At 68.3% G+C, this 54,726-nt stretch carries 55 protein-coding genes (1 of these 55 only partly in view); 28 read left to right on the plus strand and 27 right to left on the minus strand.

Going from position 1 to position 54,726, the window contains the following annotated elements; genetic code table 11:
- Positions 1 to 202: 202 nt before the first annotated feature.
- The 3 genes from BM060_RS16755 to BM060_RS16765 form a co-directional block, all read right to left on the minus strand.
- The gene (locus BM060_RS16755; protein WP_009613158.1) at positions 203 to 613 is read right to left on the minus strand and encodes a type II toxin-antitoxin system VapC family toxin; all 411 of its coding nucleotides are present in this window, start codon (positions 611 to 613) and stop codon (positions 203 to 205) included.
- On the minus strand, positions 610 to 870 hold the full coding sequence (locus BM060_RS16760; protein ID WP_074981184.1) for an antitoxin: 261 nt from the start codon (positions 868 to 870) through the stop codon (positions 610 to 612). Before BM060_RS16760 ends, BM060_RS16755 begins: the two co-directional genes overlap by 4 nt.
- Before the next feature lie 82 nt (positions 871 to 952).
- Positions 953 to 2,077 (minus strand): methyltransferase, encoded by a 1,125-nt coding sequence (locus tag BM060_RS16765; protein WP_074981408.1) that lies wholly within the window; start codon positions 2,075 to 2,077, stop codon positions 953 to 955.
- A gap of 128 nt (positions 2,078 to 2,205) precedes the next feature.
- Here BM060_RS16765 and BM060_RS16770 point away from each other — a divergent pair, with 128 nt between their 5' ends.
- Positions 2,206 to 2,982: a ferredoxin--NADP reductase gene (locus tag BM060_RS16770; protein ID WP_061562836.1), complete on the plus strand. Its 777-nt coding sequence runs from the start codon at positions 2,206 to 2,208 to the stop codon at positions 2,980 to 2,982.
- 188 nt (positions 2,983 to 3,170) lie between these two features.
- Positions 3,171 to 4,724, plus strand: a complete 1,554-nt coding sequence (locus BM060_RS16775; RefSeq protein WP_074981187.1) for a TerC family protein — start codon at positions 3,171 to 3,173, stop codon at positions 4,722 to 4,724.
- Positions 4,725 to 4,741: 17 nt separating this feature from the next.
- On the opposite strand, the gene mscL is transcribed toward BM060_RS16775, so the two are convergent.
- The gene (gene mscL, locus BM060_RS16780; RefSeq protein WP_074981190.1) at positions 4,742 to 5,155 is read right to left on the minus strand and encodes a large-conductance mechanosensitive channel protein MscL; all 414 of its coding nucleotides are present in this window, start codon (positions 5,153 to 5,155) and stop codon (positions 4,742 to 4,744) included.
- Positions 5,156 to 5,347: 192 nt separating this feature from the next.
- On the opposite strand from mscL, the gene BM060_RS16785 reads away from it, so the two are divergent.
- From BM060_RS16785 to radA, 3 genes are all read left to right on the plus strand, one after another.
- Positions 5,348 to 5,590 (plus strand): HP1242/YdcH family protein, encoded by a 243-nt coding sequence (locus BM060_RS16785; RefSeq protein ID WP_074981193.1) that lies wholly within the window; start codon positions 5,348 to 5,350, stop codon positions 5,588 to 5,590.
- A gap of 77 nt (positions 5,591 to 5,667) precedes the next feature.
- Positions 5,668 to 5,910, plus strand: coding sequence for a hypothetical protein (locus BM060_RS16790; RefSeq protein ID WP_074981196.1), 243 nt, complete (start codon positions 5,668 to 5,670; stop codon positions 5,908 to 5,910).
- Between the two features lie 95 nt (positions 5,911 to 6,005).
- Positions 6,006 to 7,379 carry a DNA repair protein RadA gene (gene radA, locus BM060_RS16795; RefSeq protein ID WP_074981199.1) on the plus strand — a complete coding sequence of 458 codons (1,374 nt, stop codon included), beginning with the start codon at positions 6,006 to 6,008 and terminating at the stop codon, positions 7,377 to 7,379.
- Positions 7,380 to 7,990: 611 nt separating this feature from the next.
- Here radA and BM060_RS16800 read toward each other — a convergent pair.
- Positions 7,991 to 8,362 (minus strand): PilZ domain-containing protein, encoded by a 372-nt coding sequence (locus tag BM060_RS16800; protein WP_009613140.1) that lies wholly within the window; start codon positions 8,360 to 8,362, stop codon positions 7,991 to 7,993.
- Positions 8,363 to 8,508: 146 nt separating this feature from the next.
- On the opposite strand from BM060_RS16800, the gene BM060_RS16805 reads away from it, so the two are divergent.
- The 4 genes from BM060_RS16805 (at position 8,509) to yjiA (ending at position 12,557) form a co-directional block, all read left to right on the plus strand.
- Positions 8,509 to 9,015 carry a DUF3015 domain-containing protein gene (locus BM060_RS16805; protein ID WP_074981201.1) on the plus strand — a complete coding sequence of 169 codons (507 nt, stop codon included), beginning with the start codon at positions 8,509 to 8,511 and terminating at the stop codon, positions 9,013 to 9,015.
- 200 nt (positions 9,016 to 9,215) lie between these two features.
- The gene (locus tag BM060_RS16810; RefSeq protein WP_058070081.1) at positions 9,216 to 11,282 is read left to right on the plus strand and encodes a carbon starvation CstA family protein; all 2,067 of its coding nucleotides are present in this window, start codon (positions 9,216 to 9,218) and stop codon (positions 11,280 to 11,282) included.
- A gap of 15 nt (positions 11,283 to 11,297) precedes the next feature.
- Complete coding sequence (locus BM060_RS16815; protein WP_009613138.1) at positions 11,298 to 11,501, plus strand: YbdD/YjiX family protein; 204 nt, start codon at positions 11,298 to 11,300, stop codon at positions 11,499 to 11,501.
- Between the two features lie 75 nt (positions 11,502 to 11,576).
- Positions 11,577 to 12,557 carry a GTPase gene (gene yjiA / locus BM060_RS16820; protein WP_074981203.1) on the plus strand — a complete coding sequence of 327 codons (981 nt, stop codon included), beginning with the start codon at positions 11,577 to 11,579 and terminating at the stop codon, positions 12,555 to 12,557.
- Between the two features lie 200 nt (positions 12,558 to 12,757).
- Here yjiA and BM060_RS16825 read toward each other — a convergent pair whose 3' ends face one another.
- From BM060_RS16825 to BM060_RS16865, 9 genes are all read right to left on the minus strand, one after another.
- Positions 12,758 to 14,245, minus strand: a complete 1,488-nt coding sequence (locus BM060_RS16825; RefSeq protein WP_074981205.1) for an APC family permease — start codon at positions 14,243 to 14,245, stop codon at positions 12,758 to 12,760.
- Between the two features lie 350 nt (positions 14,246 to 14,595).
- A complete protein-coding gene (locus tag BM060_RS16830) occupies positions 14,596 to 15,339 on the minus strand; it encodes a cache domain-containing protein (RefSeq protein WP_074981208.1) in 744 nt (247 codons plus the stop codon).
- Between the two features lie 438 nt (positions 15,340 to 15,777).
- Complete coding sequence (locus tag BM060_RS16835) at positions 15,778 to 16,527, minus strand: FadR/GntR family transcriptional regulator (protein ID WP_074981209.1); 750 nt, start codon at positions 16,525 to 16,527, stop codon at positions 15,778 to 15,780.
- 153 nt (positions 16,528 to 16,680) lie between these two features.
- Positions 16,681 to 17,373: a substrate-binding periplasmic protein gene (locus tag BM060_RS16840; protein ID WP_074981211.1), complete on the minus strand. Its 693-nt coding sequence runs from the start codon at positions 17,371 to 17,373 to the stop codon at positions 16,681 to 16,683.
- Complete coding sequence (locus BM060_RS16845) at positions 17,370 to 18,743, minus strand: glutamine synthetase family protein (RefSeq protein ID WP_009613132.1); 1,374 nt, start codon at positions 18,741 to 18,743, stop codon at positions 17,370 to 17,372. The genes BM060_RS16840 and BM060_RS16845 overlap by 4 nt, the downstream gene beginning before the upstream one ends.
- Before the next feature lie 121 nt (positions 18,744 to 18,864).
- Complete coding sequence (locus tag BM060_RS16850) at positions 18,865 to 19,587, minus strand: type 1 glutamine amidotransferase (protein WP_058070075.1); 723 nt, start codon at positions 19,585 to 19,587, stop codon at positions 18,865 to 18,867.
- A gap of 10 nt (positions 19,588 to 19,597) precedes the next feature.
- Positions 19,598 to 20,038 carry a flavodoxin domain-containing protein gene (locus BM060_RS16855; RefSeq protein ID WP_074981214.1) on the minus strand — a complete coding sequence of 147 codons (441 nt, stop codon included), beginning with the start codon at positions 20,036 to 20,038 and terminating at the stop codon, positions 19,598 to 19,600.
- Positions 20,035 to 21,315, minus strand: coding sequence for an FAD-dependent oxidoreductase (locus BM060_RS16860; RefSeq protein WP_074981216.1), 1,281 nt, complete (start codon positions 21,313 to 21,315; stop codon positions 20,035 to 20,037). Before BM060_RS16860 ends, BM060_RS16855 begins: the two co-directional genes overlap by 4 nt.
- Complete coding sequence (locus BM060_RS16865; RefSeq protein WP_058070073.1) at positions 21,312 to 22,532, minus strand: cytochrome P450; 1,221 nt, start codon at positions 22,530 to 22,532, stop codon at positions 21,312 to 21,314. The genes BM060_RS16860 and BM060_RS16865 overlap by 4 nt, the downstream gene beginning before the upstream one ends.
- 284 nt (positions 22,533 to 22,816) lie before the next feature.
- Between BM060_RS16865 and BM060_RS16870 the strand changes: the two genes are divergently transcribed.
- On the plus strand, positions 22,817 to 23,497 hold the full coding sequence (locus BM060_RS16870; RefSeq protein ID WP_074981218.1) for a type 1 glutamine amidotransferase: 681 nt from the start codon (positions 22,817 to 22,819) through the stop codon (positions 23,495 to 23,497).
- A gap of 337 nt (positions 23,498 to 23,834) precedes the next feature.
- Here BM060_RS16870 and BM060_RS16875 read toward each other — a convergent pair whose 3' ends face one another.
- Complete coding sequence (locus BM060_RS16875) at positions 23,835 to 25,328, minus strand: aldehyde dehydrogenase (RefSeq protein ID WP_074981221.1); 1,494 nt, start codon at positions 25,326 to 25,328, stop codon at positions 23,835 to 23,837.
- 231 nt (positions 25,329 to 25,559) lie between these two features.
- On the opposite strand from BM060_RS16875, the gene BM060_RS16880 reads away from it, so the two are divergent.
- Together BM060_RS16880 and BM060_RS16885 are read left to right on the plus strand one after the other, a co-directional pair.
- Positions 25,560 to 26,237 (plus strand): YceH family protein, encoded by a 678-nt coding sequence (locus BM060_RS16880; RefSeq protein WP_074981223.1) that lies wholly within the window; start codon positions 25,560 to 25,562, stop codon positions 26,235 to 26,237.
- 97 nt (positions 26,238 to 26,334) lie between these two features.
- A complete protein-coding gene (locus BM060_RS16885; protein WP_074981224.1) occupies positions 26,335 to 26,634 on the plus strand; it encodes a hypothetical protein in 300 nt (99 codons plus the stop codon).
- Between the two features lie 19 nt (positions 26,635 to 26,653).
- Here the strand turns inward: BM060_RS16885 and BM060_RS16890 are convergent, their stop codons facing one another.
- The 4 genes from BM060_RS16890 to BM060_RS16900 all read right to left on the minus strand — a co-directional run bounded on the left by BM060_RS16890 (position 26,654) and on the right by BM060_RS16900 (position 30,538).
- Positions 26,654 to 28,273, minus strand: a complete 1,620-nt coding sequence (locus BM060_RS16890; RefSeq protein ID WP_074981226.1) for an NADP-dependent glyceraldehyde-3-phosphate dehydrogenase — start codon at positions 28,271 to 28,273, stop codon at positions 26,654 to 26,656.
- A gap of 130 nt (positions 28,274 to 28,403) precedes the next feature.
- A complete protein-coding gene (locus BM060_RS32990; protein ID WP_167858389.1) occupies positions 28,404 to 28,553 on the minus strand; it encodes a hypothetical protein in 150 nt (49 codons plus the stop codon).
- 36 nt (positions 28,554 to 28,589) lie between these two features.
- A complete protein-coding gene (locus BM060_RS16895) occupies positions 28,590 to 29,942 on the minus strand; it encodes a GntP family permease (RefSeq protein WP_009613115.1) in 1,353 nt (450 codons plus the stop codon).
- A gap of 74 nt (positions 29,943 to 30,016) precedes the next feature.
- The gene (locus tag BM060_RS16900) at positions 30,017 to 30,538 is read right to left on the minus strand and encodes a gluconokinase (protein ID WP_074981228.1); all 522 of its coding nucleotides are present in this window, start codon (positions 30,536 to 30,538) and stop codon (positions 30,017 to 30,019) included.
- 204 nt (positions 30,539 to 30,742) lie between these two features.
- On the opposite strand from BM060_RS16900, the gene gntR reads away from it, so the two are divergent.
- The 14 genes from gntR to BM060_RS16970 all read left to right on the plus strand — a co-directional run bounded on the left by gntR (position 30,743) and on the right by BM060_RS16970 (position 44,956).
- Positions 30,743 to 31,777, plus strand: a complete 1,035-nt coding sequence (gene gntR / locus BM060_RS16905; RefSeq protein WP_074981230.1) for an HTH-type transcriptional regulator GntR — start codon at positions 30,743 to 30,745, stop codon at positions 31,775 to 31,777.
- Between the two features lie 255 nt (positions 31,778 to 32,032).
- Entirely contained in the window at positions 32,033 to 34,690 is a 2,658-nt protein-coding gene (locus tag BM060_RS16910; RefSeq protein ID WP_074981232.1) for a bifunctional diguanylate cyclase/phosphodiesterase, read from the plus strand.
- Positions 34,691 to 34,966: 276 nt separating this feature from the next.
- On the plus strand, positions 34,967 to 36,298 hold the full coding sequence (locus BM060_RS16915) for an OprD family porin (RefSeq protein WP_074981234.1): 1,332 nt from the start codon (positions 34,967 to 34,969) through the stop codon (positions 36,296 to 36,298).
- A gap of 896 nt (positions 36,299 to 37,194) precedes the next feature.
- A complete protein-coding gene (locus BM060_RS16920) occupies positions 37,195 to 37,542 on the plus strand; it encodes a hypothetical protein (RefSeq protein ID WP_074981236.1) in 348 nt (115 codons plus the stop codon).
- A complete protein-coding gene (locus tag BM060_RS16925) occupies positions 37,529 to 38,242 on the plus strand; it encodes a ferritin-like domain-containing protein (protein WP_074981238.1) in 714 nt (237 codons plus the stop codon). Before BM060_RS16920 ends, BM060_RS16925 begins: the two co-directional genes overlap by 14 nt.
- Positions 38,243 to 38,244: 2 nt before the next feature.
- Positions 38,245 to 38,490 (plus strand): hypothetical protein, encoded by a 246-nt coding sequence (locus tag BM060_RS16930; RefSeq protein WP_074981240.1) that lies wholly within the window; start codon positions 38,245 to 38,247, stop codon positions 38,488 to 38,490.
- Positions 38,487 to 38,786 carry a hypothetical protein gene (locus tag BM060_RS16935; RefSeq protein WP_074981242.1) on the plus strand — a complete coding sequence of 100 codons (300 nt, stop codon included), beginning with the start codon at positions 38,487 to 38,489 and terminating at the stop codon, positions 38,784 to 38,786. The genes BM060_RS16930 and BM060_RS16935 overlap by 4 nt, the downstream gene beginning before the upstream one ends.
- A 2-nt stretch (positions 38,787 to 38,788) precedes the next feature.
- Positions 38,789 to 39,229, plus strand: coding sequence for a YtxH domain-containing protein (locus BM060_RS16940; protein ID WP_074981244.1), 441 nt, complete (start codon positions 38,789 to 38,791; stop codon positions 39,227 to 39,229).
- Entirely contained in the window at positions 39,229 to 41,349 is a 2,121-nt protein-coding gene (locus BM060_RS16945; protein ID WP_074981246.1) for a heavy metal translocating P-type ATPase, read from the plus strand. The genes BM060_RS16940 and BM060_RS16945 overlap by 1 nt, the downstream gene beginning before the upstream one ends.
- Complete coding sequence (locus BM060_RS16950) at positions 41,346 to 41,579, plus strand: FeoA family protein (protein WP_074981249.1); 234 nt, start codon at positions 41,346 to 41,348, stop codon at positions 41,577 to 41,579. Before BM060_RS16945 ends, BM060_RS16950 begins: the two co-directional genes overlap by 4 nt.
- A 21-nt stretch (positions 41,580 to 41,600) precedes the next feature.
- Positions 41,601 to 41,834 (plus strand): FeoA family protein, encoded by a 234-nt coding sequence (locus BM060_RS16955; RefSeq protein WP_249918724.1) that lies wholly within the window; start codon positions 41,601 to 41,603, stop codon positions 41,832 to 41,834.
- Positions 41,831 to 44,158 carry a Fe(2+) transporter permease subunit FeoB gene (gene feoB / locus BM060_RS16960; protein ID WP_074981253.1) on the plus strand — a complete coding sequence of 776 codons (2,328 nt, stop codon included), beginning with the start codon at positions 41,831 to 41,833 and terminating at the stop codon, positions 44,156 to 44,158. Before BM060_RS16955 ends, feoB begins: the two co-directional genes overlap by 4 nt.
- Positions 44,155 to 44,400, plus strand: a complete 246-nt coding sequence (locus tag BM060_RS16965; protein WP_074981255.1) for a FeoC-like transcriptional regulator — start codon at positions 44,155 to 44,157, stop codon at positions 44,398 to 44,400. Before feoB ends, BM060_RS16965 begins: the two co-directional genes overlap by 4 nt.
- 19 nt (positions 44,401 to 44,419) lie before the next feature.
- Positions 44,420 to 44,956 (plus strand): hypothetical protein, encoded by a 537-nt coding sequence (locus tag BM060_RS16970; RefSeq protein ID WP_074981257.1) that lies wholly within the window; start codon positions 44,420 to 44,422, stop codon positions 44,954 to 44,956.
- 4 nt (positions 44,957 to 44,960) lie between these two features.
- On the opposite strand, the gene BM060_RS16975 is transcribed toward BM060_RS16970, so the two are convergent.
- The 3 genes from BM060_RS16975 to BM060_RS16985 all read right to left on the minus strand — a co-directional run bounded on the left by BM060_RS16975 (position 44,961) and on the right by BM060_RS16985 (position 50,507).
- Complete coding sequence (locus BM060_RS16975) at positions 44,961 to 45,392, minus strand: HMA2 domain-containing protein (protein ID WP_074981259.1); 432 nt, start codon at positions 45,390 to 45,392, stop codon at positions 44,961 to 44,963.
- Between the two features lie 154 nt (positions 45,393 to 45,546).
- Positions 45,547 to 48,819: a carboxyl transferase domain-containing protein gene (locus BM060_RS16980; RefSeq protein ID WP_074981261.1), complete on the minus strand. Its 3,273-nt coding sequence runs from the start codon at positions 48,817 to 48,819 to the stop codon at positions 45,547 to 45,549.
- Positions 48,816 to 50,507 (minus strand): AMP-binding protein, encoded by a 1,692-nt coding sequence (locus BM060_RS16985; protein WP_074981264.1) that lies wholly within the window; start codon positions 50,505 to 50,507, stop codon positions 48,816 to 48,818. The genes BM060_RS16980 and BM060_RS16985 overlap by 4 nt, the downstream gene beginning before the upstream one ends.
- A 158-nt stretch (positions 50,508 to 50,665) precedes the next feature.
- On the opposite strand from BM060_RS16985, the gene BM060_RS16990 reads away from it, so the two are divergent.
- A complete protein-coding gene (locus tag BM060_RS16990; protein WP_074981266.1) occupies positions 50,666 to 51,586 on the plus strand; it encodes a LysR family transcriptional regulator in 921 nt (306 codons plus the stop codon).
- A 150-nt stretch (positions 51,587 to 51,736) separates the two neighbouring features.
- Here BM060_RS16990 and BM060_RS16995 read toward each other — a convergent pair whose 3' ends face one another.
- From BM060_RS16995 to BM060_RS17010, 4 genes are all read right to left on the minus strand, one after another.
- Entirely contained in the window at positions 51,737 to 51,997 is a 261-nt protein-coding gene (locus tag BM060_RS16995) for a hypothetical protein (protein ID WP_009613102.1), read from the minus strand.
- 131 nt (positions 51,998 to 52,128) lie between these two features.
- Positions 52,129 to 52,602, minus strand: coding sequence for a hypothetical protein (locus BM060_RS17000; RefSeq protein ID WP_074981268.1), 474 nt, complete (start codon positions 52,600 to 52,602; stop codon positions 52,129 to 52,131).
- A gap of 178 nt (positions 52,603 to 52,780) precedes the next feature.
- A complete protein-coding gene (locus BM060_RS17005; RefSeq protein ID WP_074981271.1) occupies positions 52,781 to 53,293 on the minus strand; it encodes a hypothetical protein in 513 nt (170 codons plus the stop codon).
- Positions 53,294 to 53,344: 51 nt separating this feature from the next.
- Entirely contained in the window at positions 53,345 to 53,593 is a 249-nt protein-coding gene (locus tag BM060_RS17010; RefSeq protein WP_074981274.1) for a DNA-binding protein, read from the minus strand.
- Between the two features lie 161 nt (positions 53,594 to 53,754).
- On the opposite strand from BM060_RS17010, the gene BM060_RS17015 reads away from it, so the two are divergent.
- Positions 53,755 to 53,961, plus strand: coding sequence for a hypothetical protein (locus tag BM060_RS17015; protein WP_074981277.1), 207 nt, complete (start codon positions 53,755 to 53,757; stop codon positions 53,959 to 53,961).
- Between the two features lie 234 nt (positions 53,962 to 54,195).
- Here the strand turns inward: BM060_RS17015 and BM060_RS17020 are convergent, their stop codons facing one another.
- Positions 54,196 to 54,726, minus strand: partial view of an AAA family ATPase gene (locus BM060_RS17020; RefSeq protein ID WP_074981279.1) — the final stretch only. Its footprint extends 711 nt past the window's final position; 531 of the gene's 1,242 nt are visible here — the last part of the coding sequence; the start codon falls outside the window, past its right edge; its stop codon occupies positions 54,196 to 54,198.

Here is a 54,726-nt window from a genome sequence, read left to right on the forward strand (position 1 = left end):
CAGCGTAGGAGCGGATCTCATCCGCGAAACGCGCCGATACGTCCGGCTATCGCGGACAAGGTCCGCTCCTACGAGGGAGGCATACCGTGCCTGCCGGCAACCTGTAGGAGCGGGCCCTGCCCGCGATTCGCGCGCAGGGCGCGCTCCTACAGGGGAGCGGCGCGGCTGGGGCAGCGTAGCAGCGGACTCCGTCCGCGATGTCCTACTCGGCAGCCCAATCTTCCAGGCACAGCCCGTCGATGCGTTCGAACTCGCGGGTGTTGTGCGTCACCAGGGTCGCCTCCAGCGCCAGGGCGTGGCAGGCGATCCATAGGTCGTTGGCGCCGATCGGCGTGCCGGCCAGCTTGAGGCGGGTGAACTGCGTCGCGTAGTGCTCGCACAGGCGCGGGGTGCCGTCGTAGACCACCGGCACCTGGCGCGTCAGGCGCTCCAGCTGGCGCAGAACCTCGCTGCGCCGGGTGCTGCGTTCGGCGCCCTTGAGCAGTTCTGCGTAGGTGAAGAAGGACATGCACAGGCCGGCGTCGGCGGGCAGGGCGTTGACCCGTCGGGCCACGGATTCCGGGCGGTTCTTCAGCAGGTAGATGAGGATGTTGGTGTCGAGCAGGTATTTCACAGCTCTTCCCGCTCCTGCATCGGCGGCTGTTCGCGCTGCCCTTCCTCCAGCGCTTCGATGAACTCGTTGTCGAAGTCGGACAGCGCCTGCAGCAACGCCTCGCCGCGGTCCTCGGGCAATGGGTGGATGACCAGGTCGCCATTGGCTTGGCGGCGGATCTCCACGCGGCTGGCGTTCAGGCGGAACTCCTGGGGAATGCGCACCGCCTGGCTGTTGCCGTTCATGAAGACGCGGCTGGGGAGTGTGGGCGAGGACATGGCAAGGACCTCCACAGATATGTGTGTACAGTTGTGTGTGTATCCTGCGCCGCCGCCCCGCAGAAGGCAATGACCGTCGGTCCTACTTGCTCGCCTTGAGCACCACGAACTTCGGGTTCGCCGCCACCTGTTCGACGCCGCGGAACAGGCGCTTGAGCTTGGCGTGGTAGCCCAGGTGGCGGTTGCCGACTATCCACAGCTGGCCGCCGCTGACCAGCGCGTGGCGGGCCTGCTGGAACATGCGCCAGGCGAGGAAGTCGCCGACCACCTGCTGCTGGTGGAAGGGCGGGTTGCACAGCACCACGTCCAGCGAGTCCGCCGGCTGTCCGGCCAGGCCGTCGGCGGCGTGGAATTCCGCCTCGCGTTCGCCCAGGGCGGCGCGCCAGTTCTCGCGGGCCGACTGCACGGCCATGAAGGATTCGTCCACCAGGCTGTAGTGGGCCTCCGGGTTGGCCAGGGCGCTGGCGATGGCGAGCACGCCGTTGCCGCAGCCCAGGTCCGCTACCCGCGCCCGGCCCAGGCCGCGCGGCAGGTGCGGGAGGAAGGCGCGGGTGCCGATGTCCAGGCCTTCGCGGCAGAACACGTTGGCATGGTTGAGCAGTTCCAGCTTCGGCTCGTCCAGCGTGTAGCGGCTGGGGTAGGGCGAGGCGACCGGGGCTTTATCCACAGGCGTGGCGAACAGCAGGCGGGCCTTCTTTTCGGCCAGCGAGGCCTGCACCGGGCCGATGTATTTTTCCAGCAGGTCGCCGGCGGCGCGCGGCAGGTGCTTGACCATGGCCCCGGCGATCACCCGCGCGCCCGGCGCCAGGCGGCCGTGCAGGCGGATCAGCTGTTCCTCCAGCAGGGCCAGGGTCTTGGGCACCCGCAGCAGCACCAGGTTGAAGGGCCCCGCCGGGGTTTCGCTGGCCGGGACGAATATCACGGCGTCCTCCGCCAGGCCGTTGCGCGCCAGGTTCTTGCCCAGGGCCTGGGCGGCGAGGAAGGAGTCGCCGCTGCTGGTCACCTGCGCGTGCCCGGCCAGGCCCGCGGCCAGGGCGCCGAAGGCATCGTTGAGCACCAGCACCCGGCAATCGCCGGCCAGGCCGTCGGCGGCCACCTGGCGCAGCAGGTATTCGTCGGCGGCGTCGAAGGCTTGCAGCGGGTCGTTGCGTTGCTCCGGCTGGCGGATCAGGTCGAGTTCGGCGAAGGGCGTGTGGAAGGTCGGCATGGGCATCGCTTTTTCGTTGCGCCAGGTCAGGCCGGCCGCGGTTTGAGGCAAAGGCCCTGATATCTGACGGTGTTTCTCGCTCTTGCGATGGGAGAAACTGTAGGCAGAGATTGGATCGGGAGCGGAGTATGACCGCCAGCGAAGAGAAGTTCACCCGTCAGACGCTGCTCGACGTGCAGACGCTGACCCCCAGCCTGTTCACCCTGCGCACCACCCGCGACGCGGGCTTTCGCTTCCGCGCCGGGCAGTTCGCCCGCCTGGGCGTGTACAAGCCCAGCGGTAGCATCGTCTGGCGCGCCTATTCGATGGTCTCGGCGCCCCACGACGAGCACCTGGAGTTCTTCTCCATCGTGGTGCCGGGCGGGGAGTTCACCAGCGAGCTGAGCCGCCTACGCGAGGGCGACCAGTTGCTGGTCGACCGCCAGGCCTTCGGCTTCCTCACCCTCGACCGCTTCCCCGACGGCCGCGACCTCTGGCTGCTGGCCACCGGCACCGGGCTTGCGCCCTTCCTGTCGATCCTCCAGGACTTCGAGGTGTGGGAGCGCTTCGAGACCATCAAGCTGGTCTACAGCGCCCGCGAGGAAAAGGAGCTGGCCTATCGCGAGCTGATCGCCGGCCTGGCCGGGCGCGACTACCTGGCCGAGCACGCGCACAAGCTGCAGTTCATCCCCGTGGTCACCCGCGAGCAGGTGCCCGGCTGCCTGGGCGCGCGCATCACCACGCTGATCGAGAACGGCGAGCTGGAACGCGCCGCCGGCCTGGAACTCACCCCCGAGCATTCGCGGGTGATGCTCTGCGGCAACCCGCAGATGATCGAGGACACCCGCACGGCGCTGAAGACCCGCGGCATGAGCCTGGCGCTGACGCGCAAGCCCGGGCAGATCGCCGTGGAGAACTACTGGTAGGCAAGATTTGGAAAAGATTGCCCGCTTAAGGGGCGGGCGTCTTTGCCCTTAGGATGGCCGTCCATCCATAGCCCCTGGAACCCCATGGACTGCCACACGAGCGAGCCGCCCCCGGCGGCCGACGACCCCTTCAGTAGTACCTTCCCCCACACCCTCGCCGCGCCCCTGCGCGCGCCCCGGAGCTGACCATGGAGTGGCTCCTGGACCCTACGGCCTGGCTCGGCCTGCTCACCCTGATCCTGCTGGAGCTGGTGCTGGGCATCGACAACCTGGTGTTCATCGCCATCCTCGCCGACAAGCTGCCGCCGCAGCTGCGCGACCGCGCCCGGCTGATCGGCCTGTCGCTGGCGCTGCTGATGCGCCTGGGCCTGCTGGCCAGCATCTCCTGGCTGGTGACCCTCACCGAACCGCTGTTCGAAGTCTTCGGCAAGGCCTTCTCCGGGCGTGACCTGATCATGCTGTTGGGCGGCCTGTTCCTGCTGTTCAAGGCCACCCTGGAATTGCACGAACGCCTGGAAGGGCGCGTGCACAAGGCTGGCGGCGCGCGGGTCTACGCCGCGTTCTGGCCGGTGGTGGCGCAGATCGTGGTGCTCGACGCGGTGTTCTCCCTGGACGCGGTGATCACCGCCGTAGGCATGGTCGAGCAACTGGAAGTGATGATGATCGCCGTGGTCTTCTCCATGGCCCTGATGATGGTCGCCAGCAAACCGCTGACCGCCTTCGTCAACGCCCACCCCACGGTGATCATGCTGTGCCTGGGCTTCCTCATGATGATCGGCTTCAGCCTCACCGCCGAGGGCCTGGGCTTCCACATCCCGAAGGGCTACCTGTACGCCGCCATCGGCTTCTCGATCCTCATCGAGCTGGCCAACCAGGCGGTGCGCTGGCGCCGCCGGCGCAGCCTGCAGGGCAGCCGCGGCCCGCGTGAGCGCACGCGCTACGCGGTGCTGCGCCTGCTGGGCGGCAAGGTGGAGGCCGACGAGGTGGGCGAGGAGATCGCCGACATGCTGGGCGAGGAACCGGCCGACGCGCCCTTCGACCGCCGCGAGCGGGTGCTAATCAGCGGCGTGCTGGAGCTGGCCGAGCGCTCCATCCGCACGGTGATGACCGAGCGCACCGAGGTGCACCGCATCGACCTGGACGCCGACGCCGGGCAGACGCGCCAGGTGCTGCTGGATTCGCCCTTCTCGCGCCTGCTGGTGATCCGCGCCGGCCAGGTCGACGAGCCGCTGGGCTACGTGCACAAGAAGGAACTGCTCAAGGCCATCCTCGCCGGCCGCCAGCCGGACATCGAGCCGCTGCTGCGGGCGCCGCTGAACCTGCCGGACAGCTGCAGCGTGCTCGGCGCCCTGGAACAGATGCGCCAGGCCTCGACCCACGTGGCCTTCGTGGTCAACGAGTTCGGCGGCTTCGAGGGCCTGCTGATGCTGACCGACATTCTCCAGGCGATTGCCGGTGAACTGCCGGACGCCAGCGAGATGACCGGCCCGGACATCGAGAAGGGCAGCGATGGCTGGCGCGTGCGCGGCGCCACCACCCTGGCGCTGCTGGCCGAGCGCATCGGCTTCCGCGGCCAGGCGCCGGAGGACTGCCGCACCCTGGGCGGCTTGGCGCTGCACCTGCTGGACCGCCTGCCGGCGGCCGGTGACGAACTGGAGCACCGCGGCTGGCGCCTGCGGGTGCTGGAAGTGAAGGAGCGGCGCGTCGAGCGCCTGCTGCTGCAACCGCCGCGCGCCGCCTGACGGCGCGCGGGGCTGGTTCAGCTGTGGTTCTGCTGGTTCTTCAGCAGGTCGCGGATCTCGGTCAGCAGCACTTCCTCGGGCGTCGGCGCCGGCGGCGCTTCGGGGGCGGCGGCCTCTTCGCGCTTGAGCCGGTTGATGGCCTTCACGCCCATGAAGATGGCGAAGGCGACGATCAGGAAGTCCAGGCAGGTCTGGATGAACTTGCCGTAGGCCAGCACCACCGCCGGGACGTCGCCCTCGGCGGCCTTGAGGGTGATGGCCAGGTCGGAGAAGTCGACCCCCCCGATCAGCAGGCCGATCGGCGGCATGATCACGTCGCCGACGAAGGACGAGACGATCTTGCCGAAGGCGGCCCCGATGATGATACCGACGGCCATGTCGACCACGTTGCCTTTGACGGCAAAGGCCTTGAACTCGCTAAGCAGACTCATGCACAGACTCCTTGTAGGGATAGAGAGGGACAGGGGGGAGTTTAGCGGCCGCGCCGGCGTTGAACACTCCCCCCGAGCCGCCATGGACAGCCGCCAGCGCAAAAGTTCCGGCATGACCGGCGGCGCTGGGCGAAATTCGGTGGTGGTCTAGGCTGAAGGGAATCATCCACCCACGCAGTAAGGAGGACCGCCATGCCGCTGGAGCACCATCCCCTGGCCCGTGAGTTTCCCGATCAGCGCGCCAAGATCGCCAAGCTCATCGGCGAGAACAGCCATTTCACCCGCCTGGCCGGCACCTACGAGGAGCTGGACCGGCGCATCTACGACATCGAGGACGGGCGCGAGCCGCTGGATGACCTGGCGCTGAACAACCTCAAGCTGCAGCGGGTCGCCCTGAAGGACGAGATCGCCGAACTGTTGCAGCGTTCAGCCTGAGCTTGATCGATATCAAGGGGGCTCGCCGAGGTCGGGCGTAGTCTTCGGACATCCTTTTCTACTGCTGGTGATTCGCCATGCGTAAAGAGCAGCGTCCCCTCGGCAAGACCCTCCGCAAGCAGGCCAAGACCCCCTTCGACCCGCGCCGGGCCCAGGAGCGCCTGGTGCGCCTGAAACTGCAGTACGAATTGCTCGACCAGCGCATCAGCCGGGTGGAGGAGGGCATCGAACGCCCCGACTGCACCCTGGCCTCGCTGATCATGCGCCGCGAAGGCCTGCGCTACGACATGGAGAGCCAGTACCGCCTGCTGGCGGGCTGATCCTCCGGCGGCATCCGTCGGCCATTGCCGCGCCGGGCTGAAGCGCCCGGCGCGAACCGCTATGATGCGGGCTTTGTCTTCGACGGAGTCCGCCCATGGCCAAGGCCAAGCGCATGTACGGCTGCACCGAGTGCGGCGCCACCTTCCCCAAATGGGCCGGCCAGTGCGCCGACTGCGGCGCCTGGAACACCCTGGTGGAGACCGTCGTCGACACCACGCCCACCGGCGGTTCCGGCAGTTCCGGGCGCGGCGGCTGGGCCGGGCAGCAGGCCAACATCAAGACCCTGGCGGAAGTCAGCGTCGAGGAGATGCCGCGCTTCAGCACCGCTTCCAACGAGCTCGACCGCGCCCTGGGCGGCGGCCTGGTGGACGGCTCCGTGGTGCTGATCGGTGGCGACCCGGGCATCGGCAAGTCGACCATCCTCCTGCAGACCCTGTGCAGCATCGCCAGCCGCATGCCGGCGCTCTACGTCACCGGCGAAGAGTCGCAGCAGCAGGTGGCCATGCGCGCGCGGCGCCTGGGCCTGCCGGAAGACAAGCTCAAGGTCATGACCGAGACCTGCATCGAGACCATCATCGCCACCGCTCGCCACGAGCAGCCCAAGGTGATGGTGATCGACTCCATCCAGACCATCTTCACCGAGCAGCTGCAATCGGCCCCCGGCGGCGTCGCCCAGGTGCGCGAGAGCGCCGCGCTGCTGGTGCGCTTCGCCAAGCAGAGCGGCACGGCGATCTTCCTGGTCGGCCACGTCACCAAGGAAGGCGCCCTGGCCGGCCCGCGGGTGCTGGAGCACATGGTCGACACCGTGCTGTATTTCGAGGGCGAGTCCGACGGCCGCCTGCGCCTGCTGCGGGCGGTGAAGAACCGCTTCGGCGCGGTCAACGAGCTGGGCGTCTTCGCCATGACCGACCGTGGTCTGAAGGAGGTCTCCAACCCTTCGGCGATCTTCCTCACCCGCGCCCAGGAATCGGTGCCCGGCAGCGTGGTCATGGCCACCTGGGAGGGCTCGCGGCCGATGCTGGTGGAGGTGCAGGCGCTGGTCGACACCAGCCACCTGGCCAACCCGCGGCGCGTCACCCTGGGCCTGGACCAGAACCGCCTGGCCATGCTGCTGGCGGTGCTGCACCGCCACGGCGGCATCCCCACCTACGACCAGGACGTGTTCCTCAACGTGGTGGGCGGGGTGAAGGTGCTGGAAACCGCGTCGGACCTGGCGCTGATGGCGGCGGTGATGTCCAGCCTGCGCAACCGGCCGCTGGATCACCAGCTGCTGGTGTTCGGCGAGGTCGGCCTGTCCGGCGAGGTGCGCCCGGTGCCCAGCGGCCAGGAGCGCCTGAAGGAAGCCGCCAAGCACGGCTTCAAGCGCGCCATCGTGCCCCAGGGCAACGCCCCCAAGGAGGCCCCGCCGGGGCTGCAGGTGATCCCGGTGACGCGCCTGGAGCAGGCGCTGGATGCGTTGTTCGAATAGCCAGCGCCGAGTTGCCCTTCGTAGGAGCGAGGGGGACGCCTAGTTCTTGCTCGCGAACAGATTCCGTAGCGGGGCTCATTCGCGAGCAAGCTCGCTCCTACGAAAAGCCGTGTTCGCCCATACGGTAGGAGCGGGCCCTGCCCGCGATTCGCGCGCAGGGCGCGCTCCTACAGGGGAATGGCGCAGGTGGGGCGACGTAGGCGGATCTCATCCGCGAATCGCGCCGATAGTTCCGGCTATCGCGGACAAGGTCCGCTCCTACGGGGGAGGAATGCCGTGCTACCCAGCGAACTGTAGGAGCGGGCCCTGCCCGCGATTTCGCGCGCAGGGCGCGCTCCTACAGGGGAATGGCGCAGGTGGGGCGGCGTAGGCGGATCTCATCCGCGAATCGCGCCGATAGTTCCGGCTATCGCGGACAAGGTCCGCTCCTACGGGGGAGGAATGCCGTGCTACCCGCTCCTACATGGGAATGGCGTGGGTGGGGCGGCGTAGGGCGGATAACGTTCGACGTTATCCGCCGGTTAACCGTGATTCCCGGCAGCCCCGAGGCTGACCTGGGCGCGGGCCATACCCTGGGTCAAACGGCGTACAACCGCGAACGGTTGTACGCCCTACGCCTGCTCCCCCAGCGCCGTCAGCTCGCGTTCCAGCAGGCTCGCGTCGCCCAGGTTGAGTTCCACCAGGCGGCGCAGGTGGCTGATGGAGTCCAGGTCGATGTGCCGGCAGATGAAGCCCAGCAGGCCTTCGCGTTCCCAGGCCAGGTCCGCCTCCATGTAGATGTTGGCGTCGAAGCCCAGGTAGATGCGCACCTCGAAGGGCTTGCCCGGGTCGCCGTTCCAGCCCGGCGGGCGGGTCACCAGCAGGCCCTGCAGCGACAGGTCTTGCAATTCGGCCTTCCAGCGCTGGCCGTCCTGGGCGACCTCGGTGCTGGCGTCGAAGGCGATGCGGCTGAAGCGCCGTCGTTCAGCGTGATCGTCACTCATGGGGGGGCTCTCCGGCCGATTTGCGTTCGCCTCACTATAGCCAAGCCCCTGTCGCCCGTCGCATCGCCGGCCGGCGGTTTGACAGCCGTCCGGGCGTCGCCAAAGCTGCTAGGGCGGTTCCCCATCAAACCAAGGCGGAGCGGAGCATGGACAACAAGATTCTGGGAAAGGGGCTTATCCTCGGGGTTCTGGCGTCGGCGAGCCTGCTGGCCCAGGCCGATGACGCCAGCAGCAAGGGCTGCGGCTGGGGCCAGTTGCTCTTCGAAGGCCAGCGCGGGCTGCTCCCGCACCTGCTGGCCACTACCACCAACGGCACCTCTGGCAACGCCACCTTCGGCCTCACCTCCGGCACCAACGGCTGCGACTCCAACGTGCGTATCCGCTACAGCGGCCGCTCGGTCCTGGCCATGAACGGCATGCTCGACAGCATCGCCGAGGACATGGCCAGGGGCCACGGCGAGGCGCTGGACGCCTACGCCACCCTGCTCGGCGTGCAGGCGCAGGACCGCGCGCACTTTGCCCAGGTCACCCGGCAGCACTTCGGCGAAATCTTCGCCAGCCAGGACGCCACCAGCGAACAGGTCTACGCCAACACCCTGGCGGTGATGCAGCGCGACGCCACCCTGGCGCGCTACGCCAAGCAACCCGCCTGAGCTTCCCAGCCCGCTCCGGCCCGCGCGCAAACCCTCGACGCAGAGCGGTTTGCGCGACGCGGGCCGCGACACCAGACCGCCCCTTTTCAGGCGGCAATATCGTTGCAACGGCTCTAGACTAAGGTCGTATAAATGACTCGCCGGAAAGGACTAGAATTTTTCCTGCGAATTCTCGCCCTTCAACAGTCGGAAGCATCGCCATGAACAATAACAACAGCCTGCTACGTCACATCGCCTGGGCGATCGTGGCGATAGTCGGAGCATGTGCCTTAGGAGTCGTGGCGCTTCGCCGCGGCGAAGCCATCAATGCCCTGTGGATCGTGGTAGCGGCGGTCGCCATCTACCTGGTCGCCTACCGCTACTACAGCCTGTTCATCGCCGAGAAGGTGATGCAACTGGACCCCAACCGAGCCACCCCCGCGGTGCTCAACAACGACGGCCTGGACTACGTCCCGACCAACAAGCACATCCTCTTCGGTCACCACTTCGCCGCCATCGCCGGCGCCGGCCCGCTGGTGGGCCCGGTGCTCGCCGCGCAGATGGGCTACCTGCCCGGCACCCTCTGGCTGATCGCCGGGGTGGTCCTGGCCGGCGCGGTGCAGGACTTCATGATCCTGTTCATCTCCAGCCGCCGCAACGGGCGCTCGCTGGGTGAACTGGTGCGCGAGGAAATGGGGCAGGTGGCGGGGACCATCGCCCTGTTCGGCGCGTTCCTGATCATGATCATCATCCTCGCGGTGCTCGCCCTGATCGTGGTGAAAGCCCTGGCGGAAAGCCCCTGGGGCATGTTCACGGTGATGGCCACCATCCCGATCGCGATCCTCATGGGCGTGTACATGCGCTACATCCGCCCGGGCCGCATCGGCGAGATCTCGGTGGTCGGCGTGGCCCTGCTGCTGGGCTCCATCTGGCTCGGCGGGCAGGTCGCGGCCAGCCCCGAATGGGCGCCGGTGTTCACCTTCCACGGCGTGCAGATCGTCTGGATGCTGATCGGCTACGGCGCCATCGCCTCGGTGCTGCCGGTGTGGCTGCTGCTGGCCCCGCGCGACTACCTGTCGACCTTCCTGAAGATCGGCACCATCGTCGCCCTGGCCATCGGCATCCTGATCGTCATGCCGGAGCTGAAGATGCCGGCCCTGACGCAGTTCACCGACGGCACCGGCCCGGTGTGGAAGGGCAGCCTGTTCCCCTTCCTGTTCATCACCATCGCCTGTGGCGCCGTGTCCGGCTTCCACGCGCTGATCTCCTCGGGCACCACGCCCAAGCTGCTCAACCGCGAGCCCGACGCCCGCTACATCGGCTACGGCGGCATGCTGATGGAGTCCTTCGTGGCGATCATGGCCATGGTCGCCGCTTCGGTGATCGAGCCGGGCATCTACTTCGCCATGAACAGCCCGCCGGCGGTGGTCGGCACTGACGTCGCCGCGGTGGCCGCGACCGTCAGCGGCTGGGGCTTTGCCATCACCCCGGAAATACTCACCCAGACCGCCAAGGACATCGGCGAGACCACCATCCTGGCCCGCGCCGGCGGCGCCCCGACCCTGGCCGTGGGCATCGCCCACATCCTCCACCAGGTGCTGCCGGGCGAGAACACCATGGCCTTCTGGTACCACTTCGCGATCCTCTTCGAGGCGCTGTTCATCCTCACCGCGGTGGACGCCGGCACCCGCGCCGGGCGCTTCATGCTGCAGGACCTGCTGGGCAACTTCGTCCCGTCGCTGAAGAAGACCGACTCCTGGGGCGCCAACATCGTCGGCACCGGCGGCTGCGTGGCGCTGTGGGGCTGGCTGCTGTACCAGGGCGTGGTCGACCCGCTGGGCGGCATCAACACCCTGTGGCCGCTGTTCGGCATCTCCAACCAGATGCTCGCCGGCATCGCCCTGATGCTCGCCACCGTGGTGCTGATCAAGATGAAGCGCCAGCAGTACGTGTGGGTCACCGCGCTGCCGGCGGCCTGGCTGCTGATCTGCACCAGCGCCGCGGGCCTGATCAAGATCTTCGACGGCAACCCGGCGGTGGGCTTCGTCGCCCTGGCGCAGAAGTACGGCGCCGCGCTGGACGCCGGCCAGGTCCTGGCCCCGGCCAAGGACCTCGCCCAGGTCAAGACGGTGATGCTCAACGCCTACATCAACGCCGGTCTCACCGTGCTGTTCCTGCTGGTGGTGTTCAGCGTGCTGGTGTACTCCATCAAGGTCGGCGCCAAGGCCTGGACCAAGAAGGAGCGCACCGACAAGGAAGCGCCGTTCCAGCCCATTCCCGAGGCCTGAGGCAGGAGGTGACACGTGTTCAATGACCTCAGCCGCATGGGCAAGTACCTCGGGCAGGCCGCCAGGATGCTGGTGGGCATGCCCGACTACGACACCTATGTCGAGCACATGCGCAACAAGCACCCGGACAAGCCGGTGATGAGCTACAAGGAGTTCTTCCGCGAACGCCAGGAGGCACGCTACGGCGGCGGCAAGGGGCGACCGATCCGTTGCTGCTGAAGCCGCGGATGGGTGTATAAACGGACGGGCCGCCAGCGAGCGGCCCGTTTTCATTTTCCTGCCCGGATGGTTCCCATGAGTGATTCCGTAGTGCCCGCGCAGATTCCGGTGACCGTGCTCACCGGCTTCCTCGGCGCCGGCAAGACCACCCTGTTGCGCCACATCCTGCAGGCCGAGCATGGCCTGAAGATCGCGGTGATCGAGAACGAATTCAGCGACGCCCCCATCGACGGCCAGTTGCTGGGCGATGCCCCGGCGCAGGTCATGACGCTGTCCAACGGCTGCGTCTGCTGCACCATCAACAACGACCTGGAGCGTTCGCTGTACCTGCTGCTGGAGCAGCGCGACAGCGGCGAGATCGCCTTCGACCGCCTGGTGATCGAATGCACGGGCCTCGCCGACCCGGCGCCGGTGGCGCAGACCTTCTTCGTCGACGAGACGCTGCGCGAGCGCTACCTGCTCGACGGCATCATCACCCTGGTGGACGCCGCCAACGCCGACCGCCACCTGCAGGAAGCCATCGCCCAGGCCCAGGTCGGCTTCGGCGACCGCATCCTGGTGAGCAAGCGCGACCTGGTCAGCGCCGAGCAGTACCTGGCCCTGGCCGAACGCCTGCAGCGCATCAACCGGCGCGCCGAGCTGCACCCGGTGGACCACGGCCGCATCGAACTGGAACGCCTGCTCGACGTGCGCGGCTTCAACCTCAACGCCGACCTCGGCCTGCGCCCGCTGCAGCCGCTGCGCCCGGTGGCGGCCAGCGACGACCGCATCCGCACCCTGGTGCTGCGCAGCGACAAGCCGCTGAACATCGAACGCCTGAGCGAGTTCATGGACGACCTGCTGCAATGGCACGGCAACTCGCTGCTGCGCTACAAGGGCGTGCTGAACATCCAGGGCGAGGAACGCCGCCTGGTGTTCCAGGGCGTGCTGCGGCTGTACGGCTTCGACTGGGACACTCCCTGGGGCGAGGAGGCGCGCGAGAGCGTGATCGTGTTCATCGGCGACAACCTGCCGGAGGAGCAGATCCGCCAGGGGTTCGAGGCGATCGTTGGTTGAGGTGTGGCAGTTGCTTTTGTAGGAGCGAGCTTGCTCGCGAACAGAGTTTCCCGGGCATGCCGGTGCCGGGCATGAGAGCGCCCTCTCCCCAACCCTCTCCCTTCAGGGAGAGGGTTGGGGAGAGGGTGCTCTTCAGCTCCTAACCCCGCTCAAAAAGAAACGCCCGGCATTCACCGGGCGCTCTTCTCAACAACCCACCCTCAATGCCGGGCCAGCTTCCAGGCGTCCCCTGCCGGCGCAGTGCCCTTGTCATAGGGCTTGAACACCGTCATGTACACCAGGCCCACGGCGATCACGATACTGCCCACCAGGATGATCCCGTAGTTGATGTACCAGGGCGCATCCGGGGTGCGCGGCCAGGACATGTTGATGATCGCCAGCAGGCCGTAGACCTGGGCGGCGATGTTCACCGGCCAGCCCCACTTGCCCAGGGTGAAGGCGCCGCTGGGCTTCCAGCCACGCAGGCGGGCGAACAGGGCGGCGCCGACGATCATCTGGAAGGCCAGGTAGATGCCGATGGCGGCGAAGCTGACCACGGTGCCGATGGCGTTCTGCAGGTAGAAGCCGATGCACACGATGATCGCCGGGATCACCCCGCACACCACCAGGGCGGCGGTGGGCACATGGGTGTTGGGCGACAGGCGCTGCAGCAGGCGGCTGCCCATGACCATCTCGTCGCGGGCGTAGGAGTACAGCAGGCGGCTGGCGGCGGCCTGCAGGCTGAGCACGCAGGACACGAACGACACCAGGATCACCAGCATCACCAGGCGCGCGCCGAGCGGGCCGAAGGCGCCGTCGAAGATGGTGGTCATCGGGTCCTTGTCGGCGCCGGAGATCACCGCGCCGATGTCCGGCACCGCGAGGATCAGCGCCAGGGCGGCGAACATCGAGGCGCCGCCGCCGATCCAGATGGTCATGCGCATGGCCTTGGGAATGCGCCGGCTGGGGTTCGGGGTTTCCTCGGCGACGTCGCCGCAGGCCTCGAAGCCGTAGTAGAGGAACATGCCGGCCAGGGAGGCGGTGAGGAACGCCGGCCAGTAGGCGCCGTCGATGCGGATGTCGAAGGTGTTGAACAGCACCGAGATCGGCTGGTGGCGTTCGAAGATCAGCAGGTAGCCGCCGATGACGATGGCGCCGATCAGCTCGCAGAGGAAGCCGAACATGGCCACCCGCGCCAGCAGCCTGGTGCCGCTGAGGTTGAGCAGGGTGGCGATCAGCGTCAGGCTCAGGCCGATCAGGGTGTTGGTCGCCGGGTCGGCCTCGAAGCCGAGCAGCGTGGCGACGTAGGGGCCGGCGCCCAGGGCCACCGCGGCGATGGTCACGCACAGCGACACCGAGTAGATCCAGCCGACCATCCACGCCCAGCGCTTGCCCACCAGGCGTCGGGCCCAGGGGTACACGCCGCCGGAGATCGGGAACTGCGAAACCACCTCGCAGAAGATCAGGCACACCAGCATCTGCCCCAGGCCCACCAGCAGGTACGACCAGAACATCGGCGGCCCGCCGGCGGCCAGGCACAGGCCGAAGATGCTGTACACGCCGACCACCGGCGAAAGGTAGGTGAAGCCCAGGGCGAAGTTCTGCCACAGGCTCATGCTGCGTTCGAAGTTGGAGGAATAGCCCAGCGCGCGGAGCTGTTCCGCGTCGCGGTCGACCGGGGCGATGCCGGGTTGGATCGGACTGTTCATCGTTATTGTTCCTGTATGGCTATGCACGTCGGCATTGAACAGATGGATCGGGACTGGGAGCCCGCTGCCCACGGCGTGTGGCGGCAGCGGTGAAAACCGGGGCGGCCTGGCTTGGGTAACAGCGGCGGCCGCCTGCGTGGAGCAAGCACAGCCTATGCCATATTACATATGATTTAAAATGTTTTATTGGGCGATCTGCGCTGGAAGGTGGGAAGGCTGGAGCTAGAGCGGTGGGCTCTTGCGCGCAACGGCCCGGACGACGGGGCCGCCAGGGCAGCGCAGTGCCCCGGCGGGGAGCGAAAATGGGGCGGAGTAACGCCGCATTGCTCCCTTCGGGAGCACTGGCGGGCTCAGGCTGCGCGGTGGCGCTTCTCCGGCAGCTGCACCAGGGTCCAGTGGGCGGACTGCTCGGCCAGGTTGGCGCGCTGGCAGCGGGCGTCGGTGGCCAGCCCCAGGCTGGCTATCTCGCCGGCGATGAAGTTGGCGGTGTTGGCCGCCACCACCCGGCCCTCGCCACTGAGGATCAGCGCCTCGTGCTCCAGGCGCATGAGCTTGGCGGTGACCACCCGCTCGAAGCGGTTCAGCGCGATGTCCGCGGCGGCCACGCCGAGGAAGCGCCCTTCCAGCAGCAGCGGGCGGGAGAAGGTGAGGATGTACATGTCCTGGCCGTAGAGGTCGACGTAGGGGCCGACCACGCTGCTGCGCCCGCTGTCGCGCGGGATGGCGAACCAGGGCATGGCGCAGTAGTCGTAGAAGTTCTCGCTGCGCCGGTTGAAGTTCAGGCTCAGCGGCACGGTGCGCCCGCCGGCGCCCAGCTGGCGCCACTCCAGGTACATTTCCTGGTCGCGCAGCACGCCCGGCTGCAGCACCACGCCGCAACCCTGCAGGCAGGCGCCGGGCTGCGTCAGGCAGCCTTCGATCAGCGGCCGCAGGCTGGCCAGGTCGGCGGAATCCACGGGCCTGCCGTCGGCCTCGCGCCAGATGCTGTCGATGGCGTTGGCCAGGGTGTCGATCTGGGCAAAGATGTTACTGATCGACACGTCGATGCGCTGGGCGCACTCGTCCAACGGGGTTTCACACACTGCGCTCGCCATGGCCTGGAGTCTCTTGTTCTAAGGGGAAGCGGACCTCCGGCGGATAAAAATCCTAAATCAGAGGTTTGCAGGGGAAAAACAGGGCAAGGGTTGTGCCAATCGGCCGTGTCTGCTTCTCGTAGGAGCGAGCTTGCTCGCGAACGGATTCCGCGCCTACAACGCCCCGGCTCCGAATCCACCTGTAGGAGCGCGCCCTGCGCGCGAATCGCGGGCAGGGCCCGCTCCTACAGGTGTACGCAGTCGACCCCCCGTAGGATGGGTTGAGCGAAGCGATACCCATCATCGTGCTGTTTATTGGGTTCCCGCGTTCGCGGGAATGACGCCGGAAAAAACGACTCTCACCCCGTCATTCCCGCGAACGCGGGAACCCAGAAAACAATGAGCGGACCTTGTCCGCGATTCGCGCGCAGGGCGCGCTCCTACGTGGGGCCGTTCGGCCTAGGGCGCTTCCTGGGCCAGGAGTTCCAGCTTCATGTCGATCAGGCGCTTGATGCCGCGGTTGACGTGGGCCTCGACCAGGGCGCCGGCCAGGTTCGGGTCGCCGGCGACTATCGCCTCGCGGATCGCCGTGTGCTCCTGCTGGATGGTTTCCACGCCGGGCGCGCCGGGCACCGGCAGCCAGAGCAGCTCGCCGATCTCCGCCTGCAGGCGGATTTCCGCGTGGGTGAGGCGCACCGACTGCGAGGCCACGGCGATCTCGATGTGGAAGCGCGCGTCGGCGCGGCGGCGTTCGTGGCGGGTGGTGGCCTTGCCCAGTGTCTCGATGTACTGCGCCAGGTGCTGGTGGTGCTCGCGGGAGGCGCGGCGGGCGGCCAGGCGCGCGGCGGTGCCGGAAATGGCGATGTGTTCGTCGCAGAGGTCGCGCAGGTCGATGGTGCTCAGCTCGTCGAGGCGGCTCAAGACGATCTCGGCGGGGATTTCCTCGATGGCGCGGATGAAGCTGCCGCCGTTGCGCCCGCGGCGGGTCTCGATGACGCCGCGCTGGCGCAGGTAGGCCAGGGCTTCACGGAGGGTCACGGTGGCCACGCCGAACTGCATGGCCAGCTCGGTCTCGCTGGGCAGTTGTTGGCCCTCGGCGAACAGGCCGAGGTCGATGGCGTCCATCAGCCGGCGCACGACCTCTTCGGTGCGGCCTTCCTGGCGCAGGCGGATGAAGGGGCCGGGAGCGGTGGGTGAGGATCCATTCATGCTGCGTTGCGGCCGCGGCGGGTGCTGGGCGCCGGAGCCAGAACTCCTGTAAGGGCCGGAGGGGGTGAGGGGCTGGCGCAGTATAACCTCATACTCAGAGTTCAATGTAGAAAGCGGCCGCCCCCAGGGGGCGGCCGATTGCCGCGAGTTGTGTCAGAACGGGTAGGCCAGGCTCGGCATCCACTGCTGCCAGATGCGTTGCAGTTCACCGTCGGCCTTCAGCGCCGCCAGGGCGCTGTCCACCTCGTCCAGCCACGGCCCCTGGCCGCGCTTCACTGCGATGCCCCAGCGGTTGTGGGTGGGCACGCTGAAGCCGATGGCCAGGTCGGGCTCCTCGGCCAGCGGCACCAGTGCCACGTCGTCGTCCACCAGGGCGTCGATGTGGCCTTCGCGCAGGGCCCGGACCATGTCGCCGAGCACGTCGTCGGTGTCGCCGCCGAAGGGCACGGTGACGCAGCCTTCGAAGGTTTCCGCCAGGGCCATGTTGAGGCTGTTGGCTATCGCCCCGACGCGCTTGCCGACCAAGTCCGCCGGGCTGCGCACCAGGCTGCCGCGCAGCACCATCACCGCCTCGTCGAACACCGCGTAGGGCGCGGTGAAGTCGGCGAGGGTCAGGCGGTAGTTGGAGATGCCCTGGCCGCACAGCAGGATGTCGGCGTCGCCGGCCTGCAGCGCCGGGTAGAAGTCCGCCCAGTTGCGGTAGACGAACTGCGCTTCGCGGCCCAGGTGCTTGGCCAGGGCGCGGGCGACGTCGGACTCGTAGCCGTGGCGGTAGCCCTCGGCATCCTTGTGGAACAGCGGCGGGGCCGGCAGGTCGGCGCAGAGAACGCGCAATACGCCGCTCATGGCAGGTAGTCCATGTACATCTTGGCTTCCCACTCGGTGACGACGGAGCAGTAGCGCGCCCACTCGTCGGCCTTGAGGTCGCGGTACAGCTCGGCCATCGCCGGCGGCAGCGCGCCGCGCACCACGGCGTCCTCGTCGAAGGCCTGCACGGCTTCGCCGAGGGTCATCGGCATGCGCACGTTCTCGCGGGCGGCGGGGATGCTGTCGCTGTTGTCCGGGGCGCCCGGGTCGGTGCGGTTTTCCAGGCCGTCGCGGATGCCGGCCAGCAGCAGGGTGTGCGACAGGTAGGGGTTCACGCTGGCGTCGGGCAACTTGTATTCCAGGCGGCCGTTGGCCGACAGGCGCACGGTGCAGGTCTTGTTGTCCATGCCCCAGTTCAGGCGGTTGGGGGCGAACAGGCCGGCGTCCCAGAAGCGCTTGTAGGAGTTCACGGTGGAGGCCATCACCAGCATCGAGCCGGGGGCGTGGGCCAGCAGGCCACCGAGGGCGTGACGGCCGGTGTCGGTCAGGTGCAGTTCGCGGCGGCCGGCTTCGGCCAGCACGTTCTGCTCGCCGCGCCAGAGGCTGAAGTTGTGGTGGCAGCCGCTGCCCATGCTGCCGGTGGTGGGCTTGGGCATGAAGCTGGCGCGCACGCCGAACTCGTTGGCCACCTGGCGGCAGATCAGGCGATAGGTGACCAGGCGGTCGGCGGTGAGGTGGCAGTCGTCGAACATCCAGTTCAGTTCGAGCTGGCCCGGGTCCTCGTAGTCGCCCTCGATCATGTCCAGGCCCATGGCGCCGGCATACTGCATCACGCGCTGGAAGATCGGCCGCATGGTCTCCAGGTTGCCCAGGTGGTAGGCCGGGCTGGCGCCGGGGCGCACCTTGACCTCCAGCTTGTCGCCGAACCAGGTCATCTCCGGTTCGCAGCCGGTCTTCAGGCTCAGCCCGGTGTCGGCGGTGAAGGCCTTGTGGCTGTCGATCAGCAGGCCGCGGGCGTCGGTGGCCAGCACCTGGCCGGCCACTTCCTGGCGGTGGTCGGGCTCGTACAGGCGGCAGAAGAAGCTGCCGATGGACTTGTCCCAGGGCAGCACGTTGAAGCTGCTGACGTCGGGGATGGCGGTGAACTCCGCGGCCTGGGCGCCGCCACCGAGCAGCACGCCGGCGCGGGTGCTCTGCAGGTCGGAGAGCGCGGTGCGGTGGAACTGCACGCCCTTCTCCAGGTTGCGCAGCAGGTGCTTGGCCGGCACCACCTTGGCCAGCACGCGGCCGCTGAGGGTGACCACCTGGTAGTACAGGTACTCCACGCCGGATTCGCGGATGCGCGCGGCGAGGTCCTGGGCGACGGCGGAGCTGGTGTTGTATTCCTTGTGTAGATCGAGCGCTGTCATTTCGGGGTTCTCCTCGGGCAGCGGCAGGCAAGGCACGCTGCGATGGCGGATGAATTTAAATTTACAAACTGTGTTTATATGTTTTTGGGCGAAGAACGGAACCTCTCTGCGAAGTGCCGGGCTAGGGGATGAACGGGGAACAGGCCGGGCGGGCGTGTTCGCGGAAGAAGGCGGCGGCCCAGCGGGCGATCTGCCGGTTGTCCGGGCTCAGCCGCTGCAGCGATTCCCAGGCCCGCGCGGTGACGTCCGCCGGCAGCAGGCCGTTGCCGTAGCGGTCGAGCAGGGCGGCCAGGTAGTCCACGCTGAACTCCGGGTGGAACTGCACCGAGCGCGCCGGGAAGGCGTACTCCAGCACGCCGTGCGGGCAATGCGCGGAACCGCCGGCCACCCGCGCCTGCGGCGGCAGGCTGCTGACCTGATCCTGGTGGAACACCAGGGTGGCCGCGTCCTCCAGGCCCTCGGCGTCGTACCGGTAGGCCTGGGCGCCGACGCCCCAGCCGACCTCGGCGCGGGTGGTGCGGCCGTCGAAGGCGTCGGCCATGATCTGGTGCCCGAAGCAGATACCGAACACCGGCCGGCGCAGGCTGCGCAGACGCCGCAGCAGGGCCACCAGGTGCAGCATCCAGGGGCTGTGCTCGTAGCAGCTGTGGCGCGAGCCGGTCAGCAGGTAGCCGTCGAAGGCGGTGGCCTCGGGCAGCGGCTCGCCGCGCACCGCCGAGACGTAGGTGAAGTCCGCCTCGGGCAGCGCCGGGGCCAGCCAGCTTTCGATCATCGCCGGGTAGCTGCCGAAAGCGTCCTGCAGTTCCTCGGGGATCAGGCCGTTCTCGATGATGCACAGGCGCATGGCGTTCTCCTCAGATCTGCCCGAGCAGGCCCTTGGCCCAGGCCAGCGCCGCGTCGCCGGGCAGCTCGCCGCTGGAGGCGTCGTGCTGGCCGTGTTCGCCGACCTGCTGCGCGCCCAGTTCCACCAGGGCATCGGCGATGATCCGGCTGCCGCGGTTGAAGGTCTCGTAGAAGCTGTCGCCCAGGCCGAAGGTGGCGAAGCGCAGGCCGGCCAGGTCCGGGCGCTGGCCTTGCAGCGCGGCGTGGAACGGCTGGGCGCTGTTGGGCAGCTCGCCGTCGCCGTAGGTGGAGCAGACGATGACGTGGAAGTCCTGCGGGTTCAGCCCGGCCGGGTCGAACGCGGCCATGTCGCGGACCTGGGTGGGGTAGTCGGCGCCCATAGCGTCGGCGAGGTCGTCGGCGACCATCTCGGCGTTGCCGGTCTCGGTGCCGAAGAGGATGAGGATGTTCATGCGGGGTTCTCCTGGGGGCTGCGGGCAATGGCGAGCATGCCGGCGCGGTCGGTGATCTTGCGGCGCACGCGGCCGGGGGCGGCGGCCCGGGTTTCGGCGTGGTCGATGCGCTGCCACTGGGCGTAGCCGACGCCACGTTCGCGCAGCCCGGCGGGCAGGGCGGCGAGGCCGGGGCGGCCGTTGCGCGGCGTGGCCTGCTGGTCGGCGACCATGGCTTCGGCGACCAGGCGGGCGTCCTGGCGGTTTTCCGGGATGGTCCCGCGCGGGCCGCGACGCAGCCAGCCGACGCAGTAGAGGCCGTCGTCCAGGCGGCCCCGTTCGAGGTCGGCGCTGGCGCCCAGCAGGGCGTCGCGTTGCAGCAGGCCGTCGGCCGCTTCTTCGAAGCCGATGGCGCTGACCAGGCTGTCCACCTCCAGGCGCAGTTCGCGGCCGTCGGCGTGGCGCAGTTCCAGGGCTTCGACGCTTGCGGCGCCGTGAATGGCCTGGGGTGTCCAGCCGAAGCGGAACACCAGTTCGCGGCCCGCTGCCGGCTGCTCCTGCGCGGCCAGCGCACGCAGCACGTCCAGGCGCGCCTGCTCGGCGGCGTTGGCATAGGGGGCGTCTGCCGGCGGCAGGTCCTCGATGCGGATGCGCACCCCGGCCAGCTTGCCCAGCTCGCGCAGCATCACCGGGTCGAAGCGGGCCTGGGCGGCGGGCGAGCGGCCGAGGATGTCGATGCGCTCCACGCCTTCGGCCAGCAGCGCCAGCAGCGGCGCCTCGGCGATGTCGGAGCCGGCGAAGTCCTCGGCCGACTTGGCCAGCAGGCGCAGCACGTCGATGGCCACGTTGCCGTTGCCGACGATGGCCACGCGGCGGCCGAACGCCGGGGCGAAGCCGTGCTCGTCCGGGTGGCCGTTGAACAGCCGGGTGACGTGGCCGGAGCCGTAGACGCCGGGCAGCTCGTCGCCGGGGATGCCCAGGCGGCGGTCGCCGTACAGGCCGGTGGCGAGCACCACCAGGTCGAAGGCCTCGCGCAATTGCTCCAGGGACAGGTCGCGGCCCACTTCCAGGTTGCCGAGGAATGCCACGCCTTCGCGCTCGAACAGCCGCTCGAACTGCCGGCACACCGCCTTGGTGCCCTGGTGGTCCGGCGCCACGCCGTAGCGCACCAGCCCGAAGGGCGCGGGCAGGCGTTCGAGCAGCACGATCTGCGCGTCCGCCCAGTGCTTGCGCAGGGCCTGGGCCAGGTAGCAGGCCGAGGGCCCGCTGCCGACGATGGCTACGCTGGGCGCGTTCATTTCACCGGCACCGCGTCGAAGCGGATCGGCAGGCGGGTGGCGCCGGTGTTGCCGCTGTCCGGCAGCCATTCGGCCTCGCCGTTGGGCGCCGGATGCTTCAGGTGCTGGGCGAGCAGGGCCAGGGCCGCGGTCATGTCGCCGCGGGCGATGAAGTGGCCGATGCAGTGGTGCGCGCCGGCGCCGAAGCCGAAGTGCGGCAGGCGCTTGGCGGTGATGTCGAAGCTGGCGTCCTCGAAGGCGTGCGGGTCGCTGCCGGCGGCCTGGCTGAACAGGTGCACGGTGGTGCCCTTGGCGATGTGCAGGCCCTGGTATTCGAAGTCCTCCAGCGCCTCGCGGGTCACCCAGGTGACGGTCGGGCGCACGCGCATCACTTCTTCCACGGCGGCGCGGGCCAGTTCCGCGTCGTTGCCCAGCAGCTCCCATTGCGCGGGGTGCTGGAGGAAGGTGTCCATGGCCAGGCTGAGCTGGTTGCGGGTGGTGTCGATGCCGCCGAAGATCGCCAGGACGATCATGTCGTACAGCTCCTGGTCGCTGAGGGCGTTCTTGTCCTCTTCGTTGGCGCGCACCAGGCTGCTGAGGAAGTCCTCGCCCAGGCCGTTGCGCTTGAGCGCTTCCACCGCCTGGCGGGCGTAGCCGAACAGCTTGTCGGTGGCAGCGTTGATGCGCGCCTCGTCGCGCTTGAAGGTGACGCCCAGGGCCAGGCCCATCTCCACCGCCAGGTCGGCCAGGCCCTTCCATTCGCTGATCGGCAGGCCGAGCAACAGGCAGATCACCTGGGTGGCGTAGGGTTCGGCGAACTCGCTGACGAACTCGCACTCGCCGCGGCCTTCGAACTGCGCGATCAGGTCGCCGGCCAGGCGCTGGAAGTCCGGCATCATCTGCTTCACCAGCTTGGGCGCGAAGGCCGGGTTGGCCAGGCGGCGCAGGCGCGAATGGTCGGCGCCTTCCTTGCTCAGCAGCATGCGCATCCACCAGTCGGCGAAGCTGCCGCTGGCGTTGTTGTGCGCGGGCCAGGCGTAGCTGCCCTGGCGCAGGCGCTGGTCGCGCAGCAGCTTGTTCACCTCGTCGTAGCGCAGCACGGCGATGCCATAGGGCGTGCGGGCGAACCAGCTTTGCGCGCGGGCATCCATCACCGCCTGGGAGCGGATGGAGAAGCTCGGGTCGCTGACATCCAGGTAGGGCGCGTCATCGAGGCGGGTAGGGGCGCTGGTGGTCATTCGGACACCTCCGTTCTGGCGCTTGCCGCCGCTGGGCGGTGCGCTGTTGTTGTGATGGGCGATGCCGGGCGGCGCCGCCATCCGCCGTCGGTGGGCGGCGGGGGATGGATTTGAATTTAAAATATGGTTTCATAGTTTTCAACAGGCTTTTTTCGCCTTTCCGGTGCCATTTGGGTGGGGCTTGGCTGCTCGTGAAAGCAAGAGTCCAGGTTTCATGCGGGTTTCAGCGCAGCGGATGAGGCAAATAAAAAATCTGTTTTAAAATCTTTTAAGGAGAAAGCGCCATGAAACCATCCCGTGCCATCGCCGTGCTGCACGACGCCGCCGACGTCGCCGGCTGCCTGCCGGAGCTGTTCGCCGAGCAGGGCATCGACCTGGAGTTGCGCTGCGTAGAGGAAGGCCTGCCGCCGCCGGAGAGCCTGGAACTGCTGCTGGTGCTGGGCAGCCCCGAGTCGGCCTACGACCACCGCGTGCCCTGGCTGGGCGGCGAACTGGCCTGGTTGAAGGCCGTGCAGGCGCGCGGCGTGCCGACCTGGGGCATCTGCTTCGGCAGCCAACTGCTGGCCCGCGCCCTGGGCGGCGAGGTGTACCGCAACCGCCAGGCCGAGATCGGCTGGACGCCCATCGACACCCCGCAGGCGGACTGGGCCTTCCGTGGTCCGTGGCTGAATTTCCATTTCGACGCCTTCACCCCGCCGCCGGGTGCCACCCTGTTGGGCGCCACCGAGCTGGCGGCTCAGGCCTATAGCCATGGGCGCAGCCTGGGTGTGCAGTTCCACCCGGAGATCGATACGGAGATGTTCGATACCTGGATCGCCTACTGGCGGCGCAGTGAGGAGGGTCGGCGCTTCATGGCCGAGGCGGGGGATTTGCCGGAGCGGATTCGTGCGGAGATTGCCGAGCGGGAGGGGGTGAACAAGGGGAATTGCCGGGCGTTGCTGGGGGATTTTCTGGGGCGGTTGTGATTGGGGGCTTGGTGCTTTTGTAGGAGCGGAGCTTCTCCGCGATAGCCGTCATCTCCGGCGCGATTCGCGGATGAGATCCGCTCCTACGGATTGCCCCAGCACCGTGCCCACTGTAGGAGCGCGCCCTGCGCGCGAATCGCGGGCAGGGCCCGCTCCTACGGTGCCAGGAAGCACAGCTTTTCGTAGGATGGCGTTGAGCGAAGCGATACCCATCACCGCGGCCGCATGGGTTTCGCAAGCTCAACCCATCCTATGAGGAGCCTCGCCGGCCTGGACCGTAGGAGCGAGCTTGCTCGCTCCTACGAAAGGCGCCTCGACGCAGCCGGCAAGCGCCGCCTCAGAGCTTGATCCAAGTCGCCTTCAACTCGGTGTACTTGTCGAACGCATGCAGCGACTTGTCCCGACCATTGCCCGACTGCTTGAAGCCGCCGAAGGGCGCGGTCATGTCGCCGCCGTCGTACTGGTTCACCCACACGCTGCCGGCGCGCAGGGCGCGGGCGGTCTGGTGGGCCTTGGTGATGTCGCGGGTCCAGACCGCCGCGCCCAGGCCGTACTGGGTGTCATTGGCGATGCGGATGGCTTCCTCGGCGCCTTCGAACTCGATCACCGACAGCACCGGGCCGAAGATTTCCTCGCGGGCGATCTTCATGGCGTTGCTCACGCCGTCGAACAGCGTCGGCTCTACGTAGGTGCCGCCGGTTTCCTCCAGTACCTGGCGGCCGCCGGTCATCAGCTGGGCGCCCTCGGCCTTGCCGGCCTCGATGTAGCCCAGCACCTGCTCCAGCTGGCGGCCGTCCACCAGGGCGCCGACGTTGGTGTCCGGGTCCAGCGGGTGGCCGGCTTTCCAGCCTTTCAGGGCTTCCACCACCATGGGCACGAACTGCGCCTTGATGGATTTTTCCACCAGCAGGCGCGAGCCGGCGGTGCAGACTTCACCCTGGTTGAAAGCGATGGCCGCGGCCGCAGACTCGGCGGCGGCCTGCAGGTCCGGAGCGTCGCCGAAGACGATGTTCGGGCTCTTGCCGCCGGCCTCCAGCCACACGCGCTTCATGTTCGATTCGCCGGCGTAGACCAGCAACTGCTTGGCGATTTTGGTCGAGCCAGTGAACACCACAGTGTCCACGTCCATGTGCAGCGCCAGGGCCTTGCCCACGGTGTGGCCGTAGCCCGGCAGCATGTTGAGCACGCCCTTGGGCAGGCCGGCGTCCAGCGCCAGCTGGGCGATGCGGATGGCGGTCAGCGGCGAGCGCTCGGACGGCTTGAGGATCACCGAGTTGCCGGTGGCCAGGGCCGGGCCGAGCTTCCAGCTGGCCATCATCAGCGGGAAGTTCCACGGCACGATGGCGGCGACCACGCCCACCGCTTCGCGGGTGACCAGGCCGAGCTGGTCGCGCGGGGTGGCGGCCACTTCGTCGTAGACCTTGTCGATGGCCTCGCCGCTCCAGCGGAGGCTGTCCACCGCGCCGGGCAGGTCGACGTTCAGCGAATCGCCGATGGGCTTGCCCATGTCCAGGGTTTCCAGCAGCGCCAGCTCCTCGGCGTGCTCCTCCAGCAGCTCGGCGAAGCGCACCAGCACGGCCTTGCGCGCGGCCGGCGCCTGCTGCGACCAGGTGCCTGCCTCGAAGGCGGCGCGGGCGCTTTGCACGGCGTGCTCGGCATCGGCGGCGTCGCAGCTGGCGACCTTGGCCAGCAGGCGCCCGTCCACCGGGCTGAGGCAGTCGAAGGTGGCGCCGTCGGCGGCGTCGCGGTACTGGCCGTCGATGAAGGCGCGGCCTTCGATGCGCAGTTGGCTGGCGCGGGCTTCCCAGTCGGCTCGGGTCGCTTGGGTCATGGTGGGGTCGCTCCTGATCGTTGTTGTGGTGTGGGTGGCCGCCGGATGGGCGAGCCGAATAATACATATGAGACCATATCTTAAGCCCTCGCCAGTGCCAATAGTCGCCTGCGAAGCGCTATCGGTCAGCCGCCAGCAAGGCGGCCCGGCATGAGGCGCGACGCCATGGAGGGTGCCAAAGCCGACGGACGCGGCTAGGCTAAGGGCCTCGACGCGACCTCTGGAAACAACATGAACGAAGAATCCACAAGCCTGCCCGAGCGCGACCCCCTCAGCGCGGTGGACATCCGCGTGCTCGGTAGCCTGATCGAGAAGCAGCTGACCACGCCGGAAACCTATCCGCTGACGCTCAACGCCCTGGTCACCGCCTGCAACCAGAAGACCAGCCGCGAGCCGGTGATGGACCTCAACCCCGGCCAGGTCGGCCAGGCCCTGCGCAAGCTGGAGGGCCTGGAGATGGTGCGCCTGGTGATGGGCAGCCGCGCCGACCGCTGGGAGCAGCGCCTGGACAAGGCGCTGGAGCTGGTCAAGCCGCAGTGGGTGCTGCTCGGCCTGCTGTTCCTGCGCGGCCCGCAGACGCTCAACGAGCTGCTCACCCGCAGCATGCGCATGCACGACTTCGACGACACCGAGGAAGTCCGCCACCAGCTGGAACGCCTGGCCGCCCGCGGCTTCGCCGTGCAGCTGGAACGCCAGAGCGGCCAGCGCGAGGACCGCTACATGCACCTGCTGGGCAGCGCCGCCGACCGCGAGGCGGCCATCGCCGCCAGTGGCCGTGGCGCCCCGGCGCCGCGCGGCGAGCACAGCGTGCAGGACGAGGCGCGCATCCTCGAACTGGAGGCCCGCGTGGCCGCCCTGGAGGAACGCCTGGCGCGCCTGGAACAGGACCGCGACAACGGTTTGGACTGAAACCAACGATGGCCATGGAAACGGCCGGATAAGCATTCTTTAAGAATTCGTCCGCATAGTGCCAGGACCGTTTTCATGGCTGCACAGGGGAGCTTCCATGGGGCCCAGACTTTCGCAGGCGCTGCTGGTGTCGGTGCTGTGCCAGCTGTCCGAAAGCCAGCCGCGCTCGCTCGCCGAGTTGAGCGGGCAGCGCGAGAACAACCTGCTGGCGATCCGCGAGCTGTTCCGCCAGGGGCGCATCACCGGCGTGCTGCGTGACGATCCCTTCGGCGCCGAGGACGCGCAGGGCCCGCTGCTCTGCGATGCCGAGCGGCTGCGCCTGCGCCGTCCCTACGCGCTGCAGGTGGAGGAGCTGAACGAGCAGGCGCCGCCGACCGAGACACTGATCCGTATCTAGGGCGGCGCCTGCGCAGGCTTCAGAAGATGTAGTCGGTAGTCAGGAAGTTCGACTCGCGGCCCTGGATGATCTCGCTGATCAGCGCCTTGTTGGCGGCATTGAAGCGCGTCGCCACCAGGGTGCGGATGGAGAAGGTGCGCAGCGCGTCGTGCACCGACAGGGTGCCCTCGGCGGAGTTCTTGCGGCCGTTGAACGGGTAGCTGTCCGGGCCGCGCTGGCACTGGGCGTTGATATTGATGCGGCCGACCTGGTTGGCGAAGGCGTCCACCAGCCGGCCGACCTGCTCGGGGTCGCTGCCGAACAGGCTCAGCTGCTGGCCGTAGTCGGACTGCAGCACGTAGTCGATCACTTCCTCCAGCTCGCGGTACGGCACCACCGGCACCAGCGGGCCGAACTGCTCCTCGTGGTACAGGCGCATCCGTGCCGTCACCGGGCTGAGCAGCGCCGGGTAGAAGAAGCTCTCGCGCGACTGGCCGCCACCGGCGTTGATCACCCTGGCGCCTTTCTCCAGGGCGTCTGCCAGCAGGCCGTTGAGGTAGTCCACCTTGCCCGGCTCGGGCAGCGGCGTCAGGGCCACGCCCGGCTCCCAGGGCATGCCCGGCTTGAGCTGGGCCAGGCGCGCGCTGAACTTGTCGAGGAAGCCCTGCAGCACGCTTTCGTGGACGAACAGGATCTTCAGCGCGGTGCAGCGCTGGCCGTTGAACGACAGCGCGCCGGTGATGGCTTCTTCCACGGCGTTGTCCAGGTCCACCTGCGGCAGGACGATGCCGGGGTTCTTCGCGTCCAGGCCCAGGGCCGCGCGCAGGCGGTGCGGGCGCGGGTGCAGGCGCTTGAGGTCGGCGGCGCCCTTGTGGGTGCCGATGAAGGCGAACACGTCCACTTTGCCGCTGGCCATCAGCGCCGAGACGGTTTCGCGGCCGCGGCCGTAGATGATGTTGATCACCCCCGGCGGGAAGCTGTCGCGGAAGGCCTCCAGCAGCGGGCGCATCAGCAGCACGCCGAACTTGGCCGGCTTGAAGACCACGGTGTTGCCCATGATCAGCGCCGGGATCAGCGTGGTGAAGGTCTCGTTCAGCGGATAGTTGTACGGGCCCATGCACAGCGCCACGCCCAGCGGCACGCGGCGGATCTGGCCGAGGGTGCCCTGTTCCAGCTCGAAGCGGCTGGAGCGGCGGTCCAGGTCCTTGAGCGCGTCTATGGTGTCGACGATGTAGTCGCAGGTGCGGTCGAATTCCTTCTCCGAATCCTTGAGGTTCTTGCCGATCTCCCACATCAGCAGGCGCACCACCGCCTCGCGCTGTTCGCGCATGCGCGCCAGGAAGGTCTCCACGTGCTGGATGCGCTCGGCCACCCGCAGGTTGGGCCACAGGCCCTGGCCGTTGTCGTAGGCGGCCACGGCAGCGTCGAGGGCGGCCAGCGCGGCGTCGGCGTCCAGCAGCGGGGTGCTGCCGAGGATCACCTGGCGCTCGCCCTCGGCGCTCTTCAGGAAGATCGGGCTGCGCACCGGCGCCAGCGGGCCGTCCCAGCGGCGCAGTTGGCCGTTCACCAGGTAGTCGCGTTGCTCGACCGGGGCGTCGGGGCGCCAGGCCTCGGGGATGTCGTCGATGGCGGGGAACAGGGTGTCGAGGTTGTGGCTCATGGTTCCTCCCTCAGGAACGGGCGCTGCTGGGGCAGAAGGGAAGGGCGCCCGGAATGTTGTTTTTAGCCTGGATCGGCCTGAAGGTGAATCGTTTCAGCTTGCGTTCGTCGGAAAGCCCGGCGAAGGGCTTTCAGTGGGCGCGGCCGGATGGGCGGGGCGCGGCTGGCGCCCTGGCCTCGCCGAGCAGCTCCTGCTGCTCGGCATAGCGCTCGCGCACGTCGAAGTCGCGCGGCCAGTCGTTGGCGGGGGAGGGCTTGCGCCCGGGGGCTCGGGTGGACATCGGCGGTACTCCTTTCACGGGGAAAGCCGGTGGTCCTCAGACCACCAGCGAAAGCAGCAGGATGAACACCAGGCCGACCACGGAGAGGATGGTCTCCATGGCCGTCCAGGTCTTGAAGGTCTCGGCGACGCTCATGTTGAAGTACTGCTTGACCAGCCAGAACCCGGCGTCGTTGACGTGGGAGAGGATCAGCGAGCCGGCGCCGGTGGCCAGCACCAGCAGCTCGCGGTTGACCCCCGGGATCATGCCCACCACCGGCACCACGATGCCGGCGCCGGTGATGGTGGCGACCGTGGCGGAACCGGTGGCGACGCGGATCACCGCCGCCACCAGCCAGGCCAGCAGGATCGGCGAAATCTGCGCGTGCACGGCCAGGTGGCCGATCACGTCGCCCACGCCGCTGGCCACCAGCATCTGCTTGAAGCCGCCGCCGGCGCCGATGATCATCACGATGGCCGCGGTGGGCGCCAGGCTCTGGTCGAGCAGCTTGAGAATCTGCTGCGAGCCGAAGCCGCGGGCGTAGCCGAAGGTGTACAGGGCCAGCAGCAGCGCCAGCAGCAGGGCGGTGATCGGGTGGCCGATCATGTCCATCCAGGCGCGGAAGGCGTGGCCGTCGGGCAGCAGCACGTCGGCGAAGGTCTTCAGCAGCATCAGGAACACCGGCAGCAGCACGGTCAGCAGGGTGATGCCGAAGCTGGGCAGGTTGCTGGTCTCCGGCTCATGGGCGATCTGCGCCACCAGTTCCTCGGAGGGGCTGCCGGGGATCACCCGGGCGATCCAGGCGCCGAACAGCGGGCCGGCGATGGCCGCGGTGGGCAGCGCGACGATCAGGCCGTAGAGAATGGTCTTGCCGATGTCGGCGCCGAACACGCCGATGGCCAGCAGCGGGCCCGGGTGCGGCGGCACCAGCCCGTGCACCGCGGAAAGGCCGGCCAGCAGCGGGATGCCGATCTTGATCAGCGACACGCCGCTGCGCCGCGCGACGATGAACACCAGCGGGATCAGCAGGATGAAGCCGATCTCGAAGAACAGCGGAATGCCCACCAGGAAGGCCGCCAGCATCATCGCCCAGTGCACCTTGCGCTCGCCGAAGGCGTCGATCAGGGTGCGGGCGATCTGATCGGCGCCGCCGGACTCGGCCATCATCTTGCCGAGCATGGTGCCCAGGGCGAGGATCACCCCGACGAAGCCGAGCACTCCGCCGAAGCCATCCTGGAAGGCCTTGACGATCTGCGCCACGGGCATGCCCGAGGTCAGGCCGAGGAAGCCGGCGGCGATGATCAGGGCGAGGAAGGGGTGGATCCTGAAGCGGGTGATCAGCACGATCAGGCCGATGATGGTGACCAGCGCATCCAGCAGCAGATAGGTGTCGTGGGACAGACCGAACATGGCGGGGCTCCCTTGTCGTTGTTTTTACGGGCGTTTTGGGATAGCGCTGTCTTCAGCGCGCGGCAAAAAACGGTTCAGGCCGGCTCGTGGGCGCGCCACCAGGCCAGGGCCTGCTCGACGATGCGTTCCACCGGCAGGGTGGCATCGACGGCGAGGGTCAGCGGTTCGTCGTGGGGCGGTTCCAGGGCGGCGAACTGGCTGTCCACCAGGGTCGCCGGCATGAAGTGCCCGGGGCGTTCGGCGACGCGGCGCGCGGCTTCCTCGCGGGGCAGTTCGAGGAACACCACGCCAAGGCCCGGCACGGCCTCGCGCAGGCGTTCGCGGTAGGCCAGCTTGAGCGCCGAGCAGGTCAGCACCGGGCGCCGGCCGGCGGCCACGGCCTGGCGCAGCAGCTCGGCCAGGGTGGCCAGCCAGCCGGCGCGGTCGTCGTCGGTCAGGGGGATGCCGGCGCTCATCTTGCGGATGTTCTCGGCCGGGTGGAAGGTGTCGCCTTCGATCTCGTGGGCGCCGCTGGCGCGGCATAGCGCCTGGCTGACGCTGGTCTTCCCGCAACCGGAGACACCCATGATCAGCAGGGCGTGGATGGGGGGGAGCATATCGCACCTCGGTGGGGAGACAGCGCTGTCTTTAAAAGTCGAAGCCAAAAGCATGGGGCTGCCTCCGCTTTCTTGTCATTCTAGTGCTTGCGTATGGTGTCCGCGGTTTTTCCGCCACAGCGCGATCCGGGGCTTTCAGGCAATTGCCGGGCTCGCGAGACAGCGCTACCTTAGTGCCTCGATTTTCGTTTGGCAAGCCAGCCGATGTCCTCACAGAAGAAGAACGACAAGCACTCCCGCGCCAGTGGCCGCCCCACCCTGAACGAAGTGGCGCAGCGCGCCGGCGTCAGCCCCATCACCGCCTCCCGCGCCCTGCGCGGCGTCAGCAGCGTCGCCGAGGCGCTGGTGCTGAAGGTCCGCGAGGCCGCCGCCGAGCTGGGCTACGTGGCCAACCCCGCGGCGCGGGCGCTGGCCTCGGCGCAGAGCCACAGCGTGGTGGTGCTGGTGCCGTCGCTGTCCAACCAACTGTTCGTCGACACCCTGGAGGCCATCCACGGCGTGCTGCGGCCCCAAGGCCTGGAAGTGCTGATCGGCAACTTCCACTACTCGCGCGACGAAGAGGAGGACCTGATCCGCAACTACCTGGCCTACCAGCCGCGCGGCCTGCTGCTCACCGGCTTCGAGCGCACCGAGAGCGCGCGACGGATGGTCGAGGCCAGCGGCGTGCCCTGCGTCTACATGATGGACCTGGACCACAGCCCCGGCCTGCACTGCGTGGGCTTCTCGCAGATCGCCGCGGGCATGGCCGCCGCCGAACACCTGCTGGCCGGCGGGCGCAAGCGCCTGGCCTACGTCGGCGCGCAGCTGGACCAGCGCACCCTGCTGCGCGGCGAGGGTTTCCGCCGCGCCCTGCAGAAGGCCGGCTGCTACGACCCGGCGCTGGAGATGCTGACGCCGCGGCCGTCCTCGGTGGGCCTGGGCGGCGAGCTGTTCCGCCAGTTGCTGGCCGCGCGGCCGGACGTGGAGGGCATCTTCTTCGGCAACGACGACCTGGCCCAGGGCGCCCTGCTGGAAGCGTTGCGCCAGGGCATCGCGGTGCCGCAGCAGGTCGCCGTGGTCGGCTTCAACGACCTGCCCAGCTCGGCCTACATGGTGCCGCGCCTGTCCAGCATCCGTACCCCGCGCGAGGCCATCGGCCGCCGCGCCGCCGAGACGCTGCTGGCGCTGATCGCCGCGCGGCCGATCGCCGAGCCGGTGCAGGACCTGGGCTTCGAACTGATGGTGCGCGAGAGCAGTTGAAACATGCACAGGGTATTTCTGCCGATCTCGATGTGTCCGCTGCCGCCGCGCTTCATTTCCCGGGCCTTGCGGTCGCCCTGTTTCACGGCCGGCCAGAGCGCGTTGCAGAGCGCCCCGCCCGGCGCTCGACGGCCGGTACTGGGGAATGCCGCCGGTCTGCCGATAAGCACCGGTATCCTCCCGGTGGTTGATCGGATGATGGCTAAGTGACATAACCGGGTTCGACACTCTCGCTGCAGTCACAGACGGATCTACATGACCAGCAATTTCGATGTCTTCACCCACGCCCGGGGAGGCTCGCGCCGGCAGCGCATCGGCGTGCTCTTCTATGCCGGCGTGCTGTTGGTCCTCACGTTGCTGGTCGGGCTGAGCGGCTGGAGCGTGTACCGCGACTACCGCAGCAGCACCGACCAGGTGCGGCAGAACCTCTCGGCGCTGGCCCGCTCGCTGGAGGGCTACATCAGCGCGCTGCTGCTGCAGAGCTACGGCAGCATCTACGCGGTGTCGGAGGACCTGCAGGGCCTGGCCGAGGTCGCCGACGCCGGCCAGGTGCGCGAGAAGCTGGCGCAGGCGATGCGCTACGACCCGGTGTCGACCTACCTGTTCGTGCTCCGCGACGGCCACCTCTACGCCGTGGACGGCCACGGCCAGCCGGCCGAGGAGCACCTGCGCCCGCTGCTCGCCCTGGGCGACCTGCCGGCCAGCGAGCGCCCGGCCTTCGGCCACACGCTGCGCGGCCCCAACGGTGCCTTCCTGCTGCCGATGTACGTCGGCCAGCGCGGCGCCGACGGCCGCATCCAGCGCGTCGGCGCGCTGATCGACACCGACCGCGTCGGCGACCTGCTGCGCCGCCTGGGCCTGGCCGAGCACATGAACGCCGGCATGTTCGACAACTTCGGCACCGTGCTCTACCGCACCCCCGACACCCTGAATTCCGTCGGCCGCCGCCTGCCGGAGTGGTCGCCGCTGTTCCCGCGCCTGGGCCGCTCGGACTTCGCCCTGGTCGAGGGCCGCAGCATCAGCGGCGAGCCGTCGCTGTTCGCCGACGCGCCCTCGGCGAGCTTCCCGATCCACGCCGTGGTCGGCCAGGCCTCGGCCAGCTACCTGCAGCCCTGGCTCAAGCGCGCCGGCTTCAGCGCGGTGCTGCTGGCCATCTGCGCCCTGGCCCTGGGCCTTTCCGCCTGGCAGCTGCGCCGGCTGATCGGCGAGATCAGCCAGAACGGCCGCTTCTACCGCCAGCTGTTCACCAACATCAACGACGGCGTGCTGCTGATCGGCGTGGACGGCCGGGTGCGCGCCACCAACGAACGCGCCGCGCGCATGTTCGGCGTCGACTCGCCGGAGCGCCTGATCGGCCTGCTGCCCTCGGAGCTGTCGCCGGAGTGCCAGCCTGACGGGCGCCTGTCGCTGGTGGCCAGCCGCGCCAACCTGGAAGGGCTGCTCAGCGGCGAGCTGCGCGAGGTGGACAGCGAGTGGCAGTTCCTGCGCCGCGACACCCGCCTGCCGTTCGACTGCGAGGCCCACGTCACGCGCTTCAGCTGGCAGCAGAACGCGCTGTTGCTGGTGGTGCTGCACGACATCACCGAACGCAAGCGCTACCTCGCCGAGCAGGAATACCTGGCCAACCACGATTCGCTCACCGGCCTGCCCAACCGCTACTGGCTGGGCCGCCACATCGAGCAGCGCATCGCCCGCGGCAGCGGGCGCTTCGCCGTCCTGCTGCTGGACATGAACCGCTTCAAGGAAGTCAACGACACCCTCGGCCACCAGCACGGCGACGGCGTGCTGCAGCAGGTGGGCGCGCGCCTGGGCGCCTGGCTGCGCACCCAGGAGGCCGGCATCGCCCGCCTGGGCGGCGACGAGATGGCGGTGATCACCCGCGAGCTGGACGACGAGCGCGGCGTGCCCGGGCTGTGCCAGGGCATCGCCCGGGTGCTGCGCCAGCCGCTGTCCGCCGGCGGCATCCAGCTGGAGCTGTCGGCCAGCATCGGCGTGGCTCTCTACCCGGACCACGGCGACACCCCCGGCGACCTGCTGCGCTGCGCCGACATCGCCATGTACCAGGCCAAGCACGGGCGCCGCGACTTCCTGCTCTACCAGCGCTGCGACGACACCTACACCCCCGAGCGCCTGGCCTTGCACACCTGGCTGGGGCGGGCCATCCGCGAGGGCGGGCTGCAGTTGCACTACCAGCCCAAGGTGAGCCTGGCCGACGGCCAGGTGATCGGCTTCGAGGCCCTGCTGCGCTGGGAGCACCCCGAGCGCGGCATGATCCCGCCCGGCGAATTCATCCCCATGGCCGAATCCACCGAGCTGATCCACCCGCTCACCCGTTGGGTGCTGGACGAGGCCCTGCGCCAGCTGCGCGCCTGGAGCGAGCACGGCCTGGAAACCTGCATGGCGGTGAACATCAGCGCCAACAACCTGCGCAACCCGCACTTTGTCAGCGAACTGCAGGGCCTGCTGGCCCGCCACGGCATCGCCGGCTCCCTGGTCGAGCTGGAAGTCACCGAAGGCACCCTGCTGGAAGACCCGGAGATGGCCCTGCGCAGCCTGCAGGCGATCCGCGACCTGGGGGTGACCCTGTCGATCGACGACTTCGGCACCGGCTACTCGTCCCTGGCCTACCTCAAGCGCCTGCCGGTGCAGGTGCTGAAGATCGACCGCACCTTCGTCTCGGGCATGGCCGACAACTTCTCCGACGCCATGATCGTGCAGTCGACCATCGCCCTCGGGCACAACTTCGGCATGCAGGTGGTGGCCGAAGGCGTGGAGGACGCGGCCACGGCCACCGCCCTGGCGCGGCTGGGCTGCGACATCGCCCAGGGCTACCACTTCGGCCGCCCGATGGGCGCCGCCCAGGTGATGGACTGGCGCCTGCAGCGCCAGCTGGAAGCCCTCGGCCTGAGCTGAGGCGCGCCGTATGGTGCGCGGACAAGGTCTGACAATTGTTACGTATTTGTTAAAAGACCTTTGTCCATATCCGGATTCAAATAGCGCTTCGATCCGGCATCATGTCCCCACTCCGCCAGGGGAATAGAGCGGGGCGCGGAAGTACTTCCACTACAGAAACTTACGTTCGCTCGACCATGACTGTTACGCATGGCCGAACATTTGTGCCTGCCTACAAGAAAAGTCGGCCATCACGCTTACCACTGGCCGGCACTCCAAGACTCAAGGGGCAACTCCATGAAGCACCTCAAACGCAGCATGCTCGTGCTCGCCGTTTCCACCGCCGCCATGCAACTGGCCCAGGCCGAACCCTTCGTCAGCGACCAGGCCGACGCCAAGGGCTTCCTCGAGGACAGCCACCTCGACCTGCTGCTGCGCAACTTCTACTACGACCACGACGGCAAGAACGGCGCCGGCGACCAGCGCGACTGGACCCAGGGCATCTTCGCCACCTACAGCTCCGGCTACACCCAGGGCACCGTCGGCTTCGGCGTCGACGCCTTCGGCTACCTGGGCATCAAGCTCGACGGCGGCTCCGGCACCGCCGACAGCGGCAACCTCCCGGTGGACCGCCACGGCAACCCCGAGGACGACTACGGCAAGGCCGGCGGCGCGCTGAAGGTGCGCATCTCCAAGACCGAGTTGAAGTTCGGCGACATGCAGCCCACCGCCCCGGTCTTCGCCGCCGGCGGCACCCGCCTGATGCCGCAGACCGCCAAGGGCTTCGCGCTGATGAGCAGCGAGCTGCAGGGCCTGGACCTGGAAGCCGGCCACTACACCGCCGCCACCAGCCCGGTGACCACCAGCCACACCGGCGGCATCTGGGCCACCTACGCCAACGTCGAGGCCGACAGCGCCGACTTCGTCGGCGGCCGCTACGCCATCACCCCGGACCTGAGCGTGTCGCTCTACGCCGCCGAGCTGGAAGACATCTGGCGCCAGTACTACGGCAACGCCAACTACAGCCTGGCGCTGGGCGGCGACCAGTCGCTGGGCTTCGACTTCAACATCTACCGCACCAACGACTACGGCCAGGCCAAGGCCGGGCGCATCGACAACACCGCCTGGTCGTTCGCCACCGCCTACTCCTTCCTGCAGGCGCACACCCTGACCCTGGCCTTCCAGAAGGTGCAGGGCGACACCCCGTTCGACTACGTGGGCTTCGGCGACAACGGCGCGGGCGCCGCCGGCGACTCGATCTTCCTGGCCAACTCGGTGCAGTACTCCGACTTCAACGGCCCGGGCGAGCGCAGCTGGCAGGCCCGCTACGACCTGGCGATGGACACCTACGGCGTGCCCGGCCTGAGCTTCATGGCCCGCTACATCAACGGCACCAACATCAACGGCGAGCACATGGCCGCCGACAGCCCGTACCGCGGCTACGGCTATGGCAGCGACGGCAGCCACCACGAAACCGACGTGGAAGCCAAGTACGTGGTCCAGTCCGGCCCGGCCAAGGACCTGTCCTTCCGTGTGCGCCAGGCCTTCCACCGCGGCAACGCCGACCAGGCCGAGGCCGACAACAACGAACTGCGGCTGATCGTCGACTATCCGCTGTCGATCCTCTGATGCGCCGCTCTCTTGGGGAAGTTGCCGCGCGATGATCGCAGCTTCCCCAAGAGTTCCCCGCAGATTGTTACGTTTTCGCTGAAGGTGTTTCCCAGGACAGGGAATTTATCTGAGGCCGGCTGGTCGTTAACGTATTACCCATCCGATTCGGCCCGCTGCGTAGCGGTTCTTCCCGAATCCCTGCTCCTGACGTTGATTAAATCGTGATTGCTCAATTCAACGTCCTTCCAGCCGCTCCGCCAGGGGCGGCTTTTTTTTGCTGGTGGGTTTGTGTGGGGATGGGGAGGGGGCTGTTTTCTGGGCTCTCGCGTTTGCGGGAGTGACGGGATGGAAGGATGGTGCCCGACTTCAACGCCACTCAGGACAGCCCCCTCTCCCGCTTGCGGGAGAGGGTTGGGGAGAGGGCGCTCTTGAACCCAGCACCTACACCACCGGGAAACCCCGTTCGCGAGCAAGCTCGCTCCTACGAAGAGCGCCTCGGCGCGGCCTGCAAGACAGACCACCCACGTCATTCCCATTGTAGGAGCGGGCCCTGCTCGCGAATCGCGCGCAGGGCGCGCTCCTACAGGTAGGCATCGAGACCCCTGGGACGCACGGATGTAGGAGCGGACTCCGTCCGCGATTGGATTCCCCGACCACGCCGGCCGCCCCGGTGGCACGGATAGTCCCCGCCCGGCTTTCGCTCCCACCCCGCCTTACATCCGAAATCCCCGCCACCCAACGTGCTTATTTGATCGCCGTCAATTGCGAATCATTTGCGTAGAACTAGCGTGAGCCACGAGGGCCGGCGAATTCGAAGAATCATCGAATTGTCGATCAGCCCCTTCCGAATCGTTTGAGAGTGATCTCCGACTGTCTTCGGGAATTTTCGAGCCGCCTTTGAGGGAGGTATCGGGATGGTCGGATTCGAAACGCTCCTCGCGCTCTTGCCGAAGGTTCGCGTGGTTCATCACATTCCCGGGCGTATTCGCCTGAAGCTGGTGGACCTGGAGTTGCCTTCCGCCGCCCGCCTGCCGGAGCGTGGCGCCTTGCGCAAGGTCGATGACATCGCCGCACGCATTCCCGGCGTGCGTTCTCTGCGGCTCAACCCGCTAGCGCGTTCCTGTGCCGTGGAGTACGACCCGCGGATCATTCCCGAGCAGGCCTGGGGCGATCTTCTTGCTGGTACCCGCTCGCCGGCGGCCCGCATCCTGGAAGACATCCTGCTCGACAGCTACCGGGAGATCGTCGATGCGCAACTATGACGAGCCGATCCTGCGCGGGCGCCAGCTGCAACCCGCCGCGCCCTTCCCGATCCTGCACCAGGCGGTGCGCATCGCCCTGTACGACGAATACGCCGCGCGCAGTTTCTACGCCCGGGTGGTGGAGGCGTTCGGTGAGCGACCGCCGTTCCCCGCCGTGCTGCGCGACCAGGAACGGCACATCCAGACGCTGTCGGCGTTGGCCGCGCGGTTCGGCATTCCCCGGCCGCTAGACCCCTTCCCGGCGGAGACCGCCATCGAGCCGACCTGGCTGGCCAACTGCATGCGCGCGGTGGTGGGCGAGAGCGCCAACGTCCGCCTCTACGACTACCTGCTGGCCCACGTGCGCCAACCCGAGGTGCGCCGGGTGTTCCTCGACCTGCAGGCCGCCGCTTCCGCCAACCACCTGGCGGCGTTCCGCGAGGCGGCCATCGATGCCTTCGACCAGGAGCGCTACCACGCCGGCAAGGGCGTTCCGCCGCAGGAGGCCTACGCCAGCCATGGCCCGATTTCCGATTTCACCGAATACCTGATCGCCCACCTCAGCGGCCAGGGCGGCCTGCTGGGCCTGGCCGGCCCCTTGCTGCGGCGCGTCAACCCGGTGCTGCTGGCCGGCGTGGCCGTCGGCGGCGGCGGTGTCTACCTGTGGAAACACCAGCGCGCAAATCCTGCACACCCTGCACACCCTGAAGAGGAGAACTGACCATGCAGCCACTGATTTCCTTCGCCGCAGGGGTGGTGGCCGGGGCCGTCGCCCTGCGCCTGATCCGCCGCGGCAAGGCGGCGAGAACCGCCGAAGAACCGCCAACGGCCGAACCGGCGCCGGTGCCCGTCGTGGTGCCCAAGGCCGCGCGCCGGCCCGCCGCGAACAAGGCCGCGGCGGCGAAGAAACCCGCCGCCCACCCGCGCAAGGCCACCCGGCCTGCGCCCGCCACGGAGCCGGGGGCATGAAAGCCTATCCGGTGGTGCGCGGGGCGGGGTGGAATGACGCCAACTTCGCCAAGGGCTTCGTTACCAGCGCCTGCCTGTCCGCCTTCCAGGATGCCAGCGGGCAGCCCGACCTGCGGCGGGTGGCGCGCCATGCCCTGCAGGGCGGCACCGCGCTGTGCGCCGGCACCCTCGCGGCGCGGGCGCTGCAGCGGCAGGAATACGCACGGGCGCTGTTCGCCGGCATGGCCGGGGCGGTGGGCGTGATGCTTGTGGAACGTTGGCTACGCGACGGGGCACGGCCCTGTCAGGAGAACTGAGCATGGCTAAGAAGGGCAAGCGGCGGCACCACGCCGCCGGATATGGCTACGGGGAAGAGGCTTACGCCGGCAACGCATACGGCGGCTACGGCTATGCGCCGCAGAACCCGCCCGGCTGGCAGATGCCGCCGCCGCAGATGATGGGCGGCGCGCCGGGCATGCAGGAGGCGGCGGGGCTGTTCGGCCTGGCCGGCGGGATGGACGCCGGCATCCTCCAGGGGCTGCCGACCTTCCTGCGTTCGCGGCACACCGAGCAGTTCCTCCTCGGCCTGCTGGTCGGCGGCGCGGCGGCCTGGGTGATGAGCGACGAGGAGCTGCGCGGCAAGCTGATGAAGTCCGTGGTGAAGCTCTACGCCAACCTGGCCGGCGGCCTGGAAGAGTTCAAGGAGCAGATGGCCGACCTCAAGGCCGAGATGGGCGCGCAGCAAAGCGGTGACAAGTAATGCCGGGGCCCTGGTTCGCCAGCCTCGACCTGGTGCACGGCAGCGCCGGGCGGGCGCGTTATCGCTACCGCTGCCAGGCGGGCAGGCGCGGCGAACTGCACCGCATCGAGTGGGCCGTCGAGTCCCTGCGCGGGGTGCGCAAGGTGCGCGTCAACCCGGCGATCCAGGCCCTGGTGGTCGAGTACGAACGCGCGCTGACCGACGCCGAGCGCCTGCGCCAGGACATCCTCGCCCTGGAGTACCCGGACCTGCCGCTGGCCGCGGGGCGCTCCGGCGGCCACGGTGACGAATCGCCGGCCGGGGTGCTGACCACCGGCGCGGCGTTGCTGGCCGACCGCCGTTTGCAACCGGAACTGCAGGGCCCGCTGTCCATGGCGGTGTCGCTGCCGCTGTTCGGCAAGGCCCTGGCGGAGCTGGTGCAGCGGGGCATCACCTCCCACGTGCTGGAGGCGCTGGCGGTGGCCATCTCCATCGGCCGCCAGGACTTCCTCACCGCCAACATCACCACCTTCCTGCTGGCGCTGGGCGACTACCTGGAGCGCTCCATCGAGCGCCATTCGGACAACCTGCTCAAGAGCCTGCTGCGCCCGGCCAGCAATGAAGTCTGGGTGGAGCGTGACGGCGTCGAGCAACTGATCGACGCCCGCGAAGTGGCTTTCGGCGACACGGTGATCGCCGCCACCGGCACGGTGATCCCGGTCGACGGCACGGTGCTGGGCGGCGAGGCGCTGGTCAACCAGGCGACCATGACCGGCGAGAGCGTGCCGGTGGTGCGCCACCGCGGCGACATCGTGCTCTCGGGCACGCTGGTGGAGGAGGGGCGCCTGCGCATCTACGCGGAAAAGGTCGGCCGCCACGCCGCCGCGGCGCGCATTGCCAGCTTCGTCGAGCAATCCCTGGCGGTGAAGAGCGCCACCCAGCTGGAAGCCTCGCGCCTGGCCGACCGCCTGGTGCCCATGGTGCTCGGCCTGGCCGGTGGCACCTGGCTGCTGTCGGGCAGCCTGCAGCGCGCCTCGGCGGTGCTCCAGGCCGACTATTCCTGCGCCCTCAAGCTGGCCACGCCGGTGGCGTTCAAGGCCTCCATGTACCAGGCCGGCCGCCACGGCGTGCTGGTCAAGGGCGCCAATGCCCTGGAGCGCCTGGCCGAGGCGGACACCTTCGTCTTCGACAAGACCGGCACCCTGACCACCGGCGCCCTGCGCGTCACCGACTCGCTGGTGTGCAGCGCCGGCTACAGCGCCGAGGACGTGATCAACATCGCCGCCTCGGTGGAAGAACACTACTACCACCCCATGGCCATGGCGGTGGTCGAGGCGGCCAGCCACCTGCCGCACCGGCAGCACTTCAACCACGGCGAGGTGGAGTTCATCGTCGCCCACGGCGTGGCCAGCGTCATCGACGGCAAGCGCATCGTGGTCGGCTCGCGGCACTTCGTCGAGGAGGACGAGGGCATCTCCACCGCCGCTTACGCGCAGGACATCGAGCGCCTGCGCCGGGCAGGCAAGACGCTGCTGTACATCGGCTACGGCGGCGAGCTGCTCGGCGTGCTGGGCATGCTCGACAGCGTGCACCCGGACAGCGCCGCGACCATCGCCCGCCTGCGCGAGCTGGGCGCCCGGCGCATCGTCATGCTCACCGGCGACCACCCCGAACGCGCCCAGGCGCTGGCCGAGGAACTGGGCCTGGACGGCTTCCGCGCCGGGCTGCTGCCGGACGAGAAGGCCGAGGCGATCAAGGCGCTGGCCGAGGAGGGCGCGCGCATCGCCTTCGTCGGCGACGGCATCAACGACGCGCCGGCGCTCAGCGGCGCCCACGTCGGCATCTCCATGCGCCAGGGCTCGGACATCGCCCGCCTGGCCTCGGACATCGCCCTGCTGGAAGACGGCATCGCCGGGGTGGCCGACGTGCGGGCCATCGCCATGGCCGCGCGCGACCTGATCAACAGCAACTTCAAGCTCATCGCCGGCCTCAACAGCAGCATCCTCGGCGCCGCCGCGCTGGGCCTGCTGAGCCCGGTCTCGGCCTCGATGCTGCACAACGGCTGCACCATCGGCATTCTCCTGCGCGCCCTGGCCGGCGCCGGGCTGCCGCGCCCGCCGCGCCCGCAGGAGGCCCCATGAGCAGCGATGCACTGCCGCTGAGCATGGCCGGGGAGAACGTCAAGGTGCGCATCGTCGCGCTGCTCGGCGGGCCGGGCCTGGCCAGGCGGTTGACCGAGATGGGGCTGAACGTCGGCAGCGAGATCACCGTGCGGCAAAGCCAGGGCGGCGGTCTGGTGGTATCCAGGGGCGAGACGCGTTTCGCCCTGGGTGCCGGAGTGGCTCACAGAATCATGGTGTGCCCCGTCTGACGGCGCACCGGGAGGCAGACCATGGCAATGCTGAAAGAACTGGCGGTGGGTGAGCGGGCCAGGGTGACCGGTTTCAACCAGGGCGGCAGCGCCTACCGGCGCAAGCTGCTGTCCATGGGCCTGACCCCCGGCGCCGAACTCTCGGTGACGCGGGTGGCGCCGATGGGCGACCCGGTGGAGATCCGCGTGCGCGGCTTCTCCCTGTCGCTGCGCAAGGCCGAGGCTGACGCGCTGATGGTGGAGCGGCTGCCATGACAGAGCATCGCGTCGTCGCCCTGGTGGGCAACCCCAATTGCGGCAAGACCACGGCGTTCAACGCCCTCACCGGTTCGCGCCAGCGCGTCGGCAACTGGCCGGGGGTGACGGTGGAACGCAAGGTCGGCGAATACCGCTTCGAAGGCGAGCGCTACGAAGTGGTCGACCTGCCCGGCACCTATTCCCTGGACGTGGTCGACCAGGAAGTCTCGCTGGATGAAAAGATCGCCCGCGACTACGTGCACGCCAACGAGGCGAGCCTGGTGGTCAACATCGTCGATGCCTCCAACCTGGAGCGCAACCTCTATCTGACGCTGCAACTGGCCGAGATGCAGGTGCCGCTGGTGGTGGTGCTGAACATGGTCGACGTGGCCGAGGAAAAGGCCATGCGGGTGGACGCCGGCAAGCTCGCCGAGCGCCTGGGCTGCCCGGTGGTGCCCGTGGTGGCCTCGGAAGGCACCGGCATCGACGAACTCAAGCTGGCGCTGCGCGAAGCCCTGCGCCAGGCCCGCCGGCCGGGCGTGAAGGTGACCTACGACGCCGCCCTGGAACAGGCCATCGGCCAGCTGCTGCCGCAACTGGCCGCGGCGGGCAGCGGCATGGCGCCGCGCTGGCTGGCAGTGCGCCTGCTGGAGGGCGACGACCTGGCCCGCGCCATCGCCGGGCCGCAGGTGACCGAGGCGGCGAACCGGCTGGCCGAGGAACTGGGCGACGACATCGACGTGATGGTGGCGGACGCCCGCTACGGGCTGGCCAACGACATCACCCGCGAGGCCCTGACGCGCCTCGGCCGCACCAGCCGCGACCTGACCGACCGCATCGACCGCGTGGTGCTCAACCGCATGCTGGGCATCCCGATCTTCTTCGCGATGATGTACCTGATGTTCATGTTCACCATCAACATCGGCAGCTCCTTCATCGACCTCTTCGACCAGCTCGGCGCGCTGTTCTTCGTCGACGGCCTGGGCCGCCTGCTCGGCGCGTTCGGCACCCCCGACTGGCTGGTGGCGCTGCTGACCCAGGGCATCGGCGCCGGCGTGCAGACGGTGGCCACCTTCGTCCCGGTGATCGGCTTCCTCTTCCTGTTCCTCTCGGTGCTCGAAGACTCGGGCTACATGGCCCGCGCGGCCTTCGTCATGGACCGCTTCATGCGCTGGGTGGGGCTGCCCGGCAAGTCCTTCGTGCCGATGATCGTCGGCTTCGGCTGCACCGTCCCGGCGGTGATGGCCACGCGCACCCTGGAACACCGCCGCGACCGCCTGCTGACCATCGCCATGGCGCCGTTCATGTCCTGCGGGGCGCGGTTGCCGGTGTACGTGCTGTTCGCCGCGGCGTTCTTCCCCGAGCACGGGCAGAACGTGGTGTTCGGCCTCTACCTGATCGGCATCGGCGCCGCCGTGCTGACCGGCCTGCTGCTCAAGCACAGCCTGCTGGAGGGCGAGGCCACGCCCTTCATCATGGAGCTGCCGCCGTACCACATCCCCACCGTCAAGGGCGTGCTGCTGCACACCTGGGCGCGGCTCAAGGGCTTCGTGATCAAGGCCGGGCGCATCATCGTGCCCACGGTGCTGGTGCTGAACATGCTGAACTCCACCGGCACCGACGGCAGCTTCGCCAGCGTGGCGCCCGACCACTCGGTGCTGGCCGAGGTGGGCCGGGGCATAGCGCCGGCCTTCAGCCCCATGGGCGTGACCGAGGAGAACTGGCCGGCGGCGGTGGGCATCATCACCGGCATCCTGGCCAAGGAGGCGGTGGTCGGTACGCTCAACGCCACTTACGGCGCGCTGGCCGGGCAGGGGGAAGCGGAGGACGACAAGCCCTTCGACCTGGCCGGCGGCATCGTCGACGCCTTCGCCACCGTGCCGGCCAACCTGGCCGAGGCCTTCGGCCGCTGGACCGACCCGCTCGGCCTGGAGGCCGACCTGGGGGACCAGGACGCGGTCGCCGCCGCCAACGAGGTGTCGAGCAGCATCTTCGGCGCCATGGTCACCCGTTTCGTCAGCGCCTCGGCGGCCTTCGCCTACCTGCTGTTCGTGTTGCTCTATTCGCCTTGCACGGCTGCCATGGCCGCCGTGTACCAGGAGGCAGGCACTCGCTGGATGCTCTTCGTGGTGGGCTGGACCACCGGCCTGGCCTACGGCGTGGCGGTGCTGTTCTACCAGTTGGTGAACTGGGCGGAGCACCCGCTGAGTTCGCTGGCCTGGTGCAGCGGTGTGCTGCTCGCCTTCGCCGCCGCCTTCGTTTCCCTGCGCATCGCCGGCCAGCGCGCGCCACGGGCGCCGGTCGGCGTGCCGCTCTCGCCATCCGCAGGAGGCTCGCCATGATCCTGTCGCAACTGAGCGACTACCTGAAGCTGCACGGGCGCGTCAGCCTGCACGACATGCAGCACTACCTGGACACCACGCCCGAGGCCCTGGAAGGCATGCTCGCCGTGCTCGAACGCAAGGGCCGGATACGGCGCCTGCCGAGCGGCACGTCCTGCGGCGGGGGGACCTGCTGCAAGTGCGACCCGGCTAGCATAGTCGTCTACGAATGGGTCGCCGCGGCCTCGCCCGGCAATGGCTAGCGAGGCCGGGCGCGGGGCCATGAGGCGGCCGCCGGCGCTGCTGGTCATCGGCATCCACCGCGAGGAACTGGCCTTCGGCGAACGCGTCGCCGAAGGCGTGGACCCCGCGCGGGCGGATGTGCAGCGCATCCCCGACGGCCTGTCCGGGCGCCACCCGCGGGCGGACCAGCGCTTCCACCACGAACTCCTGCATGCCGCCCTGTACGAGCAGCTGCTGCCGCTGGCGAGCGGCCGCTACCGGGTGCTGATCGACCTGCACAGCGGCCGCGACCGCGACGGCCCGAGCGTGGACCTCTACTGCGGCCACCCGCGCTTCTGCCAGGCGCTGGCGGCAGCCCTGGCCCGGGAAGGCCTGGCCGGCCGCGGCATCGAAGTGGTGCCGCTGGGCGACTCGGTCGCCACGGTGATCCCCCGGCGCATCTGGGACAACCCGCGCTTCCTCTACGTCGGCATGGAGGTCTACCTGCCCGACGGCGAGCAGGGCGAAGCCGTGGAACTGGCCAGGCGGCTGGTGGGCCTGGTCAGCCAGGAGGCGCAGGCGTTCGAGGGCGGCTGAAGGCTTAGCGCAGGATGTGCCGGCGGTGCGTGCTCAGGTGCACCCCGAGGCAGGCGACGAACACCGCGCCGCAGGCCGCATGGCCGCGCTTGGAGCCCATGCCCACCAGGGCCAGCGAACTGCCCAGCCCGGCGATCATCCCCAGCTTGGCGTAGCGGTTGACACGCATCTTCAGCGGGCGCCGGCCGGCGGCCTGCAGCGGGGCGGCCAGTTCGGCGTCGACCAGCGCGTCGATGCGGCCCTCGAAGTCCACAAGGCTGGCCTGCTCCGCAGCGAAATGCACCAGCAGCGAACCCGACTTGGCGTTGGCCTCGCAGGAAAGCACGCCATCCAGGGCGGCCAGCTTGTCGTGCAGCCTGTGCAGGCGTTCGGCATTGCGCAGCCGGGCGTCCCGGACACGGATGCGGCCGGGCAGGGAGGAAACGATGTTGGTCATGGGGGCGGCGAGCGGCTGATAGGAGTCCGCATCATAGCGATTTGTATTCCGCCGCAGAGTTGCCGGCGGTCGGCTCGAAGTGGCAGGCGCGGGGCGGCTTGCATCGCCGGCACGGAAAAGGCACCGGCGGCGTCGCCCGGTGCCTGTGCCGTCGTTACCAGGTATCGATGAACGACCGCCCGCCGGCGTCCGCGGGCGTGGCACCGGAAGCGGCGTTGAGGCCGCGCAGCAGCCAGGCGCGGGTATCCGCCGGGTCGATCACCGCGTCGATCTCCAGGTAGCTCGCCATGTTCAGCGCCTTGCCGCTCTCGTAGGCCTTGGCCACCAGCTTGTCGAACAGTGCCTGGCGCGCGGCTTCGTCCGGCTGCGCGCTTAGCTCCTTGGCGAAGCCCAGCCGCACTGCGCCCTCCAGGCCCATGGCGCCGAACTCGCCACTGGGCCAGGCTGCAGTGAACAGCGGCGCGTGGAAGCTGCCGGCGGCCATCGCCTGGGCGCCCAGGCCGTAGCCCTTGCGCAGCACCACCGTGAAGAAGGGCACGCTGAGGCTGGCGGCGGTGACGAACATGCGCGAGACGTGGCGCACCGTGCCTTGCTTTTCCGCCTCGGGGCCGACCATGAAGCCGGGGGTGTCGCACAGCGAGACGATCGGCAGGCCGCGCGCCTGGCACAGTTGCATGAAGCGCGCGGCCTTGTCGCCGGCCACCGCGTCGATGGCGCCGCCCAGATGCGCGGGGTTGTTGGCGAGCAGGCCGAACGGCTTGCCCTCGATGCGCACCAGCGCGGTGACCAGCCCGAGGGCGAACTGGCGGCGCAGCTCCAGCACGCTGCCCTGGTCGGCGAGCAGCTCGATCACCCGGCGGATGTCGTAGACGCGCAGGCGGTTTTCCGGGATCACGTGGCGCAGCTCGCGCGGGTCGGCGCATTGCCAGTCGCCCGTCTCGCCCTGGAAGTACGCCAGGTACTGCTTGGCCACCCGCACCGCCTCGGCTTCGTCCTCCACCAGCACGTCGATCACCCCGTTGGGGCCCTGCACGCTGGTCGGGCCAACCTCCTCCGGCGTGTAGCTGCCCAGGCCGCCGCCCTCGATCATCGCCGGGCCGGCCATGCCGATGCTGGCGTTGCGGGTGGCGATGATCACCTCGCAGCAGCCGAGCAGGGCGGCGTTGCCGGCGAAGCAGCGGCCGGACACGACGCCGACGGTCGGCACCCGCCCCGAGAGCTTCGCGAAGCTGACGAAGGTGTGGCAGTCCAGCCCGGCCACGCCGACGAAGTCGGTATCCCCCGGACGGCCGCCGCCGCCCTCGGCGAACAGCACCACCGGCAGGCGCCACTGCGCCGCCAACGCGAGCAGGCGGTCGGTCTTCTTGTGGTTCATCACCCCCTGGGTGCCGGCGAACACCGTGTAGTCGTAGGCGATGGCCATGCAGCGCGCCGCCTGCTCGCCGAACCGCGCGGCGCCCACGGTGCCGATGCCGGCCACCAGGCCGTCGGCCGGGCTCAGCTCCAGCAACTCCTCGGTGGAGCGGCGCCGGCGCTGCGCGGCCAGGGCCATGGCGCCGTATTCGCTGAAGCTGCCTTCGTCCAGCAGGTCCGCGAGGTTCTCCCGGGCGGTGCGCTGGCCGGTCCTGCGCCGCTTGGCCACCGCCGCGGGGCGGCGCGCGTCGGTCAGGCGCTCATGGCGTTCCCTGACCTCGGCCAGGTCGGCGCGGATGTGGGCGAGGTCGACGGCCTGCTCGCTCAACGCCGCGCCGCCCTCGACCTCGGCCGGTTCGAGGAACAGCAGCGGCTGGTCCTCGGCCAGCGCGTCGCCCGGGGCCGCCGCCAGCAGGCGGACGATGCCGCCGCTTGTGGCCTTGACCTCGAACTCCATCTTCATCGCCTCCAGCACGGCGACGGGCTGGCTGGCGGCCACGCTGTCGCCCTCCGCGACCGCCAGGGCCACCACCACCCCGGTGCTCGGCGCGTTCAGGGCGATGGTGCCGGGTGGCGCATCGACGCTCTGGCGCCGGGTTTCGGCCACGCTGCCGGCGCCGCTGAAATAGCGGTGCGGGTGGCTCTCGCCGCGTGCGCTGAGCAGTTCGCCCAGGTGGCGCTCGACGAAGCGGGTGTCGACCTGGTTGGCGGCGACCTCCTCGCGTTGCAGCAGGTTTTGCAGCAGGTGCAGGTTGCTCGCCACGCCTTCCAGGCGGAACTCGCAGAGCGCGCGGTAGGCGCGGCGCAGGGCACCGGGATAGTCGCCGGCGCTGGCGATCAGCTTGGCCAGCAGCGAGTCGTAGGCCGGGCTGACCGCATAGCCGGCGTAACCGTAGCCGTCCACCCGCAGGCCGGGGCCGGACGGCGGCTGGTAGGCGCTCAGCACGCCGGCGGCCGGCCGCGCGCTGCCGTCGGCCTGGAGCGTTTCCAGGTTCAGCCGCAGCTGTATGGCGCAACCCTGCACGGCGGGCGGTTGGTCCAGCTGAAGTTCGCCGAGCGTGGCGCCAGCGGCCAGGCGCAGTTGGGCATGCAACAGGTCGACGCCGGTGACCTGCTCGGTGACCGTGTGCTCCACCTGGATCCGCGGGTTGGCCTCCATGAAGTAGAAGCGCCCGTCGGCCACCAGGAATTCGAAGGTGCCCAGGCCGCGGTAGTTCACCGCGCCGGCCAGGCGCAGGGCGCAGGCGATGATGGCCTCGCGCAGGCCCGCGTCCAGGCCGGGGCTGGGGGCGATTTCCACCAGCTTCTGGTGGCGGCGCTGCAGGCTGCAGTCGCGTTCCCACAGGTGGCTGACGGCGCCGCTGCCGTCGCCGAGCACCTGAATCTCGATGTGCCGGGCCTGCTCCAGCAACTGCTCCACATACAATGCGCCATTGCCGAAGGCGGCCTGCGCCTCGGACTGGCAGCGGGCGTAGGCCTCGGCCAATTCCGCCGGATCGCGCACGGCGCGCATCCCCCGGCCGCCACCGCCGGCCAGGGCCTTGAGCATCACCGCGCCGTGCTGCGCGGCGAACGCCTGCGCCTCGGCCAGCTCGATGGCGTGGTTCAGGCCGGCCACCAGCGGGGCGCCGCAGCGCTCGGCCAGGGCGCGGGCGGCGGCCTTGTCGCCGAACAGCTCCAGCACCTCGGCCGCCGGCCCGACGAAGGTCAGCCCGGCGGCCTGGCAGCGGCGGGCGAACCCGGGGTTCTCGGCGAGGAAGCCGTAGCCCGGGTGCACCGCGTCGCAGCCCTGCTCGCGGGCGATGGCGATCAACTGGTCCATGTCCAGGTAGGCGGGCACGCCGCGCCCCTTGAGCGGCACGGCCAGGTCGGCCTTGCGCGTGTGCAGGCTGGCGGCGTCGTCCTCGGCGAACACCGCGACGCTGCGGATGCCCAGGTCGGCGCAGGCCTGGGCGATGCGGATGGCGATTTCGCCGCGGTTGGCGATCAGCAGCTTGGCGAAGGGCGGGGTCACAGCAGAGGCTCCAGTTCGTTCTTCTTGATCTTGCCGGTGGCGGTCATCGGCAGGCTTGCGACCACGCGGACCTCCGGCACCTTGTAGACGGCCATGGCCTCGCGGCACCAGGCGAGCAGGCTCTCTGCGCTTTCGCCGGCGCCCGGCTTGAGCACCACGAAGGCCACCGGCTGCTGGCCGCGGCGCTCGTCGGGGCGGGCGAGCACCGCGCTGGCGAGGACCGCCGGGTGCTGGCCGAGCAGCGCCTCCAGCTCGCTGGGGAACACGCTCATGCCGTTCACCTTGATCATCTCCTTGCGCCGGCCCAGGTAGCGAATGAAGCCCAGCTCGGTGATCTGGCCGAGGTCGCCGGTGTGCAGCCAGCCGTCGCGCAGTACCTCGGCGCTGGCCTCGGGGCGGTTCCAGTAGCCCTTGAGCAGCGACGGGCTGCGAATGCACAACTCGCCTTCCGCGCCCAGGGGCAGCAGCTCCCCGGTTTCGAAATCGCAGACCTTGAAGTCGGTGCCCGGCACCGGCAGGCCAACGAAGGTCGGCGCGCTGTTGAGGTCGAAATCGTCCTGCTGGAAGCCGACGATGAAGGTGTCGCAGGTGTGGGTCTCGGTCATGCCGAAGCTGGTCTCCACCAGCGTGGTGCCGGTCAGCTCGCGCCAGCGCCGGCGGTAGCTGGGCGTCAGCTTCTTGATGAAGGAAATGGCGCCCGACACCCGCAGCGAGGAGAAGTCGAATTCGCCGACCCGCGGGTGCTCCAGCACCTCGGCGGCGCTGTCGACCAGCAGGGTGCAGTGGCTGACGCGGTAGCGTTGCACGGCGGCCATGAAGGCCTCGGCGTCCCAGCGCGCCAGCAGCACCAGGCGGCAGCCGGCGAACACCGGGAACAGCAGGCCGCCATTCTCCCCGGCGATCCAGAATTCCGGCAGGAAGTTCAGCAATACGCTGTCCTGCTCCAGCCGGTTCGCCACCGACAGGTAGCTGGCGCAGGTGTAGAGCATGTCGCCGTGGGTATGCACGCAGCCCTTGGGCAGGCCGGTGGTGCCGCCGGTGTAGTTGAGCGCCGCCACGTCGTCGAGCCGCGCCTGGTGCTGCGGCACCGGTCCCCGGCAAGCCTCGAGGGCCGGGAGGAAGTCGATGAAGTCGTCCCCGGCCAGTTTCGGCGCCAGCAGCATGTCGGGCGGCGGCAGGCTCGGCGTGGCCGGGCACAGCTCGCTGAGGCTGGTGGCCAGCAGCCGGCGCAACGGCGTTTCACCGCGCACCTGGCGCACGATCGGCAGCAACTGGTCGAAGCACAGCAGGGTTTCGGCGCCGCTGTCGTTGAGCTGGTAGCCCAGCTCCAGCGCCTTCGACAAGGGGCTGACCGGCACATACACCGCCCCCGCGCGCAGGATGCCGTAGAAGGCGACGTGCAGCTGCGGACAGTTGGGCAGGAACACGGCGACGCGCTCGCCGGGGCGCACGCCCAGCTCGGCCAGCAACGCGGCGCAGCGGTCGGCCAGGCGGTCCAGCTCGGCCCAGGCCAGGCTGTGGCCGTAGAAGTCCAGCGCGGGCGCCTCCGGCTTCAGGCGCGCCCAGGTGCGCAGGTATTCGCCAAGCGGCTGCTGCCCATGCGGGTAGTGCGGCTCGCGCGGCGTGCCGGCTGGCCAGGCGGCGGCCTGGAGGCGATGCAGCGCCTGGAGGTAACGGGCTTCGTTCATGGCGGGCACTCTTGTCGTTCTTGTTGCGCTGCATCTTAAAAAGCCGGGGAGAGCGAAAGAACTGACGCCTATTCATCGATATCCATGAACGCTATGCATGGTTGTTCCAGTGGGGATCGCTGCTAGGCTGGAGCGGCTGGGGATAGAGGGTGATCGGCATGAATCAAGCACATGAATGGTCGACGCTCGGTCGTCTGGACCTGAACCTGTTCCGCGTCTTCGAGGTGGTCTACCGCGAGCGCAACCTGACCCGCGCGGCGGACGTCCTGCACCTGAGCCAGTCGGCGGTCAGCCACGCCCTGGCGCGCCTGCGCGAGCAGATCGGCGACCCGCTGTTCGTCCGCCACGGCCGCGGCGTGGCGCCGACGCCGCTGGCCGAACAGCTGGCGCCGGACATCCAGCACGCCTTGAACGGCCTGCGCCGCAGCGTGATCCGCCGCCAGGACTTCGACCCGCAGCGCGACCAACGCACCTTCCACCTGAACATGCCCGAACAGCTGGAGCCGGTGGTGCTGCCGGGCATCCTCGACCACCTGCAGCGCACCGCCCCGCAGATCGGCGTGCGCAGCAGCAGCGTGCACTGGGCGGAACTGAAACAGGAACTGGCCGCCGGCCGCATCGACTTCGCCATCGAGATCGCCCGCCCCACCGATGCCACGCTGCGCCACCGGCAACTCTGGCGCGACGACCTGTGCGTGATGGCTGGCCCGGCCTTCGCCGGCGAACTGACGGCAGAACGCTACCTGGCCGCCGAACACGTCGCCGTCACCTCGCGACGCCGCGGCATCTGCATAGAAGACCTGGCGCTCGGCCAACTCGGCCTGACCCGCCAGGTGCGCCAGCATTGCCAACACTACCTGTCGGCCGCGCTGCTGGTGTCACAAAGCGATTGCCTGCTGACCATGGCCAGGCACTACGCCGAACTGCTCAACCGCGGCCTGGGCAACCGCCTGCTGCCAATGCCCCTGGAACTGCCGCCGGTGACGCTGAACCTCTACTGGTCACGCCACGCCGATGGCGAGGCCGGGAACCAGTGGCTGCGCGGGCAGTTGATGGAGGTGGTGAAGCGGATGCGTTGAGGCCAGTGGCGACGCCTAAAGCCATTTCCCGCTGAACAGCATGCTGCCGATCAGCGCCAGCCACAGCGTGGCCGGGACATTGAGCAACTGCAGCCACATACCAACAAAAAGCCCTCGACGAGGCGAGGGCTTCCGGAAGCGGCGCAGCGCTTACTGCAGCAGCACCAGGTCGATGCCTTCGGGCTTCAGCTTGAGCAGCAGCACGTCGTAGTAGAACGCCAGCGCACCGAAGCCGACGCAGAACACCAACATGCTCAAGGTACCGCCAACCATGCCGTCGCGGTCGGCGATAGCGAACAGGCCGAAGATGAAACCGAACAGGAACAGCCCGGAAAGGAGCTTGCAGACCAGCCGTACCAGGCCGCGGAAGGTGTAGAGCAGATGGAACAGAACGGTCTTGATGGCGCGCATGGCGACCTCCGTGTCGTTGATGAAAGCGAGAGCCGAGTCCATCGGCTGAATGGGAGGGATTATGCCAGAGCTGGCGGCGGTGTCGCTGCTCCAGGCTGTGCCAGAAGGGAATACTCCCTCCTTTTTCGTTTTCAAGCCGTGGTATTCACCCCGGTTCCGCTGGTGCTGCTGCCGGAGTCCGTCAGCGCCTCGGAGTACGCCGCATAGGCGGTCGCCACCGCGGCACTGGCGGTCGCGACACGTGCCCGGGCAGCTTGCTCCTGGACCTGGCGGGCTTGCTTCTCCTCCTCGGTCTGGTTACCGCCGCTCTGGCTGACCTTGGCAAGTTCCTGTTCGGCTTCCTGCAGCTCCTTTTGCGCCTGTTCCACGGCTTCCTTGAGCTTCTCCAGTGTGCTGTCCGAGGTGCTGCTGGAACTGCTGCCACTTCCCCCGGCGCCACCGGCTCCGCCAGCACCCTGCGCCGAACTGTTTGCATTGGTTTGGGAGGTACTCGTTGCGCTAGAGGTGGTGTTGCCGTCGTCGCTTGTCGACGAGGTAGCGGTGGATGAACTTGAGGATGTGGTGAAGCGGAGATTCATGTTGCTGACGGACGAGATGCTGGACATCGGAAGGCTCCGGATCGTGATGGATACCCGGCATGGCGGCCTTCGCGGGGAAACCTTTAGTGGGGTTTGTTAGCGGCTTAGTATCGATCTGGATACTTCGTTCGAGAAGGGCGAGAAAGCGGAAGAGGAGGGCGGCTGATTCATGTGGATCGAACTCGATGCCGGAGTACGCCCGCTTTCAATTACCGCCTGCGCACGCCTCAGCTTTTTTCTGCGCAGTTCTCTCGGTTGGATGCTGCTCATGCTGCTGCCACCAGAATTGACACTGCGCTGACGCGAAGCGTTTCTCCTGCGCCACCCTGGCCTGTTCCGCCTGAGCTTGTGCGAGTTGCTCGGCTTTCTGCTGTCGCAAAGCTTCTTCTTCCTGCGCTACTCGTCGGCGCAACTCGGCCTGGGCTTTTTGCGAGTCCCGTTCGGCCTGGCGCATGGCTTGCTGCAGGTAGAGGCCGGCGTCATTGAGCGCGGCCTTGATGCGCTGCTCCTGGATGTAGTCGTAAAGCAGCTTTCCGCCCCAGATACCGCCCACGACAATGAAGGCGGCCAGGATGATGGCGTGGCTGGGGTCCATCGGCTGATGGGCGCGGCGGGCAGGGGCCAGCCTGCGGCCAAGACGTTCGTTGCGATCGTCTATTTCCTCATCCATGTCGAGGCTGAGGCTTTTCAGTTGCTCGTTGATTTCGCGCTTTGCCATGCCTGCCGCGTTCCTTGCCGCACTTCCTGTGATCGAACCTTGTGGATATCCCTAGCCCGCAGGGTTGGCCTGGTCGTGATCAGGGCTTGTCTGCCCGACCTCCGGCAGCACCTCGCCGGTGCTCAGCCACCAGCGGTAGTGCGGGTAGACCTTGCCGAGGATTTCCACCTCATCGGCGCCAACCCGCGCCCTCCCGCGTTTGATGCTGACCCAGCGGTTGTAGTCCGTGTCGCCTGCGCGCGTCAGTTCGCTCAGGTTGCTCTGGCTTATCAGTCGAAGTGCTCTCTCGGTGATGCTCATTCAAATGGTAACTGATTGTTTTGGACTATGTACAAAGCATAGGTCTGGAAGGTATTTTGACTATGTGCATGAACATAGTTCATGCAAGTAAGTCGTCCATAAGCCGCCATAGTGCAGCAAAGGCTATGGGTGTGGAAGAGAGCCATTAAGGAGTGGGTGTTATGAACCAACCAGACCTGAATCTCGACCTGTGCACCATCGAAGCTTTTGGTCGGATGTGTGTTTTGCCTGACGCGGTGGTAGCTGAGTGGATCGAGGCTGGCGTGTTGCCGAACCGGAGCATTGCCGGTATCTGCTTGGTCGATCTGCGGAAGCTTTTTGCTGCGCAGTTTCACGGCAAGGAGTGCGTTTCGGCGGGTGGAAAATAGGCGTTGGGCGAAGGAGAGGGAGGCTGCCAGCGATCGAGCGGGAATAAATAAGGCATGCATGAGTCGCCACGTGGCCGATCTGTCTGTTTGGTGGAGCCGGGGAATATGTACTCTTCATTGGGACGTTTCAGAGCGGCCCAATCTGCGCCATTTCCATACAAGGCGTGGATCAGACCGCTCGGCTTTTATCTTATCGTTCCAAAGCTTTCGACATTTTTCGAAAGAGAGCCATCCTTAGCTCTCTTGTTCGCGCAGTACTTGAAGACGGATAAACGCTTTCAATGCTGGATCCTTGAAGGTCGTGTAGTTGTTAAGTCGCTCGCTCCCATCCGGTCTTTCGACATCGGTTAGTACCATGCCGAAGCGCTCTGTTTTTAGATCTCTGAGGGGGCCTGAGAGTGCAGTGCTTGGAATGTCTTTGTTTAAGTATTCACTGACCTTGGTGCGAATCGTCTCCATTGTTACATACTCGTCTTCGCATTCGGCAATTGCGCGTAGGATTTGCTTTCTGTAACGCATGTCTCCAGTGGTTTCTACCGCAGCCACGTATGACTTATTAAGGCGAGCTTCTTTCGTTTCCACGAAGCTTTGAATTGCATATTCAATATCACTTGGAACTACAACTCTTGGCTGTCTTTCGAAAGCCAATTCTGCTGCTTCAAGAGACAAGTATTGCAAAATACTTGGAGATCCAACGCAGGACTTTACAAGTCTTGCGGTTATCTCTTCCGGGCAATTGATATGGAGGTCGCTCATGCCTTTAGT

Origin of the sequence: Pseudomonas citronellolis (genome assembly GCF_900112375.1) — a bacterium.
In the GTDB taxonomy this organism is placed as follows: Bacteria; Pseudomonadota; Gammaproteobacteria; order Pseudomonadales; family Pseudomonadaceae; genus Pseudomonas; species Pseudomonas citronellolis.

Coding starts and splice junctions, on each gene's coding strand:
- BM060_RS16760 (WP_074981184.1), bottom strand. CDS start 870: ATGTCCTCGCCCACACTCCCCAGCCGCGTCTTCATGAACGGCAACAGC.
- BM060_RS16765 (WP_074981408.1), bottom strand. CDS start 2,077: ATGCCGACCTTCCACACGCCCTTCGCCGAACTCGACCTGATCCGCCAG.
- BM060_RS16770 (WP_061562836.1), top strand. CDS start 2,206: ATGACCGCCAGCGAAGAGAAGTTCACCCGTCAGACGCTGCTCGACGTG.
- BM060_RS16775 (WP_074981187.1), top strand. CDS start 3,171: ATGGAGTGGCTCCTGGACCCTACGGCCTGGCTCGGCCTGCTCACCCTG.
- mscL (WP_074981190.1), bottom strand. CDS start 5,155: ATGAGTCTGCTTAGCGAGTTCAAGGCCTTTGCCGTCAAAGGCAACGTG.
- BM060_RS16785 (WP_074981193.1), top strand. CDS start 5,348: ATGCCGCTGGAGCACCATCCCCTGGCCCGTGAGTTTCCCGATCAGCGC.
- BM060_RS16790 (WP_074981196.1), top strand. CDS start 5,668: ATGCGTAAAGAGCAGCGTCCCCTCGGCAAGACCCTCCGCAAGCAGGCC.
- radA (WP_074981199.1), top strand. CDS start 6,006: ATGGCCAAGGCCAAGCGCATGTACGGCTGCACCGAGTGCGGCGCCACC.
- BM060_RS16800 (WP_009613140.1), bottom strand. CDS start 8,362: ATGAGTGACGATCACGCTGAACGACGGCGCTTCAGCCGCATCGCCTTC.
- BM060_RS16805 (WP_074981201.1), top strand. CDS start 8,509: ATGGACAACAAGATTCTGGGAAAGGGGCTTATCCTCGGGGTTCTGGCG.
- BM060_RS16810 (WP_058070081.1), top strand. CDS start 9,216: ATGAACAATAACAACAGCCTGCTACGTCACATCGCCTGGGCGATCGTG.
- yjiA (WP_074981203.1), top strand. CDS start 11,577: ATGAGTGATTCCGTAGTGCCCGCGCAGATTCCGGTGACCGTGCTCACC.
- BM060_RS16825 (WP_074981205.1), bottom strand. CDS start 14,245: ATGAACAGTCCGATCCAACCCGGCATCGCCCCGGTCGACCGCGACGCG.
- BM060_RS16830 (WP_074981208.1), bottom strand. CDS start 15,339: ATGGCGAGCGCAGTGTGTGAAACCCCGTTGGACGAGTGCGCCCAGCGC.
- BM060_RS16835 (WP_074981209.1), bottom strand. CDS start 16,527: ATGAATGGATCCTCACCCACCGCTCCCGGCCCCTTCATCCGCCTGCGC.
- BM060_RS16840 (WP_074981211.1), bottom strand. CDS start 17,373: ATGAGCGGCGTATTGCGCGTTCTCTGCGCCGACCTGCCGGCCCCGCCG.
- BM060_RS16845 (WP_009613132.1), bottom strand. CDS start 18,743: ATGACAGCGCTCGATCTACACAAGGAATACAACACCAGCTCCGCCGTC.
- BM060_RS16850 (WP_058070075.1), bottom strand. CDS start 19,587: ATGCGCCTGTGCATCATCGAGAACGGCCTGATCCCCGAGGAACTGCAG.
- BM060_RS16855 (WP_074981214.1), bottom strand. CDS start 20,038: ATGAACATCCTCATCCTCTTCGGCACCGAGACCGGCAACGCCGAGATG.
- BM060_RS16860 (WP_074981216.1), bottom strand. CDS start 21,315: ATGAACGCGCCCAGCGTAGCCATCGTCGGCAGCGGGCCCTCGGCCTGC.
- BM060_RS16865 (WP_058070073.1), bottom strand. CDS start 22,532: ATGACCACCAGCGCCCCTACCCGCCTCGATGACGCGCCCTACCTGGAT.
- BM060_RS16870 (WP_074981218.1), top strand. CDS start 22,817: ATGAAACCATCCCGTGCCATCGCCGTGCTGCACGACGCCGCCGACGTC.
- BM060_RS16875 (WP_074981221.1), bottom strand. CDS start 25,328: ATGACCCAAGCGACCCGAGCCGACTGGGAAGCCCGCGCCAGCCAACTG.
- BM060_RS16880 (WP_074981223.1), top strand. CDS start 25,560: ATGAACGAAGAATCCACAAGCCTGCCCGAGCGCGACCCCCTCAGCGCG.
- BM060_RS16885 (WP_074981224.1), top strand. CDS start 26,335: ATGGGGCCCAGACTTTCGCAGGCGCTGCTGGTGTCGGTGCTGTGCCAG.
- BM060_RS16890 (WP_074981226.1), bottom strand. CDS start 28,273: ATGAGCCACAACCTCGACACCCTGTTCCCCGCCATCGACGACATCCCC.
- BM060_RS32990 (WP_167858389.1), bottom strand. CDS start 28,553: ATGTCCACCCGAGCCCCCGGGCGCAAGCCCTCCCCCGCCAACGACTGG.
- BM060_RS16895 (WP_009613115.1), bottom strand. CDS start 29,942: ATGTTCGGTCTGTCCCACGACACCTATCTGCTGCTGGATGCGCTGGTC.
- BM060_RS16900 (WP_074981228.1), bottom strand. CDS start 30,538: ATGCTCCCCCCCATCCACGCCCTGCTGATCATGGGTGTCTCCGGTTGC.
- gntR (WP_074981230.1), top strand. CDS start 30,743: ATGTCCTCACAGAAGAAGAACGACAAGCACTCCCGCGCCAGTGGCCGC.
- BM060_RS16910 (WP_074981232.1), top strand. CDS start 32,033: ATGACCAGCAATTTCGATGTCTTCACCCACGCCCGGGGAGGCTCGCGC.
- BM060_RS16915 (WP_074981234.1), top strand. CDS start 34,967: ATGAAGCACCTCAAACGCAGCATGCTCGTGCTCGCCGTTTCCACCGCC.
- BM060_RS16920 (WP_074981236.1), top strand. CDS start 37,195: ATGGTCGGATTCGAAACGCTCCTCGCGCTCTTGCCGAAGGTTCGCGTG.
- BM060_RS16925 (WP_074981238.1), top strand. CDS start 37,529: ATGCGCAACTATGACGAGCCGATCCTGCGCGGGCGCCAGCTGCAACCC.
- BM060_RS16930 (WP_074981240.1), top strand. CDS start 38,245: ATGCAGCCACTGATTTCCTTCGCCGCAGGGGTGGTGGCCGGGGCCGTC.
- BM060_RS16935 (WP_074981242.1), top strand. CDS start 38,487: ATGAAAGCCTATCCGGTGGTGCGCGGGGCGGGGTGGAATGACGCCAAC.
- BM060_RS16940 (WP_074981244.1), top strand. CDS start 38,789: ATGGCTAAGAAGGGCAAGCGGCGGCACCACGCCGCCGGATATGGCTAC.
- BM060_RS16945 (WP_074981246.1), top strand. CDS start 39,229: ATGCCGGGGCCCTGGTTCGCCAGCCTCGACCTGGTGCACGGCAGCGCC.
- BM060_RS16950 (WP_074981249.1), top strand. CDS start 41,346: ATGAGCAGCGATGCACTGCCGCTGAGCATGGCCGGGGAGAACGTCAAG.
- BM060_RS16955 (WP_249918724.1), top strand. CDS start 41,601: ATGGCAATGCTGAAAGAACTGGCGGTGGGTGAGCGGGCCAGGGTGACC.
- feoB (WP_074981253.1), top strand. CDS start 41,831: ATGACAGAGCATCGCGTCGTCGCCCTGGTGGGCAACCCCAATTGCGGC.
- BM060_RS16965 (WP_074981255.1), top strand. CDS start 44,155: ATGATCCTGTCGCAACTGAGCGACTACCTGAAGCTGCACGGGCGCGTC.
- BM060_RS16970 (WP_074981257.1), top strand. CDS start 44,420: ATGAGGCGGCCGCCGGCGCTGCTGGTCATCGGCATCCACCGCGAGGAA.
- BM060_RS16975 (WP_074981259.1), bottom strand. CDS start 45,392: ATGACCAACATCGTTTCCTCCCTGCCCGGCCGCATCCGTGTCCGGGAC.
- BM060_RS16985 (WP_074981264.1), bottom strand. CDS start 50,507: ATGAACGAAGCCCGTTACCTCCAGGCGCTGCATCGCCTCCAGGCCGCC.
- BM060_RS16990 (WP_074981266.1), top strand. CDS start 50,666: ATGAATCAAGCACATGAATGGTCGACGCTCGGTCGTCTGGACCTGAAC.
- BM060_RS16995 (WP_009613102.1), bottom strand. CDS start 51,997: ATGCGCGCCATCAAGACCGTTCTGTTCCATCTGCTCTACACCTTCCGC.
- BM060_RS17000 (WP_074981268.1), bottom strand. CDS start 52,602: ATGTCCAGCATCTCGTCCGTCAGCAACATGAATCTCCGCTTCACCACA.
- BM060_RS17005 (WP_074981271.1), bottom strand. CDS start 53,293: ATGGCAAAGCGCGAAATCAACGAGCAACTGAAAAGCCTCAGCCTCGAC.
- BM060_RS17010 (WP_074981274.1), bottom strand. CDS start 53,593: ATGAGCATCACCGAGAGAGCACTTCGACTGATAAGCCAGAGCAACCTG.
- BM060_RS17015 (WP_074981277.1), top strand. CDS start 53,755: ATGAACCAACCAGACCTGAATCTCGACCTGTGCACCATCGAAGCTTTT.